This is a genomic window from Providencia sp. CIM-Carb-044, from assembly GCF_033901115.1.
GTDB lineage: Bacteria > Pseudomonadota > Gammaproteobacteria > Enterobacterales > Enterobacteriaceae > Providencia > Providencia hangzhouensis.
The window spans coordinates 57672-104874 of the sequence record NZ_JAXADV010000013.1 but is presented as its reverse complement, the minus strand read 5'-3'; the positions used below and the strand labels follow the sequence as shown (position 1 = coordinate 104874).

At 39.9% G+C, this 47203-nt stretch carries 48 protein-coding genes (1 of these 48 running past the window's edge); 16 read left to right on the top strand and 32 right to left on the bottom strand.

Going from position 1 to position 47203, the window contains the following annotated elements:
* Window positions 1–107 precede the first annotated feature (107 nt).
* Together SJ312_RS19665 and SJ312_RS19660 are read left to right on the top strand one after the other, a co-directional pair.
* Window positions 108–1088 carry a hypothetical protein gene (locus SJ312_RS19665; protein WP_319868228.1) on the top strand — a complete coding sequence of 327 codons (981 nt, stop codon included), beginning with the start codon at window positions 108–110 and terminating at the stop codon, window positions 1086–1088.
* A 403-nt stretch (window positions 1089–1491) separates the two neighbouring features.
* Complete coding sequence (locus SJ312_RS19660; RefSeq protein ID WP_094961548.1) at window positions 1492–1809, top strand: MGMT family protein; 318 nt, start codon at window positions 1492–1494, stop codon at window positions 1807–1809.
* A gap of 228 nt (window positions 1810–2037) precedes the next feature.
* Here the strand turns inward: SJ312_RS19660 and SJ312_RS19655 are convergent, their stop codons facing one another.
* Window positions 2038–3609: an AbgT family transporter gene (locus tag SJ312_RS19655; protein ID WP_110591172.1), complete on the bottom strand. Its 1572-nt coding sequence runs from the start codon at window positions 3607–3609 to the stop codon at window positions 2038–2040.
* 456 nt (window positions 3610–4065) lie between these two features.
* On the opposite strand from SJ312_RS19655, the gene SJ312_RS19650 reads away from it, so the two are divergent.
* Together SJ312_RS19650 and SJ312_RS19645 are read left to right on the top strand one after the other, a co-directional pair.
* Entirely contained in the window at window positions 4066–4446 is a 381-nt protein-coding gene (locus SJ312_RS19650; protein ID WP_004259005.1) for a DUF1992 domain-containing protein, read from the top strand.
* Window positions 4447–4646: 200 nt separating this feature from the next.
* A complete protein-coding gene (locus tag SJ312_RS19645) occupies window positions 4647–5054 on the top strand; it encodes a DUF2628 domain-containing protein (protein ID WP_036958052.1) in 408 nt (135 codons plus the stop codon).
* 73 nt (window positions 5055–5127) lie between these two features.
* Here the strand turns inward: SJ312_RS19645 and SJ312_RS19640 are convergent, their stop codons facing one another.
* The 20 genes from SJ312_RS19640 to SJ312_RS19545 all read right to left on the bottom strand — a co-directional run bounded on the left by SJ312_RS19640 (window position 5128) and on the right by SJ312_RS19545 (window position 20863).
* Complete coding sequence (locus SJ312_RS19640) at window positions 5128–5829, bottom strand: helix-turn-helix domain-containing protein (RefSeq protein WP_036958053.1); 702 nt, start codon at window positions 5827–5829, stop codon at window positions 5128–5130.
* Window positions 5830–5909: 80 nt separating this feature from the next.
* Window positions 5910–6215, bottom strand: a complete 306-nt coding sequence (locus tag SJ312_RS19635; protein WP_047757257.1) for a type II toxin-antitoxin system RelE/ParE family toxin — start codon at window positions 6213–6215, stop codon at window positions 5910–5912.
* Entirely contained in the window at window positions 6208–6450 is a 243-nt protein-coding gene (locus SJ312_RS19630) for a type II toxin-antitoxin system ParD family antitoxin (RefSeq protein WP_094961552.1), read from the bottom strand. The genes SJ312_RS19635 and SJ312_RS19630 overlap by 8 nt, the downstream gene beginning before the upstream one ends.
* A gap of 74 nt (window positions 6451–6524) precedes the next feature.
* Window positions 6525–6860 (bottom strand): tRNA-binding protein, encoded by a 336-nt coding sequence (locus tag SJ312_RS19625; RefSeq protein WP_110591171.1) that lies wholly within the window; start codon window positions 6858–6860, stop codon window positions 6525–6527.
* Window positions 6861–7056: 196 nt separating this feature from the next.
* Complete coding sequence (locus SJ312_RS19620; protein WP_004259019.1) at window positions 7057–7383, bottom strand: DMT family transporter; 327 nt, start codon at window positions 7381–7383, stop codon at window positions 7057–7059.
* A 21-nt stretch (window positions 7384–7404) separates the two neighbouring features.
* Window positions 7405–7833 (bottom strand): DMT family transporter, encoded by a 429-nt coding sequence (locus tag SJ312_RS19615; protein WP_004259023.1) that lies wholly within the window; start codon window positions 7831–7833, stop codon window positions 7405–7407.
* 55 nt (window positions 7834–7888) lie between these two features.
* Window positions 7889–8554, bottom strand: a complete 666-nt coding sequence (locus tag SJ312_RS19610) for a hypothetical protein (RefSeq protein WP_226617001.1) — start codon at window positions 8552–8554, stop codon at window positions 7889–7891.
* A gap of 41 nt (window positions 8555–8595) precedes the next feature.
* Window positions 8596–9240, bottom strand: coding sequence for a phosphate propanoyltransferase (locus tag SJ312_RS19605; RefSeq protein ID WP_004259030.1), 645 nt, complete (start codon window positions 9238–9240; stop codon window positions 8596–8598).
* Window positions 9237–9674: a BMC domain-containing protein gene (locus SJ312_RS19600; RefSeq protein ID WP_047757251.1), complete on the bottom strand. Its 438-nt coding sequence runs from the start codon at window positions 9672–9674 to the stop codon at window positions 9237–9239. The genes SJ312_RS19605 and SJ312_RS19600 overlap by 4 nt, the downstream gene beginning before the upstream one ends.
* Window positions 9675–9687: 13 nt before the next feature.
* Complete coding sequence (gene cutD, locus SJ312_RS19595; RefSeq protein ID WP_004259033.1) at window positions 9688–10638, bottom strand: choline TMA-lyase-activating enzyme; 951 nt, start codon at window positions 10636–10638, stop codon at window positions 9688–9690.
* 87 nt (window positions 10639–10725) lie between these two features.
* Complete coding sequence (gene cutC, locus SJ312_RS19590) at window positions 10726–14157, bottom strand: choline trimethylamine-lyase (protein WP_164456064.1); 3432 nt, start codon at window positions 14155–14157, stop codon at window positions 10726–10728.
* Between the two features lie 58 nt (window positions 14158–14215).
* A complete protein-coding gene (locus SJ312_RS19585; protein ID WP_004259053.1) occupies window positions 14216–15346 on the bottom strand; it encodes a 1-propanol dehydrogenase PduQ in 1131 nt (376 codons plus the stop codon).
* 7 nt (window positions 15347–15353) lie between these two features.
* Window positions 15354–15611 (bottom strand): EutN/CcmL family microcompartment protein, encoded by a 258-nt coding sequence (locus SJ312_RS19580; protein ID WP_004259057.1) that lies wholly within the window; start codon window positions 15609–15611, stop codon window positions 15354–15356.
* A 26-nt stretch (window positions 15612–15637) separates the two neighbouring features.
* Window positions 15638–17269 carry an acetaldehyde dehydrogenase (acetylating) gene (locus tag SJ312_RS19575; protein WP_110591169.1) on the bottom strand — a complete coding sequence of 544 codons (1632 nt, stop codon included), beginning with the start codon at window positions 17267–17269 and terminating at the stop codon, window positions 15638–15640.
* 70 nt (window positions 17270–17339) lie between these two features.
* Window positions 17340–17618, bottom strand: coding sequence for a BMC domain-containing protein (locus SJ312_RS19570; RefSeq protein WP_004259063.1), 279 nt, complete (start codon window positions 17616–17618; stop codon window positions 17340–17342).
* A 15-nt stretch (window positions 17619–17633) separates the two neighbouring features.
* A complete protein-coding gene (locus tag SJ312_RS19565) occupies window positions 17634–17918 on the bottom strand; it encodes a BMC domain-containing protein (RefSeq protein WP_004259066.1) in 285 nt (94 codons plus the stop codon).
* A 21-nt stretch (window positions 17919–17939) separates the two neighbouring features.
* A complete protein-coding gene (locus tag SJ312_RS19560) occupies window positions 17940–18218 on the bottom strand; it encodes a BMC domain-containing protein (RefSeq protein ID WP_004249182.1) in 279 nt (92 codons plus the stop codon).
* Between the two features lie 635 nt (window positions 18219–18853).
* Window positions 18854–19372, bottom strand: coding sequence for a FidL-like protein (locus SJ312_RS19555; protein WP_004259073.1), 519 nt, complete (start codon window positions 19370–19372; stop codon window positions 18854–18856).
* Window positions 19369–20211, bottom strand: a complete 843-nt coding sequence (locus tag SJ312_RS19550; RefSeq protein WP_094961558.1) for a transcriptional regulator — start codon at window positions 20209–20211, stop codon at window positions 19369–19371. The genes SJ312_RS19555 and SJ312_RS19550 overlap by 4 nt, the downstream gene beginning before the upstream one ends.
* A 79-nt stretch (window positions 20212–20290) precedes the next feature.
* A complete protein-coding gene (locus SJ312_RS19545; RefSeq protein WP_036958231.1) occupies window positions 20291–20863 on the bottom strand; it encodes a TetR/AcrR family transcriptional regulator in 573 nt (190 codons plus the stop codon).
* A gap of 303 nt (window positions 20864–21166) precedes the next feature.
* Here SJ312_RS19545 and SJ312_RS19540 point away from each other — a divergent pair, with 303 nt between their 5' ends.
* On the top strand, window positions 21167–21724 hold the full coding sequence (locus SJ312_RS19540; protein ID WP_094961559.1) for an NADPH-dependent FMN reductase: 558 nt from the start codon (window positions 21167–21169) through the stop codon (window positions 21722–21724).
* A gap of 239 nt (window positions 21725–21963) precedes the next feature.
* On the opposite strand, the gene potD is transcribed toward SJ312_RS19540, so the two are convergent.
* From potD to potA, 4 genes are all read right to left on the bottom strand, one after another.
* The gene (gene potD, locus SJ312_RS19535; protein WP_094961560.1) at window positions 21964–23013 is read right to left on the bottom strand and encodes a spermidine/putrescine ABC transporter substrate-binding protein PotD; all 1050 of its coding nucleotides are present in this window, start codon (window positions 23011–23013) and stop codon (window positions 21964–21966) included.
* 159 nt (window positions 23014–23172) lie between these two features.
* On the bottom strand, window positions 23173–23961 hold the full coding sequence (gene potC / locus SJ312_RS19530) for a spermidine/putrescine ABC transporter permease PotC (protein ID WP_004259098.1): 789 nt from the start codon (window positions 23959–23961) through the stop codon (window positions 23173–23175).
* Window positions 23958–24821: a spermidine/putrescine ABC transporter permease PotB gene (gene potB, locus SJ312_RS19525; RefSeq protein ID WP_004259100.1), complete on the bottom strand. Its 864-nt coding sequence runs from the start codon at window positions 24819–24821 to the stop codon at window positions 23958–23960. Before potB ends, potC begins: the two co-directional genes overlap by 4 nt.
* Window positions 24808–25917 (bottom strand): spermidine/putrescine ABC transporter ATP-binding protein PotA, encoded by a 1110-nt coding sequence (gene potA, locus SJ312_RS19520; RefSeq protein ID WP_004259102.1) that lies wholly within the window; start codon window positions 25915–25917, stop codon window positions 24808–24810. The genes potB and potA overlap by 14 nt, the downstream gene beginning before the upstream one ends.
* A 907-nt stretch (window positions 25918–26824) precedes the next feature.
* On the opposite strand from potA, the gene SJ312_RS19515 reads away from it, so the two are divergent.
* Complete coding sequence (locus SJ312_RS19515) at window positions 26825–28471, top strand: fumarate hydratase (protein WP_004259110.1); 1647 nt, start codon at window positions 26825–26827, stop codon at window positions 28469–28471.
* 212 nt (window positions 28472–28683) lie between these two features.
* On the opposite strand, the gene SJ312_RS19510 is transcribed toward SJ312_RS19515, so the two are convergent.
* From SJ312_RS19510 to SJ312_RS19485, 6 genes are all read right to left on the bottom strand, one after another.
* Complete coding sequence (locus SJ312_RS19510; protein WP_319868226.1) at window positions 28684–29649, bottom strand: fimbrial protein; 966 nt, start codon at window positions 29647–29649, stop codon at window positions 28684–28686.
* 12 nt (window positions 29650–29661) lie between these two features.
* A complete protein-coding gene (locus SJ312_RS19505; protein ID WP_226617002.1) occupies window positions 29662–30138 on the bottom strand; it encodes a fimbrial protein in 477 nt (158 codons plus the stop codon).
* An 85-nt stretch (window positions 30139–30223) separates the two neighbouring features.
* Window positions 30224–30952 (bottom strand): molecular chaperone, encoded by a 729-nt coding sequence (locus SJ312_RS19500; RefSeq protein ID WP_004259120.1) that lies wholly within the window; start codon window positions 30950–30952, stop codon window positions 30224–30226.
* An 11-nt stretch (window positions 30953–30963) separates the two neighbouring features.
* Complete coding sequence (locus SJ312_RS19495) at window positions 30964–33459, bottom strand: fimbria/pilus outer membrane usher protein (protein ID WP_319868225.1); 2496 nt, start codon at window positions 33457–33459, stop codon at window positions 30964–30966.
* Window positions 33460–33537: 78 nt separating this feature from the next.
* On the bottom strand, window positions 33538–34095 hold the full coding sequence (locus SJ312_RS19490; protein WP_004259129.1) for a fimbrial protein: 558 nt from the start codon (window positions 34093–34095) through the stop codon (window positions 33538–33540).
* A gap of 214 nt (window positions 34096–34309) precedes the next feature.
* Entirely contained in the window at window positions 34310–34546 is a 237-nt protein-coding gene (locus SJ312_RS19485) for a helix-turn-helix domain-containing protein (protein WP_004259130.1), read from the bottom strand.
* A gap of 1288 nt (window positions 34547–35834) precedes the next feature.
* Between SJ312_RS19485 and SJ312_RS19480 the strand changes: the two genes are divergently transcribed.
* The 9 genes from SJ312_RS19480 (at window position 35835) to SJ312_RS19440 (ending at window position 44802) form a co-directional block, all read left to right on the top strand.
* The gene (locus tag SJ312_RS19480) at window positions 35835–36830 is read left to right on the top strand and encodes a nitrilase family protein (RefSeq protein ID WP_165880391.1); all 996 of its coding nucleotides are present in this window, start codon (window positions 35835–35837) and stop codon (window positions 36828–36830) included.
* 81 nt (window positions 36831–36911) lie between these two features.
* A complete protein-coding gene (locus tag SJ312_RS19475; protein ID WP_110591167.1) occupies window positions 36912–37817 on the top strand; it encodes a LysR family transcriptional regulator in 906 nt (301 codons plus the stop codon).
* A 90-nt stretch (window positions 37818–37907) separates the two neighbouring features.
* Window positions 37908–38906, top strand: coding sequence for a 3-oxoacyl-[acyl-carrier-protein] synthase III C-terminal domain-containing protein (locus tag SJ312_RS19470; protein ID WP_004259133.1), 999 nt, complete (start codon window positions 37908–37910; stop codon window positions 38904–38906).
* Window positions 38903–39910: an NAD(P)-dependent oxidoreductase gene (locus SJ312_RS19465; protein WP_319868224.1), complete on the top strand. Its 1008-nt coding sequence runs from the start codon at window positions 38903–38905 to the stop codon at window positions 39908–39910. The genes SJ312_RS19470 and SJ312_RS19465 overlap by 4 nt, the downstream gene beginning before the upstream one ends.
* Complete coding sequence (locus SJ312_RS19460; RefSeq protein WP_094961569.1) at window positions 39904–40707, top strand: MBL fold metallo-hydrolase; 804 nt, start codon at window positions 39904–39906, stop codon at window positions 40705–40707. Before SJ312_RS19465 ends, SJ312_RS19460 begins: the two co-directional genes overlap by 7 nt.
* Window positions 40701–41981: a F390 synthetase-related protein gene (locus SJ312_RS19455; protein ID WP_319868230.1), complete on the top strand. Its 1281-nt coding sequence runs from the start codon at window positions 40701–40703 to the stop codon at window positions 41979–41981. Before SJ312_RS19460 ends, SJ312_RS19455 begins: the two co-directional genes overlap by 7 nt.
* A complete protein-coding gene (locus tag SJ312_RS19450) occupies window positions 41978–42592 on the top strand; it encodes a phosphatase PAP2 family protein (RefSeq protein ID WP_187710771.1) in 615 nt (204 codons plus the stop codon). Before SJ312_RS19455 ends, SJ312_RS19450 begins: the two co-directional genes overlap by 4 nt.
* Window positions 42585–43709 carry a sterol desaturase family protein gene (locus tag SJ312_RS19445; RefSeq protein ID WP_272574966.1) on the top strand — a complete coding sequence of 375 codons (1125 nt, stop codon included), beginning with the start codon at window positions 42585–42587 and terminating at the stop codon, window positions 43707–43709. The genes SJ312_RS19450 and SJ312_RS19445 overlap by 8 nt, the downstream gene beginning before the upstream one ends.
* Entirely contained in the window at window positions 43699–44802 is a 1104-nt protein-coding gene (locus tag SJ312_RS19440) for a fatty acid desaturase family protein (RefSeq protein WP_094961573.1), read from the top strand. Before SJ312_RS19445 ends, SJ312_RS19440 begins: the two co-directional genes overlap by 11 nt.
* A gap of 34 nt (window positions 44803–44836) precedes the next feature.
* On the opposite strand, the gene SJ312_RS19435 is transcribed toward SJ312_RS19440, so the two are convergent.
* Window positions 44837–46156 carry a polysaccharide deacetylase family protein gene (locus SJ312_RS19435; RefSeq protein ID WP_004259157.1) on the bottom strand — a complete coding sequence of 440 codons (1320 nt, stop codon included), beginning with the start codon at window positions 46154–46156 and terminating at the stop codon, window positions 44837–44839.
* Between the two features lie 293 nt (window positions 46157–46449).
* On the opposite strand from SJ312_RS19435, the gene SJ312_RS19430 reads away from it, so the two are divergent.
* Window positions 46450–47203, top strand: the 5' portion of a protein-coding gene (locus SJ312_RS19430) for a mandelate racemase/muconate lactonizing enzyme family protein (RefSeq protein WP_004907900.1). It continues 359 nt past the right edge of the window; 754 of the gene's 1113 nt are visible here — the first part of the coding sequence; it begins with the start codon at window positions 46450–46452; the stop codon falls past the right edge of the window.

Sequence of the window (47203 nt, the reverse complement as noted above, 5' to 3'; positions counted from 1 at the left end):
ATGACTTCGGTGGTCTGAAATTTAATAAATACCAGTGCGCCGCAGCACAGCCTTGCCAATTATTGCCACAGGCGAAATAAAAAATACAAATGTGGGAACTTACTGAAATGAAATTTAAAAAACGGTCATGGCAAAGTGGCGTATTCTTTCTCCTTCTGATGTCAACTTCTGCCGCGTATGCCGGAGTGACATGCCGACCGGGTAATAGTGTACCCGGCTCGACGGGAAATGCGTGGAACCCACTCCCTGAAGTCTATATTGATATGAATACAACCCCCGGCACCGTTGCTCCCGGCACGCTATTGGGCTCTGCCAGTAGTGGTTTCTTTTCATGGGCTTGTGTGTTTTCAGGCTCAAAGGCGGAGCGGACAATTTGGTTTAACAACCAAACGCCAACAACCATAAAAAATACACTTAGAAACAGCGGTGTTAGGCTTTATCAGGACAGTATGTATAGTGGCTCTGTTGAAATAACTGCGGCCAACACCCCGCAGTTAGAAGTGGGCGTCTGGGAAGCGGGCCCTAAAAATGTGCTATTTGGTTACACGTATCGAGTGGTCAGAGGTACGGGAGAGTTAAAATCTTTTGATACTGGTGTTTTTAATGTTGGTTATCACAGTGATTACCAGAGAAAAAGTTTAGGGGATATCTATCAGGCGAGGATTATCGGGAAATTGGTGAACTATTGCCCAACACCGATTGTCCGCATGAGCGATAAAGTGGTTGATTTTAAAGAGCTCACAGCTGAAAATTTTGAAGGTGGTCAAACAGTTAGAGAAAACTTTTCATTAGATTTAGTGCCCGATTCAACGTGTGATGCGGCATTAGAAGTCAGTGTTGCGTTCCAAAGCAACAGTGGCGTGATAAATAAAAAGTACATCGTCTTTAACAATGGTCTACAAGCTGCAATTACAGACAGAACCAATAACCAACAGGTTGCATTTGATCAGTATTATTATAAAGGGAGTATCAGTAAACAACAGCCCGGCTATTTCCCTTACAGTATCGAGTTATCCAAGAAAGATGCTGAAGCCATTAAATCAGGGCAGTTCAGTAACACTGTGAATGTTTTATTTACCTACCGTTAGTGAGTTTTAGGTTTGTATTAAGTCAATATCACCTTTGTGCGGTGGTATTGGCTTAGCCTAAAATGGAGGAGAGATAATGAGATTTTTGCCTTAATCTCTACAATGTCACTTACTATTAGTAAAAATAGTAGAAATATAAAGAAGGCGTGTGATATTAAGAAAGAGGTAATTCAAATCAAAGATCCTCTACGCTCATGAAAAATATAATTACTTAATTCAACACCATTTACAGCTTAAAACTCAAGTCATAAAACAGATACTTCCCCCTCTCATCCCATTGTGGTGATTTCCGCCAAAGAAAACTATCACATTGACAAACTTGCTATACAATTTAATCATGCACTGCCCACCAACGCCTACATATTTAGGTTGATAAACACCCATCGTAATTGAGGCTATAACCATGAACAACGCGCCATCTTTCCGAGACATCATTTATAGTCTTATAGGGAGTATCCCAAGAGGTAGAGTTGTCACTTACGGAACGTTGGCAAAAATGGCAGGTTACCCAGCTCATGTACGCCAAGTTTGCCAAGTTATTAGAACCATCCCTGCGGGAAGTTCTTTGCCTTGCCACCGTATTATTAATAGTCAGGGTAAGTTATCAGTCAAAGGCGAGTGCTATCTACGTCACAAACAAGCCCTTATAGATGAAGGTATTATTTTTGACTTGAACGATAAAATAAAACTAAAGGACTATTTCTGGGAGGGATTTGATTAGCTCTTTCATTCTATTAAGTATAAAAATAATTTTTACCGTAATATTGTAATTGTTGGTACTTAGTAAAATAAACTGTCTCACTCACAGCAGTTTATTTTTATAATTACTATCTAATCTAGTTCCTATGTTTAAAATAACAAAATCATAACTTACATCCTCATTGGTTGCCCTTCATCCAATGAATTAAAAATAGGGCAACCAATGGTTTTTCAATTAAATATCAAAACGCTAACTTCCCGGTGTGAAATAAATCGGGGAACCAGGCCCTACAGGAATCCCTAATACAAATACCCATACGATAAAGAATAATGACCAACCAATGAAGAAAATGATGGAATAAGGCAACATCATTGAGACAAGTGTACCAATCCCTGCATCTTTCTTATATTTCACAACAATCGCCATAATTAAGCCAAAGTAGCTCATCATCGGTGTGATAATATTCGTGACCGAATCACCAATTCGGTATGCCGCTTGAATAGTTTCTGGCGCATAGCCCGCTAACATTAGCATAGGAACAAAAATAGGTGCCGTTACCGCCCATTGGGCTGATGCTGAGCCAATCATTAAATTAATAAATGCACAGATAAGAATAAAGCCAATAAACAGCACACCACCGTGAAGGTCGATACTATTTAAGAAGTTGGCACCTTTAACTGCGATAACTTGCCCGATGTTTGTCCAACCAAAAAAAGCAACAAATTGTGCGGCAAAGAAAATGATAACCAGATATAAGCCAAGAGTACTCATTGCCCCTGCCATTGCGTCAACAATGTCTTTATCAGAACGCATAGTTTTAGCAATATAGCCATACACAATACCCGGGACGGCAAAAAACACGAAAATGAACACCACGATGCCTTTTAGGAAAGGCGAGTTGCTGACTAATCCCGTTTCCTGATTCCGTAATATTCCGTTCTCTGGTACCACCATCAACGCCAAAATTGCCGCTAATCCCCAGAAGGTAACTGATGCCCAGAATAACGCTTTTTTCTCAAGTGGAGTAACGTTTGCAGAAGCATAAAGGCTATTTTCATCTTCATCAACGGCACCACCTGTATATGGACCCAACTGGGGTTCCACAATTTTTTCGGTGATCAAATAACCTAAAATAGTGATTAAAAACGTACTGGCAAACATAAAGTACCAGTTTGCTTCTGCACCCACGATATAAGTTGGATCAATGATTTGCGCAGCTTGCTGAGTGATACCCGAAAGTAACGGGTCAACCGTACCTAATAGTAAGTTTGCTGAATAACCACCTGAAACACCAGCAAATGCGGCGGCAAGACCCGCTAAAGGATGACGACCTAATGAGTGGAAAATAATGGCAGCCAGTGGAATAAGTACCACATAGCCCAATTCTGCGGCGGTGTTTGACATGATCCCCGCAAACACGATAGCCATTGTGGTTAATTTTCGTGGAGCTTTGGTGACAATTAAGCGCATAGCCGCGGAAAGTAAGCCGGCCCGCTCTGCAATTCCAACCCCTAATAATGCCACTAATACCGTCCCTAATGGTGCGAAACCTGTAAAGTTGGTGACGACATTCGCAATAATTTTTCGGATCCCTTCGGCATCCAATAAACTTACAATATGAATAATACCGTCTTCTGCCCGCCCTTTTGCGCCTTCTGGGCGCGGATCTGGCACGCTTACACCAAAGTACTGACCAATTGCTGAGGAAACTAATAAAATTGCAATTAAAATAATAAATAAAATGACGGGATGTGGTAGTGCATTACCTAGCCACTCAACCGTTCGCAAAAAACGGCTTCCCTCTTGCTTCTTTTGTTCCATATTTTCTCCTTATAAACAAGAAAAACGGACATTACACAATGTTTTTGTTTTTTACCATTTACAAATAGATCATTTCAAATCAACAAAATTCACACGATTTAGACATAAAATTCAACATAATTAGGGATAATTCATTTTTATTAGGCATTAATATTATTAATTTAAATAAAGACGTTAATTAAAACCAAGGTAAATCAGATAAATTAATTTCTATAAGTGTGGTCAATATAACAATTTTCATATTATCCATGACGTTTATTCGTCATTTATCACTAATTAAATATTATTTTTTAGCAGTTTTATTTCATATTAATAGTAAAAACCTTATTTATAAACACTCGATAAAACCTTACTTATAATTCGGAATAACAACCCCAACAAAGAATAATCTACCAACTTTCTTTATATTGATATGGAAGGCTATAATAGTAAAAAATCAATTCATGGAGTCACATCATGTCAGTCATTGATCTTTGGGCAGAACGCCATATTCAAGAAGCTCTGAGTAAAGGGGAGCTTTCAAATTTAAATGGGGAGGGAAAAATGTTACAGCTTGAAGATGATAGTTTAGTTCCACCTGAACTTAGGGCTGGGTATCGAATATTAAAGAACTCGGGCTATTTACCCACTGAATTACAACAAAGGAAAGATGCACTAACACTAAGCCATATGCTACAAGGTCTCTCTGTGGACGACCCCAATTATACGTCGGTGAGTAAGCAATTAGCTTTACTCGAACTAAAACTCAAACAAGCTAATGTAAATACTGATTTTTTACATGGCAACTATGCAAATTCAATTTCTGAACAAATAGCCAATAAGTCAAATACCAAATAATGTAGGTAAGTCTTACAATAAATTAATCCATTATCCGTTTACTATTTATCTTAATCATTCTTCCTTTATTTCTCTTTGCTTGATTCGTTATTAAAAATGCCCCTTAATAGTCATATTAAGACTATTTACCTCTTTTTTATATGGTTATCCAAGTATTATCAATCCCTATTTTATACTTATTAATAAGCAAGAGATGGAAAATGGAACAGAAACAATATTCTAATAAATGGCAAGAACGTTTCGACTTTTTTGATAAGCATGGTGCTCCTGATACGCCTGAATTCAAAGCAGCGTTGAAAGCCGCCTCTTTCGGTAAGCGTATTCTCATTAATATGAACATTTTTGCCTTCTTCTTCGGTATTATTTACTTCTTGATTTTAGGGCTGTGGAAGAAAGGGTTGGTGATGCTTGGTATCACTCTTGGGGTTGGTCTAGTTTTGAATATTATTGATTTTATGATTGGTGGAACAATCCCTAATGCCGTCTTTACAGGGGTATCTGTCGGTATGTCAGCGCTGTGGGCCATGGTTGCCAATTATGCTTACTATATTAAAGAAACCAAAGGATTGGACAACTGGAACCCATTTGAAGGGATCCGCATGGTCTAAGCAGTAAAAAGATAAAAATTGGCTGCGGGCGAGGTGGCTAATTTTTATCTGGCAACAAAGCTCCCCAAATAACCTACCGTAAGTGACTTCCCTGCAAACGATATTCATTCGGTGTTTTGCTATAAAATTGGCGAAATGCATGACTAAATGCCGAATGTGAGTCATAGCCCACCGCTAATGCAATTTGTTCTATTGATTTATTGGATAATAATAAGCGCCCTGCCGCTTCCATGCGTTTTTGTAATAGAAACTGCATCGCCGTTAACTGTGTTTCAGCCTTTATTTTTCGTTGAAGCGTACTCACTGACATACAAAAAGCCGTTGCCATATCTTCACAACTAATAGGATGGTGTAGACGCAGTTCCACCCATTGAGAAAGCTCATCAATCCATTTATTTTCAGGTTTTAACTGTGCCAACAATAGACGAGCAACCGTAAAATTATGTTCCGGAGCTTGTGGGAAGTTTTGCAACCAATTCAAAAGACCAATTGCGGCAGGTGTCAGAGTAAATTGCGTCATTTTTTCATTTAATGCCCATTGTGCTGTGGCTGGCATTTCTAATACGTAGTTTTGATTTCCTAGCTGCCCGCTAAATGCATGACTCACACTAGGCGGGATCACGACCCCCTTTCCTGCATTTAACAGAAAATGTTGCCGGTACATATTAATTTCCATCTGCCCAGATAACGACAAAACGACTTGCCACTGCCCATCATGTTGATGAGAAATGACGTCGTTCGAATATTGGCGAAAATGAAGCTCAGGTAATCGCAAAGGGTTGCACTCCCACGGTCAATGAATAGCAAGAGTATAGGACTATAGGTGGTAATATTGCTATAGAGGAAGTGACTGGCCTATCTATCAAATTCATCAAAATAAAAATGTTTCAGCGGTTCCATTTGCTGGTGAAGAACTCGTATAACAAAGATATCTTTGGTTCTCTGCCGATAAAAAATGACATGCTTAGAATGATTATAACGCCTAATCCCCTCTGAAATTTCCGCACACTTCAGTCCTATCAAAGGATTGGAGCTCAACATTTCTAACGCACAATGTAAACTTTTAGTATACTCATCCGCTTTACTGACACCAAAATTCACCAAAGTATATTCAAATATTCCTTCAAAATCTTTAGCGGCTAAGTTAGAAAGTTTATACATTATGTGCGGTCTTCATTTTTTTGGCTATATCATGGAGTGTGAATGATGATTCACCGCTTTTTTCACCTTCTTCAATTAGCATCTTCAATGCAGCCGTTTGTTTTTCTTGAATTTCAAGTAAACGCAGTGCGGAGCGAACAACTTCACTTGTTGAACCATACCTTCCAGATGAAATCAGTTGATTTACAAATTCATCTAATTGCGTTCCGATTGTCACACTTGTGGTACGAGCCATAAGATCACCTTTGTGTTAATTATTAACACAATTATTTTAGTGGGTTATCACCATAAAATCAATCAATGTAGGCATTAGGCTAAAAGCGCCCCATTCGGCAAAGGTAAGTTAAATTCAGCAAGAACAATCGCCCCCTTTTCATCAGGTGCCCCCGTGATCAACACTTCCGATTTAATGCCTGCTATACGCTTGACTTCAAAGTTACACACACATAGTACCTGCTTACCAATCAAATCATCTGGCGTATAATTGACAGTGATCTGTGCGCTAGAGCGCTTAATACCCAATTCGCCTAAATCAACTTCCATAACATAAGCTGGCTTTTTGGCTTTACTGTTGACTTGTGCACTAACAATAGTCCCAACACGCATTTCAACACGGGTAAAATCATCCCATTCAATAATTTGCATAAATCCATTCCTAAATTAAATTACTTATGTGTAATAAATTAACATACAACAGACTTTGCGGTTTATCGCCAGAACGTCATTTTATGTAGCCAAACCACCACAGGGCTCAGATGATAAGCAAAAAATAACCCTCATAAAAATGAGGGCTAAAGATAAATAACAGAAAGTATGTTGAAGTACGGCGTTTTCTTTTTTACTACATCGTTGAAAATGTATTCATAATGATCCCACCAGTGATAATGAGGCCCATCGCAAATACTGCTGGGAAATCGGGTTTTTGTTTATATAAAATCATAGAAACGAGTGTCACACCGACAATACCAAACCCACACCATAATGAATAAGCCACACCGACTGGGATATAACCCATTGCACGGGTTAGTGCGAAATAACACAAGCAATAAGCAACAATGACTAATACAGATGGACCCAATTTGCTAAAGCTATTGGTCTTTTTTATCATTGAAGTACCCGTTATTTCAGAGCCAATAGAAAGCGCTAACCATAAAAATCCAGTAAACATAATATTCCCCTTAACTTTGAATTAATGAGCTGTGTTATTTTTTGTTGATAATAATGAAGACTCAGTTTCATCTTTAGATGGTTCAGTTTCTTCCGGATCATCGGAGCCCATTTTGGAGAATAGATTCATGATCACAATGCCACTCGCGATCACGGCCATACCGATCATCGCCGCAGTGTCTGGGTGTTGCCCATAAAATAGCATGCCGAGGGTAGAAACCATTAAGATCCCTGTACCTGACCATGTTGCATAAGCCAAACCAACAGGAATATATTTTACTGCCCGAGAAAGTGAATAGTAACAAATAACATATAGCACAACGATTAATGCCAATAATAATGATTTAGTCATACCTTCACTATTATCAAACATTTTTAAGGTCGATGTTGCTGAGGTTTCAGAAACAATAACCGCCAGCATCCAAAGCCATGACTTTGCTTTAGGGGACATAGATAATACTCCTACAATAAATAGAAAGATTAATTTTTAATTTGATTAAATAACTTTATTTTTTAAGAGACTTTAAATAATCGATTGCTGAATCTGTTAATTTATTTTCATTCGCGCAATACCCCCTAGGGTTATTCATTACTTCCTTTAAAGTAATATAGCGATTTGGATGTTCATCATTTATTTCAGGTTTTAAATTTTCAGTAATATCACGAATTAAAAATTTATTTTCTATTTCATTAAATGAATCAAAATAAACACCTAACTTGATTGCTTTAGTGATATTTTCTTTAATCAACTGATTATAATTTTCATTTTTATTTAAACCTAAAACCTGACTTAATTCACTTTCAGGGCAACAATGGTATTTCAGTGCCAATATCGGCATGTTTTGTGATAATGCATGAAAGACTAACTCACTTTCCTCACTCATAAACAAACCATTGGCTATCTCACCAACGACTTTTGCATCAATAAACGGTAAAAACAGGCTGTCATAATGATTTAAACTATTTATTGATAAGGTGCTTTTATTTATAACACTTCCCAATTCAGCCCATTTTTCAACATCAAAAGACTGGTGCATTGATGCGGTGGCATAAAAGGAAAAAGAAACAGAATCTAACTGTGCCAGTCTTTGGTAAATAGCTTGCTGATACCCCTCAACAGGCGATAGCACCACCAGAACTTGTCGCTTTAACTGACGTAAAACTTGCTGCACAATTCGCTCGATCAGTTTTTCGTTCATTCTGCCACCACTCCTTAGCCCGCGATAAATACGCTATCGTTATTGCGTAAGCCCGCGGCATTTGCTTCATCGGTATCAATATGAAACTCAAGAGAAAAACGTTCATCCACTCTCACGACAACTTCATCAAACACTAAGCTGCGTTCACCTTCAGTACGGATATTCACCTTTTGCCCATTCACCACATTTAATGCTCTTGAGTCCATCACACTCATATGAATATGACGCTGAGCACAAATAACCTGCGACTCAAGATTGACATGCCCCGCTGGGCCAATCAGTAAAGCATTGCCTGAACCTGCCATGTCACCTGACTCTCTTACCGGCGCTTTTATACCAAGCGCAAAGCAGTCGGCCTTAGACACTTCTAATTGCGTTTTTGGGCGAACAGGCCCTAGTACTCTGACTTTGCTAATCGACCCTTTTGGTCCCACCACCATGACGCATTCTTTCGCCGCAAATTGCCCGGGCTGTTTTAAATCTTTAAATGGCGTCAGCTGATATCCTTGGCCAAACAAGGCTTCAACGTCCTGTTGTGAAAGATGAACATGGCGGTTAGATATTCCGACAGGGATAGCAATGTTGGAAACGCTGCCTTGTGCTGGTGTATAGGCTGAAAGCCGCTCCAATATTTTCCCCATTAATTGCTCATTCATCATGATTTTTTCCCTTTACGCGGGTCATTCTTGATGTCTTTCACATTGATGTCGGTTTTAACTTCAACCACAGGCGCTTCTGTTTTAGCCTCAACAACCGCTTTTTCCACTAACTTTTCTGCTTTTACTTCTGGCTGAAGACTTTTCTCTAACTCACCTTTTTTACTTTTCACTGTTAGCAATTTACTGATTACGCTTTCTTCAGGCCGCGCAATCACTAATGAGCCGACGAGTAGCTGACTATTGGCGATCACTTCAATACCATGGTCAACTGCGGTGCGAACAGCACTGATTTCGCCTTGGAAACAAACGGATACCAGTCCAGAGCCGATTTTTCGATAACCTACAATTTCTACACTGGCGGCTTTACACGCCGCATCAGCAGCCTGTATTGCGGATGTCAGTCCCCGAGTTTCAATTACGCCTAAACTTTTCATCTGTCTCTCCTACTTAGTGACGAACCAGTCGAATATCGAAATCAAATTGTTTGAAGAATGCTTCAAGTTGGTCTAATTCTTCTGCACTATAGGTTGGGTCTTGCTTAACAGGATAAATCATATCCAGTTTGTCGTACTTACCGCGGCCCAACTGGTGATAAGGCAGAATATCGATGCGTTTTACATTGCCGCGTTTGGATAATTCCATCGCATAGTTAATCGCCCCTGTAATGGCATCAAACGAGTCGTTATAGCCACGAACTAATGGCATTCTGACAACCACGTTCGCGCCGAGATCAATCAATCTTTCGAGGTTGCGGCGAACATTTTCATTGCCAATACCGAATAGATTTTTATGCTGCGCAGTATCAATATGTTTAATGTCATAGAGGAATAGGTCGACAACTTCAGCTAACTTTTCATAGTTTTCTAACGATGTTGTACCTTGGGTTTCTATTGCGGTGTTGATCATCATTTTTTTACACTCACGCAGTAGAGCGACTGCAAAATCGGTTTGTAGGCTCATTTCGCCTCCACCGATTGTTACACCACCACCGGAAGAAATATAAAAATCATAATCTTGCATGATGATATCCATCATTTCGGCCACAGTGACATCTTTACCCATGATGTCTAATGCACCGCCAATGCATACTTCTTCACATTTACGGCAACCGATACAATCAATGCTGCGATTCACGCGGTGAATTTGCTCACCTTGCTCATTAATAGTTTTGTAGTGGATCCCTGTCGGGCAGACATCAACGCATTTCCCACAATTGACGCATTTATCGTGGGAAAACATCACTTGAAACTGGCTACTTAACCCTTCTGGGTTAGCGCACCATGGGCAACGAATATTGCACCCTTTTAAGAAAATCAGTGTTCGGATACCGTCGCCATCATAAATCGAGTATTTTTGGATATTAAATATCCGACCTTTAATCTCTGCCGCGCTCATCATTGCACCTCTAACACTATGTTTATAAATCAGAATTTATTATTGTTGTTATAAAATGGCAGGTATAAATTCATACCTGCCTACATGGGTTTAGAACTTCTCAATTACAGTACGGCTAATAATTTCATCTTGAACTTCTTTACAGAGTTCAACGAAGTAGGCACTGTACCCTGCGACACGAACGATTAAATCACGGTATTTCTCAGGCTCTTGCTGGGCTTTTTTCAGCATTTCGTTATCGACATAGCTGAACTGCATTTGGCCGTTTCCTAAGATAGACGCGGTTCTTAGCAAGGTGATTAAGCCGTGGCGGCCTTCTGGTGTGTCCAATAAGCCTTTTAAGAACTTAAAGTTATGCACCATACCAATATTCATCGTTTCAACATTCATTTTGCTGATTGATTTAATGATGGCGGTTGGGCCTTGTTTATCCGCACCTTGTGTTGGGCTGATACCATCGGATAACGGCATCCACGCTAAGCGACCATTGGCACTCGCTGCGGTTAATTCACCAATCGGCGTGTTGTTGGAGATGGATAAAGTTCCGTGACTCAGTGTTGAATACAACATGTCGTACTTACGACACTCACGCTCTGTCCACTCCGTAATATCCAGCGCATATTGGTCAACATAGTCATCATCGTTACCAAATTTAGGCGCATTTAAGCAGTCACGGCGTAATTCGTCATAGCCTTCAAAGTTAGCTAATAATCCATCACGAATTTGCTCAAGGGTGTAGCGACCATCTTCATAAACCAATTTGCGAATCGCGACAATGGAGTCAACATAGGTTGCAAGACCAGAGAAAATCAGCCCTGGGCCGTGGTTGATCATCGCCCCACCCGCTGCAACGTCTTTCCCTTTTTCCATACAGCCTTCCACTAGCAAAGACATTAAGGGTTTTGGTGCCACATCACGGTGAACTCGCTGGCTGATAACGGTACCGATAGCGGATAAGCGAATAATATGAGCAATCTGCGCTTTCACTGCATTATCAAAGTCTTCGAATGTTTTCAGGTCACGTAAATCACCGGTATCTAAGCCTTGGTAGCTATCGAATAGCACCATGCGACCACGGTTTAATACAAACTCAATCGCGATTGGCCATTGGGTGTAACCAGTTGATGTCCATTGATAAATACGGCCTGATTTCTGTGGCTCAACACAGCCCATCAAGCAGTAATCACGCGCATCTTCAAAGTCAAAGCCTTTACGCAACATCATTTTGATGTGGGAATCGTCGAAGTGACAGGCAGGGAAGCCCATTCCGGCTTTCACGACATCAACGATTTTTTCCATGTATTTCTGTGGTGATTGGTTATGAATACGACAAGCCAACGATGGCTGATACACTTTAACGAAACGAACCGCATCCATGATTAAGTAAGTTAAGTCGTTACAAGCATCGCCACCAGAACGTTTTTGCCCACCCACCGTTAAGTTGATAAATGGCTGATAACCTGCAAAATATTTCGCACCCAGCTCACTCGACATCCACATTAACTCAGCACACTTGATGATAAACGCCTGCATCATTTCTAATGCTTGTTCTTGGGTTAAACGGCCTGTTTTGATGTCATTTTCATACATTGGGAAGCAATATTGGTCGAGACGTCCTAAAGAAAGACCTGTTTGGTTTTCTTCGATTTCAAACAGTGACTCAACAGTCCAAATGCTTTGTAATGCTTCTTGCAACGTCGCCGGTGGGTTCGCTGGCACGTTTTCATTGACTTGTGCGATAGTCAGCAATTCTTCGCGACGTTTTTGGTCTGACTCCAGCACGGCTAATTCACGAGCATGCGCAGCAATACGGTGTGAATACGCCACTACCCCTTCACAGGTTTCAATTGACGCTTTATAGAAATAAATACGGTCAATATCTTCTGGGTTTTCCATGCTTAACTCAGCCAGTTTCGCCTGAGCATCTGCTTTAATGCCATTCATTCCTTTGGTGAATAACAGCACGTCATAACCCGGACAAGTATCTCCACCACCGTTGATTTGGTGATAAGACAAATCACTGACAAACGTTTCACCGCTGAATTCCCATACCCCCGCTTCGCGGTATTGAGCCTCACAAATTTCATCCAATGAGCGCCCTTCCCAGAATGGCGCGATTTCCTCGCGGATCACTTTTTTGTCTTCTTCTGAGATAACAAATGGATCTTGTGGGCGCGTACTCATGGTATCGAGTTCTTCGACCACCCAGCGCCATGCGATATCTGGAGAGAAAGCACCCGCACGGGCTTTACCACATGGATGGCCTACAATCAGTTCTTCCGGCTGAATTAAGATTGGCGCAGTTTCACAAGCGCGGCGGAATGCTTTCGCACGCAATAGAATTGGCGGTAAACCAGGGTTATTTTTGACAACTTCAGTGAAGGCGAGTGCACGATAGATAGACACACTTGGGCGTGCTTCTAAGTAGCGGTTACGCAAGCGTTGTAAGCGAGGCGTTAACCCTTCCATCACTTTGAATTCAGTTTCCGCTTGTGCCGTTGGAGCAACATAGCTGGCATTTGGCGCGGCGTATTGCGGCTGAATGCTGTTTTTTCCGCAATATAAACGAACTTTTAAGCCGTTATTGATGACACTGATGTTTTCATGAGCAGATAACATCATAGCTGATAATTCGTTAATGCATACACGAGGGTCATTCAGATAAATACCGTCTTTTAATGCATCGAACATTGGGTAGCCATCGACTTGCTTGGTTGAGCGAACTTCAGAGAGCTCAGCCAGTTTCAACCATAAACTTTCTACAATCTCATAAGCTTGTGCTTGGGTTAAGCGGCCTTGTTCAATATCGCGTTGGTAGAATGGGTAAACTGCTTTATCGAACCCCATTGGGTTAACTGCATAACTGCCATTTTCTAAATGCAGGATAAGTTGCAGTAAATAGAACGCTTGGCAAGCTTCTTTGAATGTTTGTGCTGGTTTTGCTGGCACATTACGTAAAATTGCTGCGCTTTCTTGTAACTCTGCGCGACGGTATTGATTAGACTCTGCTGCTGCCATGCTCTCTGCTTTAGAAGCTAAAGCTTGCGCAAAATGGATAGCGGCATCACATGCGTAAATTGCCGAGCGGCAGTTATTCGCCTCATCAATACTATTACGGCTAACCGCACTGCCGATATTTCTAACTTTATTTTCTAATTGCGCTTTGATAGCTAAAAAACCGATGTTTAATACCGCTAAGTAATCGGGTGCATCAATGGCGCTATCGCCAGCTAAAAACGTATAAATGCTGTGGCTGTTGATTTCATTTTCAGTATGGAAAATCGCCCCACGAGGCGTTGATGATTGGCTACCAATAATCAACTCATCTTGGGCAATAAATGCAGGAAAATGACGGATAAATTCATAAAAACGTTGTGCAGGTTTAATCGCCTGCGGTGCGCCAGACAGTTGGTTGCCAAGCGCTTCTAAAATATTGGCACGTTCAGTAATAATTGAGCTATTGCGGGCACTTAAGCGTTCAGCCAGCATTTTTACGCGTGGGGTCAAAGCATATTTATTCATGTTAGCCTATCCTGATGTTCTTTCTAGTTTGTTGTTCATCACATAAAAGCGTTAACTGTTAAAAAGACTGTCTATACAGCACTTCCAGTTGCACCTTGCTCACATCCCGTGGATTGGTCGGAGTGCAACTATCGCGCAGTGCTTGCCCAACCATTTCCCCTAAACGGGCGTTAAAATCGAATTCATTAATACCGGTTGCTTGAATGCCTTTTGGCATATTCATTTCATCTTTCAATACGTTGATTGCCATAATTAAGCTCTCAACGCCTTCACGTATTGTTGAAGCAGGTAAATTCAAGTTTCTTGCAAGACTCGCGTAACGTTTCGCGGCTTCGCTATCACAGCGGCCTTCAAAATCCGCATTGAAAGCCACGACTTGAGCCATCAATAAGGCATTGGCACGACCATGTGGAATATGAAATACGCCGCCTAATGCATGGGCTAAGCTGTGAGTTATCCCAAGTGATGCGTTAGTAAAGGCCATACCGGCAATACATGAAGCGTTGTGCATTTTTTCGCGTGCCACTAAGTTGCTACCGTCGCGATAACAATCAATTAAGTGACCAAAAACCAATTGCACTGCTTTTTCTGCTAAGGCATCCGAAAAATCAGATGCGGTGCGAGAAACATACGCTTCCAGTGCATGACACAGCACGTCCATACCTGTATCTGCAGTAATCGAAGCTGGTACGGATTTCACCAGTACAGGGTCTAAAATGGCGACATCTGGCAGCATGAATTCGTCAACTAAAACCAACTTTTCAGACTGTGACTTGATGACTGAAAATGAAGTCACCTCTGAACCCGTCCCACTGGTGGTTGGGATCGCGATAAACTGCGGTTTGACTCGATTGACGTTTTTTCTGGTGTGCCAGAGGGAGTAAATAACAGCTTTCGCAGCATCAATCACCGACCCACCACCGAGTGCAATCACCACATCTGGATATTGCATATCCATGATTTTCATGCCGTTAACAATGGCTGAAATGTCTGGGTCCGGCACAACATCGTCGTAAATCGAAAATGTGATGCCACTTTGGGTTAGCCTGCGAGTGACTTCATCAGCTAAGCCAAACTTCACCATCGCTTTGTCAGTGACGATAAAGGCATGGTGAGCACTCATTTGTGAGATAAAATCCAATGCGTTAGCACCGAATTGGACTTTAGGTTTAATCAAAAACTGGTTCATGCTGTTTTTACTCCTTGGTATAAACCTTCTCAACAATGGCAACCACTGACATGGCTTTGTAATTGTCTTTATTCAAAGCGAAGTAAGCTTCAGCTAACACAATGTCGTTAATACCTGCGCCAACACTGTCGACTGCCACATACGTTTTGTTTTTCAACGGTTCAAGGTCATCCCCTAGCTTGGTAACCATTAATAAGTTACTGCCGCTAAGTTCTTGGCATTTCTGCGTTGCAACAACATGTCCGACCACCTTTGCGAGGATCATGGTTTATACCGCCTTATTCCAATGAGTTACTTATTTAGGCGTCCGAGAACAGCCTTGATGATTTGCTCAACATTTTCTTCAGTGATGTCACCTTGAGAAACCACCGCCTCAGCAGTCGCAGCCGTTGTTACAGTGCTGCCAAATCGGTTATCGCCAGTTGGGTTAGCTGCGGCTGGTGATGCTGCCGTAACAGGGTTACGGAAACGGTTGTCATCAAAAATACTCACTTGCGGTTGATTTACCGAAGTTGATGCTGTTGGCTGTGCAGGTGCACAAGGCTGAGCTGGCTGTCTTAAATCATCAATGGAACGTACGCCATAACCGACTTTACGGATGTTCAGCAAGTTCATCGGGCCGACGTTATCTGAACTAGAACCGCCACCAACTGCCCCACAACCGAGCGTTAAAGCAGGTGTGATATTGGTCGTTGCACCAATTCCGCCCAGTGCCGCTGGTGTATTGATCAAAATACGATTGACGGGTTTTTCCAGAGAGAATTGACGAATAACATCTTCGTTCTGCGTATGGATCACCAAGGTATGACCGAGGCCTTCGTTGGTCAGTAAGTCAACCACACGATGGCAAGCTGACTGCCAATCTTCCTCGATATACATCCCTAAAATTGGGCATAATTTTTCGCGGGAGTATGGGTTTTTCGGTGATACGGTGTCTTGTAAAGCAATCAACACACGTGTGTTAGCCGGAACAGTGAAGCCTGCACGTTGACTCAGTGTGATAGCATCTTTACCAACGACTTCAGGGTTGATAGTACCGTTCGCTCTAAGCAACATGGATGCCATGCGTTTCGCTTCATCTTCATTCATGAAGTAAGCGCCTTGAGCGAGCAGTTCACGATGAACTTCGTTGTAAATGCAGCGTTCTACAATGATCGATTGTTCTGAAGCACAAATAACACCATTATCAAAAGTTTTACTGGTGATGATGTCACTCACCGCTTGCTTGATATTGGCACTACGTTCAATAAATGCAGGGCCATTACCTGGACCACCGCTGATGGTTGGTGTACCGGATGCGTAAGCAGCGCGTACCATGCCTTCACCTCCCGTTGCCAAAATTAAAGAAACGTCTTTGCTGTGCATCAGCTCTTTCGTTGCTTCAAGAGTTAGCATCGTGACGCCATCGACAATTCCTGCTGGCGCACCCGCTTCTAATGCGGCTTTTTTGACAATTTCTAATGTGCGGAAACTGCAAGCTTTGGCATTTGGATGAGGGGAAAAGACAATGGCATTACCCGCCTTCAAGGCAATCAACGTTTTGTAGATGATGGTAGATGTTGGATTAGTAGAAGGAACTAACGCCGTGATCACACCAAGAGGAACCCCCACATCCATGACTTTGTTGACTTTGTCATCATTAATGATGCCAACGGTTTTGAGATCTTTAATGTGTTCATAAACACGCATTGAAGCAAAAGTGTTTTTCAGGACTTTATCTTGCCACTTACCGAACCCAGTCTCTTCATTGGCCATTTTTGCCAGCTCTTCTGCATGAAGTGCGGACTCAATTGCAATGTGTTTAACGATATTATCGATTTTTTCCTGCGAAAATGTCGCAAACTCTTTCTGCGCTTGTTTCGCGTTTCTAACTAGCTCTCTTGCCAGTTGTCTGGATTGCAGATCTTTGTCTAATGCAACCATGTCTTCCCCCGTATCGGAGCCAAAATTAATTCATTAACTTGTCGTGTGATTGGCTTTATCAGCCAATTACTTAGGCTTTGTGTTGCTGTGCAATTTTGCCAATATCGTTGTGTGGTCTCGCAATCACGCGTGAAGTCACCACGGTTCCGATACGTTTTGCAGCCTCAACACCTGACTCAACCGCTGCGTTAACGGCACCGACATCGCCTTTAACCATCGCTGTTACCAGACCTGAGCCAACATTTTCATAACCGATTAACTCAACATTTGCGGCTTTACACATGGCATCAGCAGCTTCAATACAAGCCACTAAACCTTTGGTTTCAATTAGACCAAGTGCTTCTTTCATAAGTAATTTCCTGTTTTATTCCGTGACTTTATACTGGGCGACGATTTTCTGAATATCACTATGAGGACGAGCGATAACCAGTGATGTCACGACGGTGCCAATACGAGAGGCGGATTCAACACCTGAATCCACGGCAGCTTTCACCGCACCTACATCGCCTTTGACCATGGCGGTAACTAAACCTGACCCAACATTTTCATAACCAATCAGCACAACATTTGCGGCTTTACACATCGAATCTGCAGCTTCAATACAAGCCACTAACCCTTGAGTTTCAATAAGACCTAATGCGTCACCCATGTTTTTTTCCTCCGGAAAAAGTTATGCCTTATGCTTAATAACGATTTTATTGATATCGTTGTGTGGACGAGCAATGACTAGTGAAGTCACAACTTCACCAACACGCTGTGCTGATTCAACACCTGAATCGACGGCTGCTTTGACTGCTCCGACATCGCCTTTAACCATTGCAGTAACGAGGCCTGAACCGACATTTTCGTAACCAATTAGCTCTACATTCGCCGCTTTGCACATCGCATCAGCCGCTTCGATACAAGCCACCAGACCTTTTGTTTCAATAAGACCTAATGCATCACCCATTGTTGTTTCCTCCGAGAAGCCTTCTTTATTTTTCTTTACCTTCGATATTCCAAGCTAATGTGTCCGAGTACATGTCCCTTGAAATATCTGGGTAATCATTTACGCCAATGGTGTCTGCGCGGTGATCTATTGAACGCAGCCTTTGGCTTCAAACTCACTATAGAACCGAAAAATAAAAACAAAATATAAATCCACAAAACGACAATATTTAGTCTTTTAACCTGAAAATTAGAGTAATTAATTAAGCTATTTACATATTCATACTGAAAAAATTAAAAATTCACGCATCTGTGTTGCAGATAAAAATGGGCTAAATAAAGATTTAGCGTTAGCTAGGTAGATTGTTAATAAAATATTATTGAGCTGATAAAGGGGGGTAATTTGTGAAATGATAACTGTGGGTCTGCTCACTCGGTTATAAGCTTTGCCTACATCAGATATCCGCGAGTTAGGTTCTAACCAAGAGATAGTCTACCTGTCATGATGTCAATTTATAGCTAAATTGAGGATATTGCAGTTTGTGAATACTACAGCAGGGAATACGACAAAATAGGAAATAAAGGGAAGTGGGATTGTCAGTTAACGATGAAGTGAACGGCTTCACCGCTAAGCTTATTTATTTAATGAGAACTGAATTAATCAAATTTACTGCCAGGCTTTAACGTGCAGATATAAAGTGGAGAGTTAATTGAACTGAGTAATAAAGCTTTGTCATTGAGCTTTTGGGCATTAAGAAATAGCCCGTCATGGCTATCTGACATTTCTCGCATAAAGTAATCAAATATCACATCTGGTGATTCATCAATAGAAGAAGCACTTGCTTCCCATTGACTGATATTATAATGGCGCTCTGTGGGAGAAACTCGTTTTGTTGTATAACTAAATTTCACATAGCGCTGTAAGTACAACCAGCCCGCTTTAGAATCGGTATATCCTTCAACAACGATGGCTCCTTTGCCATTGGCACCAAAATTGAAATGAATATTGCCATTAACGTTTTCATCCTGCATATTTTCAAAACGCATAATGCCTTTTGTCGAGCACATTAATAAACCATCTTGTTTATTGGAAAGTAAGACCGATTGAGTGTAAATCACAACAATAATAAATAGCAAAAAGCTCAGTAAGCATAATACTTTTCCTGATATCTTCATGATGGTTTCCAAGAATAGTAAAAGTAATTATCGCAATAGCTAAATGGGTTATCTTCATTTACTGCACAATGTGCAAGAAATACTCGACCCAATCCATTAGTCTGCAATTTATCTCCATAGAAAAAAACAAACCGTTCTTTCTCGGCACAGGCTAAATTTAAGTTATTTCTAACCTTATCAAAATTTTGTACATAGTTTAGTGCGACAGAGTTATTGATCATTTTTTCATTCGATAGCACATCACAATTAGTGTGCTCAAGTACTGTCATCTTAATCGGTACTGACGGCTGGTTTGATAAATAAGCCATGACCGCGAGTAAAACGGAACACAATAAAAAGACACCGCTAGCGAGATACCAACAGATTTCTTTTTTTTCTGGCGTCAATGTTGATTCTATTTTTTTGAGGTCTGCAGGCTCAGAGATAGGTTTGGGAATTGGAGATAAAACAACCTTAGCCTCTTCTATTTCACTTAAGCTAGGGATTAACTCAGAGGGAGGAATTTTAATATCATCAATTAATTCAAGTGAAACATCTGAATTAAACTCTAATCGCCCCCTCGCCACCGTCACAATAATATTTTCAATACCATATGGACGAAATGCTTTTCTTAATATACTTAGATATTGGTTTAAATTACTGTTCGATGAAACTAATCCATTATCATCCCATACCGCTTTTAACACCTCATCTCGGGAAACAACACCTCTGTGTTGAATAAAATAAAACAACAACGCATTAGCCGTTATCGACAGTTGTGCATCCACCTCATCTTCTTTTAAAGATAAAGTGCCATCAACTGCATCATATAGAATGAAAGCATTGATTTTATATTTCACTGTCGCCTCATGTGCTTATTTTATGAATAAAATTGCACTATCATTACCACTATTATTTTTACTTACGTGCTATTTTTACTTATGGAATTTGTTCAAATGATATTGTCGTTAACCGGCTAACAATCGCATCACGTTCTTGCTGTGATAACGTTTCTCCCTCAGTCAATGACGAAAGCCACAACCCATCAGCCGCATAACGCACTAACGCGCCTAAATAACTGTTATCGAACTCATCCCCCTTTTCCAAATGGTTGGTTACCCAATCTCGCCAGCACTGACGTAACACTGGCTCAGTTGGCATAGCCAAAGACAATAACGCGAGCTGAAAACTTTCATCAGATTCTTTTAACTCACCAATATAGTGCAAATAAGCACGAGAAAACCGCCCATAGGGATTTGGGTCATTATCCATAATGGTATGTATTCTCTCATCCATAATCCCCAGCAATTGCACAAACAGTGCATGAATAAGCTCTTGCTTCGTTGGGAAGTGGTGCATTAACCCGCCTTTGCTAACACCCGCTTCCCTTGCCACTGCATTAAGTGAGAGTGAAGAGATCCCTTCTCTGCCAGCAATAATACGAGCAGCTTTCAGTAACTCCACTTGAAGCTTAATAGGATCTTTTTTTCTATGCTGAGCAGATTTATTCATGCGATGAATGATACCGACCAGTCGGTATGTTTCATTTTGACTAAAATCAAGTAACCCTGATTTGTTCATGGGTAAATCTAAATAGTGGAAGAGGACTCACAATATCGAATTATGATAAGTTGTAACCCCATAATTAATTTAAAAATATCAAATATTTTTGATATTTAGTTATCTATTTTAATTTCACTTAGTTTTGCACATCCTCAGATTATGATGTTTAATAGTGAGAGTGGAACAATTCTCTATTCAATAAATAACGGTTTGCAGTATTCCTAATTAACTCCCCGTGAAAGAGGTTTTATCATGTCAAATCAATACAATATTGGTGTCATTGTGGGTAGTTTGCGCGCTGATTCATATAATTTAGTTGTCGCTAAAGCCATGACTAAATTATTCCCCACAAATTTCACGTTTAAATTTATCAATATTGGTGAACTCCCTCTCTATAACCAAGATGCAGACCAAAATGTGTCTCCTGTTGTGGCTAATTTCAAATCTCAAATTAAAGCCTGTGATGGCATTATTTTCGCCACCCCAGAATATAACCGTTCAATGCCTGGCGTATTGAAAAATGCGATTGACCAAGGCTCTCGCCCATGGGGAGATAATTCCTGGGATGGCATCCCTGCTGGAGTACTAGGGGTATCTATTGGCAATATTAGTACGGCTATTGCACAACAACATTTGCGTAATAGCTTGGCATTTTTGAATATGCCGACAATGAACCAACCAGAGTGCTATTTGAAGTGGTATGAAGGAATGGTTGATGAACAAGGTAATATTTCACCCAAAAGTAAAGATTTCCTACAACCGTGGGCAGATACCTTTGTGAAGTTTGTTGGTCATAATGCCAAACGTTAGCCATTAAAAAAGGCATCACAATCGTGATGCCTGAGGTTGTTGACAAAGCGGGATAAAAGCGTGGTTTTCCCACTTTGTGTTATCAGCCGAAAATCAATAAATTGATTTTCCTAATTTATTTTCAAAACCTATTCGACTTGCCGCCAAACATAATATGTTTGTCAGCAGTCTGAGGCATCACAATCGTGATGCCTTTTTATTATCTTCAAACCCTATTTAGCTTGCGACTAAAACAATAATTAACGTCCTGCTTTTAGCTTTTGGAAATACTCTTCATAAATAATATTAGTATTCCCCACATCACTTTGCCATTCGCCTTTTTGCAGAACTTCTTCACTTGGGTAAAGTGATGGGTCATTAGCAATTTCAGCAGGTAATAATTTTTTAGCTTCTAAATTTGGTGTTGGGTAGCCAATAGATTCAGCCACTTGAGCCGCAATTTCTGGACGCAATAAGAAATTAATTAACTTATGGGCCCCTTCCACATTTTTGGCGTTAGCAGGAATAGCTAAGCTATCCATCCAGAAAATCCCACCTTCTTTTGGCCACACCACTTCAATCGGTAAGCCAGCTTGCCGCGCGACGAATGCAGAACCATTCCACAACATTCCCACATCAACCTCACCTTCAATAAATGGTGTTGCTGGGTTGTCAGAGTTGAAGGCTAAAATATTTGGGCGTAATTTTTGCAACTCTTTATACGCCTCTTCAATTTGTTTCGGATCAGTCGTATTACCTGAATAACCTAATTTAGTGAGCGCAACTTGGAAAACTTCCCGTGCATCATCCATCATCAGCAAGCTATTTTTATACTCAGGTTTCCAAAAATCCGCCCACGAGGTGACAGACTGTGGGTCAACAGCTTCACCATTAATACCTATCCCTGTCGCACCCCAAATATAAGGCACTGAATAATCATTATTCGGGTCAAATTCTTTATGGATTAAGTTTGGGTCAAGGTTTTTAAAATTGGTTAATTTGCTTTGATCAATCTTTTGTAGCATTCCTTCTTTACTCATTTTGGCAATAAAATAAGTAGAAGGCACCACCAAGTCATAAGCCCCTTCTTTATAGGTCTTTAACTTGGTATACATGCTTTCGTTTGATTCATAGGTGGAGTAAATCACCTTGATGCCCGTTTCTTTGGTAAATTGCTCTAATAAACCGGGGGGAACATATTCTGTCCAGTTATAGAAATACAGTACGTCTTTGTTATCGTCAGCGGCAGTTGCCGTGCCAATACTTGCAGCCATTAACCCTGCTGCCAGTAGATAGGACCATTTTTTCATTACTGAGTTTCCCTCAACAAAGTGTTTTTATCCCTTAATGCATCAAGTAACCACTTGAATTATTTAGGGTATATATCTTATAGGCTAAATAAAGCCCACCCTCTCGCCGTATGGCATCAAAAAGGCGCTGTTATAGAAAAAACCAACACCATCACTCATTTATGATTTCGCTTTTTTCGAGTATTTATCCCGCATCACCCATTGGCTTAAACAAACGAGCAGTAAAGACATAATCAACAATACTGTCGCCAATGCGTTTACTTCTGGGGAGACCCCGACTTTTACCATTGAATATATTTTCAATGGTAAAATCTCATAACTTGGCCCCGTAACAAATGACGAAACCACCACATCGTCCATCGACAATGTAAAACTCAGTAGCCACCCTGCCACAACCGCAGGGAGCGCTAATGGCAAAATGATTTTCCTTAAGATGGTAAACTCACCCGCACCGAGGTCACGTGCAGCTTCTAGCATCTTCACATCAAAGTCCTTTAACCTTGCATACACCGTCACCACTACAAAGGGTAGACAGAATGTAATATGGGAAAAAAGCAATGACCAAAAACCTAGCGAGACCCCAAGGATCATAAATAGAACCAATAACGAAATCGCCATGACGATATCAGGTGACATCATGACCACAAATAACATGCCACCAACAAAAGGTTTTCCTCTAAAGCGATAGCGAAATAATGCAACGGCGGTTAATGTGCCAATGGCTGTTGCGAAAGTCGCTGACAAAACCGCCATGGTTAATGAATGCCCCGCAGCCTCTAATAAGCTATCGTTATTAGCTAGTAATTCATACCATTTGGTTGAAAACCCTTGCCACTGAATACCAAAACGCGACTCATTAAAGGAATTAACAATCAAAATGATGATTGGAATATAAAGATAAGCGTAGATGATGGCCATGAAGCCACCACGCAGAGTACGTCCGATCATTCTTCATATGCCTTTTTATTCAGAAGCTTAGCTGCTCGGTAATACACATACAGCAATAACCCCATCATCACCGTGAGGAAAATGCTGGTTGCTGCCCCGAATGGCCAATCACGAATATTTAAGAACTGGCTCTTAATTACGTTACCGATCAGTAGATTTTTCGCACCACCCATTAAATCCGCGACATAGAACAGCCCCATTGCCGGTAATAAAACCAGCAAACAGCCTGCGATAATACCTGGCATCGTTAAAGGAATGATGATTTTCACAAACCGTTGAAATTTATTCGCACCGAGATCTCTTGCAGCTTCTATATATGACTTATCCAGCTTTTCAATACTTGAATACAGCGGCATCACCATAAACGGCAACAATATATAAATGAGACCTAGTATGACGGCTTCAGGTGTATACATAATTTTCAACGGTTTATCGATAACACCAACCCACAGTAAAAAGTCATTTAAGTACCCTTTGGTACTGAGAAAAACTTTTAACCCATAGATACGAATCAATGAATTGGTCCAAAATGGCACAATTAACAGAAACAGCATCAAAGGTTGCACCCGTTTAGGTAGCTTTGCCAATATAAAGGCAAATGGATAGCCAATAACTAAACAGAAAAAGGTTGCGATCACCGCCATATTGAGCGAGTGCAGCATGACCTCTGCATACATCGGGTCAGACAAGCGAACATAGTTATCCCACGTAAAAACTAAGTCAACTAAGTTGGTGTCGCTACGCGTCAAAAAGCTAGTGCCAATAATCATGATATTAGGCAAGAAGACGAATAGCAGCAGCCAGGCGACCACCCCAGTGATAATAACGTTCTGCAAAATTTTATGTTTACGAATGATCATCCAGAACTACCTCCCAACTTTCAACCCAAGTCACAGCAACTTTTTGGTTAAGGGAGTGGTCGACATCGGGGTCATCTTCATTAAAGAATTCGCTAACCATGACAATTTTGCCATCTTCCATTTCAACCACTGAGTCTAACGTCATGCCTTTATAGTTACGCTCACGAACGTAGCCAATCAGCCCCGGATGGTTATCTGCATCATTCACTTCTTCAACGCGCAAGTCTTCAGGACGTAATAACACACTGACGTGTTGCCCTTCTTTGACAGAGAGCTCAGTGAAAATATCACATTCATGCCCTTCAACATTGGCTCGAATACGTTTATCATCAATGCGATACAATACTTTCGCATCAAAAATATTAATTTCACCAATAAATTGAGCTACAAACAGATTTTTCGGTTCCTCATAGATTTCGCGAGGAGTACCGTCTTGCTCAATTTTCCCTTCACGCATCACAATGATACGATCCGACATGGCCAAGGCTTCTTCTTGGTCGTGGGTCACAAAAATAAACGTGATCCCCAGTTTTCGTTGAAGCGCTTTTAGCTCATTTTGCATTTGTTTGCGCAGTTTATAATCAAGCGCAGACAATGATTCATCCAGTAGTAAGACTTTCGGGCGATTCACTACCGCACGGGCTATCGCCACGCGTTGTTGTTGACCACCAGATAGTTGGTTGGGTCTACGCTCAGCAAAATCTTCTAGCTGCACCATACGCAAGGCTTGGTCGACACGCTTTTGAATTTCAGCCGCAGGCGTTTTTTGCATGCGCAGGCCAAATGCCACGTTGTCGAAGACTGTCATATGAGGAAATAAAGCGTAGCTTTGAAAGACGGTATTTACAAAACGGTTTTCCGCTGGAATATCCGTAATATCTTGACCATCAAGAATAATTTGACCGCCATCGGCATCTTCTAGCCCTGCAATAAGACGTAAAACAGTCGTTTTACCGCAACCAGAAGGCCCCAGAATGGTCAAAAACTCACCGTTCTGAATGGTTAAGTCAAGCTCAGAAATAATTTGTTTGCCATCAAAACCTTTACTTAAAGATTTTAATTCAATGAGTGGTGTCAGAGAGGTTGTCTCAGTCATTTATTATACACTCTATCCCTAGGAATAATGCAGATAGAACCGCCACCGTTAAAGACTGTATAAGCTTGTCGGAGGTTTACTCTGTCAACTTAAGTAACATAAGTAAATAATTTCCCCAGCAAAGCCCAAAACCAGTAGCGCCATTTAAACTTCATAAGGCATGCATGATAAACACTGTTTTTGCAAATTGAAAGCCATTTTCACAACTTCGTTTGCCTTTCATTATGAATTCTCAATAAATAAAACAGATTTTTGAGAAAAATAAGCGACATAGCGATATATAGAATCAGTCTGTCCATATCTATAGATTTACATGATACATTCGAAGATAAAACTTAAGTCAAATTCAATGAAATTCATAGAGTTAAAACAATTCACAATAAAAATAATAATAATTATGGAATTAATAGTTTTTATTATTTTTAATTTTTTAATTCATATATTTAATGATATAAATTTTAAAACTTCATGCGAGATAAAAATACAATAAGCCTTTACCATAACTAACTCGTCGAGTTTTGATGATAGTTATATCCAGTAGATATATATCGTGATTATATATAGAACAAAGGCAATAACTGGTAACATCTATAACAAATAATTAAAGTCGCAGTTGATAATATTATTATGTGATTTAAATCTAATTTTCATTAATCCTTATTTTTTATCTCAATAAATTTAACCAATATCATATTATTCTTTGCATCTCTTTGAATATAATAATCAAATTGATATAATTTCAATCTAAACTGTAACTTTTAGTGACTTATTTTGTGATTTTTGTTTCATTATTACACCTATAAATTTTACTTTGTATCTTTCGAGTTAAATCAATTAAAGAATAAACATAAGCCTTCGGGTGATTACCTTTGGAAATTCCACTGAAATTAATATGTGAGTGAGCAAAATGGCTAATAAAGAGTTTTTTTACCAAGAACCTTATCCATTATCTGAGGATAAAACTGAGTATTTCCAAGTCTCTGATAAATATGTTTCTGTAGAACAATTTGCTGGTAAGCAAATTTTAAAGATAGAACCTGAGGCATTAACTCTCCTCGCAGAACACGCAATTTATGAATCCCAGTTTTTTTTAAGAGCTGCGCACCAGAAACAAGTCGCCGCTATCTTACAAGACCCAGAAGCCAGCGAAAACGACAAATACGTGGCGTTACAATTACTTCGCAATGCTGAAATTTCTGCAAAAGGTATTTTGCCAAACTGCCAAGATACAGGAACGGTTGCGGTTGTTGGGAAAAAAGGCCAACAAGTTTGGACAGACTGCAATGACGAAGAGTACCTCTCTCGAGGGATTTATAATGTCTTCCAACACGAAAACCTGCGCTTTTCTCAAAATGCACCGCTAGATATGTTTAATGAAGTCAATACTGGCACAAACCTGCCAGCACAGTTTGACATTTTTGCGACCACAGGTGATGAATATCACTTCCTATTTGTTAACAAAGGCGGCGGTTCAGCAAATAAATCAGCACTTTACCAAGAAACAAAAGCCACCTTAACCCCAGCCAAGTTAAAAAATTTCTTAATTGAAAAAATGCGTAACTTAGGAACAACAGCTTGCCCGCCTTACCATATTGCCTTCGTTATCGGCGGTACTTCAGCGGAAACAACACTGAAAACAGCCAAACTCGCCTCCGCAAAATACTACGACAACCTGCCAACCACAGGTAATGAGTACGGCCGTGCTTTCCGTGATATTGAACTAGAAAATGAGTTATTAGAAGCTTCTCGTCATCTTGGTTTTGGCGCACAATTTGGTGGTAAATATTTTGCTCACGATGTACGAGTTATTCGTTTACCTCGCCATGGTGCCTCTTGCCCAATCGGTTTAGCCATTTCTTGCTCTGCCGACCGTAATATTAAAGCTAAAATTACCAAAAGCGGTTTATGGCTTGAAAAAATGGAGCATAACCCAGCCCAATACATTCCTGAATCTATGCGTAACCAAGCTGAAGGAAAAGTGGTACATATCGACCTCAACCGCCCAATGAAAGATATTTTGGCTGAGCTGAGTAAACACCCGGTATCAACACGTGTTTCTCTCAGCGGGCCACTGATTATTGCTCGAGATATTGCGCATACTAAGCTTAAAGAACGTTTAGATAACGGTGAAGAATTGCCTCAATATTTTAAAGACCACATGGTGTATTACGCAGGACCTGCCAAAAAACCAGAAGATATGGTTTCCGGTTCTTTAGGCCCGACAACCGGTAACCGCATGGACCCCTATGTTGACCTGTTCCAATCCCACGGTGGTAGCATGCTAATGTTGGCGAAAGGCAACCGAACTCAGGCAGTAACTGATGCATGTAAAAAACACGGAGGGTTTTATTTAGGTAGTATCGGTGGCTCAGCTGCGATTCTCGCTCAAGAATATGTGAAAAGTTTAAATTGCCTTGAGTATCCAGAATTAGGAATGGAAGCGATTTGGAAAATGGAAGTTGAGGGGCTGCCTGCATTCATTCTCGTTGATGACAAAGGCAATAACTTCTTTGAACAAGTCCAAAATGAGACTTGCAGTAAATGCGTTAAATAAGATTTGCCACTCTAGCGCAAAGGAATGCGCTAAATTTCGTTAGCCTATATCACTACATAACGATGTAACATAACAAAGAGCAGGCTTTTGGCCTGCTCTTTGGTTGTTGACAACGAGGGATAACAGTGTGATTTTTCCCGCTTTGCGTTATCAGCCGAAAATCAATATATTGATTTTCATCATGTATTTTTAGCCATCTCTTCGGATTAATGTTAATAATAGTTAATACGGACAATCGTTGAGGCGCTAAATGGTCCTGTTTTTACCGCTCCTACCTTTTTAACCGTCGCACTGTAGTCACGTGTAATAGATGTACTCCCTAAGGGGAGTGTTCCGAAAAACTGGAAGTAATTAAATTTTATTTTTTCCGCTTTATCATCCGAAATAATTAAATTAGTCCCATTTTTTAGATCAATGGCATACTCTCCATTTAACGGGTCTGTAGTTTCGAAGTTAATATTCATGGAAAAATTATCTAAGCAGCCCCGCTTCACCGCTTGTATCTGAAAATCTTTTTTAAACTCTTTTCCTTGATTAAGCTCAGTGATCATTAACTGACCATAGTCAATTTGCTGTGACTCTGGGTAAACTTTAATATCAGCCCCACACTTGAGGAAGCGAATACCTCGTAACCCAGTAATAGAATACTTCAAGTTTTTTGCACCATTGGTATGGTTTATCCCACCACTTCCATCAAACTGGAAAACCGTAAATTGGTTATCCCCTGTGTAGTTACCTGAAGGAGGAACAATACCCGTCACTTTGATATATAGTGTAAAAGTCACTGTTACCGTGACATTCTCTCCGCGGCGAATAGGTGGAGTCCCTAAGTTGACACGCTGCTCATTTTGTTCCAATTGTTGGCCTTGGTAATTCGCGCCTAGTAATAACCCTGTCCCAAGTTTTTGAGATTTCGGATTAAAATACATATGAACAACGTCAACAGCATTACCAAGTACATTGTCACAATAAACGGTTACTGTTAAAGGGTCGGATTGCCAAATAATAGAACCTGCCGTTGTATCAGCAAGAATGGCCAATTGACCTACAGGAACTGCGGGTTTTTCGACGACTCCAGTCCCCTTTTCCACACAATCTAATGCAAAGGTTTTTGGGCTAATAAAAACGAATAGAAATAAAATATAAAAACCATATTTTTGAATAAACTTGTGTATCATGATTTATACACCTTATATGTAAGTAATATTTAAGGTAATTTGCGTTTTAATATTACCCACTGTTAATTCATTTCTTGGTAGATAACTCTCTAGCATGGAATAAATCGTAATTTGCTGGTTATCATCAAAATAGATTGGATAACTACGGTATTCACCATTGGGGACAATATTGCCATCTTTATCCATTAATCGAATCCCATAACCATTTAGAATGGTTTTACCACCAAATAAATTACGGTCTGTACTTTCAGTTGGTTCTGAAATAAACATGATCCGAACAACCGGAACCCTATCATCGCGATTGCGTTTTGGAAAAATACAATCATCAAACTTTAGTTTGATTTCATGCTTAGGGCTTCTGTCTCCAATTTCATTAAAGTAATTCAGAGATATTGGTCCTAATTCAATATTTTGATCTATCGAGTAAAATGAAATCTTACAAGGCAATGCCACCACATTTCCCGTAAAATTAAGATCACCTCTCATCATGCTACTATCTGCATAAGCTTGGCTTCCACATAGAGATAGCATAAAAAGACATATTGAAAAGTAGCAATTTCTCATATCTAAAATCCTATTGGCTCTCTTTTGACAGCTGGCAGGTCGACGCAGCGCATTGGTAAGTCAACATTTTCATGCCACCGTAATCATCCATATAACCGGTATATAACTGATTAAAACTGCTTGCTGGTACGGGAACACTTTCCTTAGAAAGCGGGGCAATCATCACACTTTCAAAACCAGGAAAATTTTTCTGGTTATTATTACTGAGATAACCCAATGTCACATAATATTTAGTTGGATTTTCAATAAGTAATTGCCCACCTGTGTGCGTATATTTCAGCTCTTTAGCCCATACTTTATCGCTGTTATTTTCGATTTGAGGTGGTCGATAAAACATTTTTAGACGGCTTTGAATCGCAATCTGTACGACATTTTCTTTATCTGTCACCGGTGGAATTTCACGCACATTTAAATAGAACAGAGATTCTCTATCTTGTGGAAGAGCATCTATTCCCTCTGTTTTAATAATTTTAATTTGGTTTTTAGCATTCGGCTCAACGCGTTGCATTGGAGGTAAAACTGTAAAAGGTTCAGAAACCTTATTCCCTTTTTCATCTTCCATCCAAGATTGAGCTAAGTAGGGCATTGTTTTGCTTTGGTTATTAATAACCAAACTGATTGATTTATCTTTGCCTGGAAAAATGATCCGTGTACGGTCAATATTAATCGCAGCAGACGCAACTTGCATGCCGACAAAAACTAATGAAAATCCTAAAGCTACTACATACTTTTTACTCATACATCATTCCTTTATTGGCAAGGGATCAGGACTTTCCCCTGATTTTTTTCGGCAATATTAGGTAAATTCAAACTACATTGGTTTGCGCCAGCAGCCCATTTCACTATGTAGCTTTCTTCTGGAGCCACACCCGTTAAATAAGCAACACCACTATCTGCAATAATTCCGACTTCTCTTCCTGTACTTAATTCAGTCACACTGGTACCAAGCGGTGGATAATTCCCATTATTCAAACGGATAACTGCTAAAATACGTTTTCCTTGGTTCGCTTTTATTCTCTGAAAACCAATTGAACCCTCAGTTAATGTTTTACCAATAATGTTGTCATTGACATCCACATCGTCAGGCAGTGTATTCATATCAATGTAAACATCTGAATTAGAAAAACTATTTAAGCTTGTCGCAACACCAATCCCAAATCGGTTCGTGACAGATTCGCCATTATTAATAGAAATCCCAGCGACATTGTCGCTATCAATCATCACTCGAGGTTCGTTGTTAGTCCCGTTACGGTGCATAGCTGCGCCATATTTCGTTGCTGTCATGGAGCCATACCAACTACCGCCAAAAGCACGATATGAGTTCACATTTTCTGTCGCATTAACATTCAACACGCCATAAGGCGATGAATATTGATAACTACCGCTGATATTTGGCTCAGCACGTCCAAGCTTGTGCTGGTCACCACCAACACGCATACTCCAGTAGTTATTATTCTCGTTCGGGCTGTAATAACCTACCGATTGGCCAAAACTATGGTCATTATCTGCATATTGAGCGTCGTAACTGACTGACGCACCATTTTCAAGTGGCACGGAGAAAGAAAGGTAAATTTGATTATCATCCGTCTCTTCATATTTAATTTTATTAAGTGATAAGGTGCCGGAAATGTTTTTAATTTGCCCTATACTAAATAGCTTACTAAAACTCATACCAAAGTTTGTTGTAGATTCACTATTCCAAAATTGATGGTGAGAAGCATTAAAATAGACAGTTAAGTCCAACGGGCTGATATATTGGTTAAAAGATGCGGTATACACGTTTTTGTCACGTCTAAAATCAAGCACACCATTCGCTGCATCAATGTATTGAGGCATAGTTAAGAATTCTTTTTCAGAAAACTTATAACCTGCAAATGTGACCTGCGAATTGGTAGATTCAAAACGTTTAGAATAATTTAAACGGTAGCTGTTACCCGAATAAGAGCCAAAATTATCTACATTTGCATGAGTGCGAGTAATATCAAAGGAAATAGCGCCAAACATATTCATGTTTTGCCCTATTCCTAAGTTTATCGCTTGGTAATTGTTATTATCTACCGTAGCAATTAACCCGCCAAAGATGGATGTGTCACCAAATAAACCATAGGAAGCTTCCCCTACAATAAACTTAGGGTCAACTTTCTGCGAGCGGCCAAATGGGTCAGATTTACCCATGGTAAATTTATAAAGCAGTTGGCCCTGACGAGTTAAAAATGGCAACGATGCCGCCGTCACTTGATAAGTGGTTTTTGAACCGTCCTCTTCCTCAATGGTGACATCTAAAGTGCCTTGCACCGCTTCAGTAATATCTTGAATATTAAATGGCCCTGGAGCAACTTTAACTTGTTTAATCACACGCCCATTCTGTGAAATAATCACCATTGCATTCGTTTTAGCGATACCCGTCACTTGAGGCGCGTAACCACGTAGTGACGGTGGAAGCATTCGATTATCACTAAAAATAGATGCCCCTATAAAGCGAAAACTATCAAATAAGTCAGTCTTCAAATAAGACTCACCAAGTAAAACTTTTGCACCCATTTGAGGCAAAGCACGAAAGGCATATAACTGAGTCCAATCAAACCGTTCATTCGTTTTACCTTGGGAGCGATTATATTGATATTGATAATCAGCGCGGAAACGCCAAGCTCCTAAGTTAACGCCAGCGGTACCGTTACTACTACCACTGAATGTTTCACTATTATTTTTAGGAGCGGAATAGTTGGCAAACAGGTTATAATCAAGAAATGCACCCATAATTCCATTTTCCCATTGGGAAGGTGGAACCCAGTACGGGTCATCATATTCTAACCAAGCTTGAGGGATAGAAAATAAGATATTCTGGTTAGCTTTGTCAAAGCGATAATTAATATCTAAATTTTTAGATAGCTCAATACACTGGCCATTATTATTTTGCAGAAGTTCTTCCTTAACTTTATTTTTTAATGCAAAAATATTTACCATCTCTGGTGTAACACAGAGTGTTGAGGTATTTTTACTCTCTTCAATAAATTTAATTAAATATTGCCCTGATAATTTTCGACCATTTAATGTAATATCCGTTAGGTATTCACCTGCAGGAATAAAGTCTGGGTTAGAAAACTGACTTAAGTCAATATTATCTCTATCCTTAGCATCAATAATATTCATATTAAATTCCACTGCATTAGACATTCCAGAAAAGGAAAATGCCAAAGCAATCGAAAATAATATTTTATTTATTTTAAACTGAGGAAATAGAGACATGATGTTCCCTGTAAGAAAAATAAAAATAAAGAAAGAAAAATAACAGGCAAATACATGCCTGTTATTTTAAATAAAAAATTACAGGTAGTTTAAAGCGTAAGTTGCTTGAGAAATGATGCTACCAGTTTCAACTTTGCTACCATTTGCTTCAACACGTGCACTGAATACTAATTTATTTGGACCATCCGCTAATGGCAGCTCAACACTGGTATCACCAACTTTCATTGTTGCGCCATCTGCGTTGATTAAACGAACACCAACACCTTTAGAAGTACCTGTATTAGCCAGTAATTCTTTTGCTGTAGTATCTGGAGTACCCGTGAAAGTTACTTTAACTTTGCTAACTGCAGGGAAGACAACTACATCGCTAGCATCTTTAACTTCACCTAAATCACAGTTTTCTAACTGGATATTATATTGAACGCTTTGGCTATATTTGTTACCAGTTTCTAATACTTTATTTGCAACTTGGCCGAGGTCAACGTTAATTGTACCGTCACCTGGGATTGAGCAAGGTGCATTAATAACTTTACCAGTAAAATTGATGACACCACTACCTTGATCTACAGGTGCTGCCTGTGCAATACCAAATGAAGAAGCGATAATTGTAGCTAATGCAATCTTAGTTAATTTCATTTATATTTTCCTATAAAAAGACGACAGATGTACCAATCACCTAATAATCAATAAATTACTAGGTTGATATTTATTTGCTGAGAATGTAAAGGTAAAAATAAGAAAGTTAGATTTTTACTAAAAAAATAAAAACACTACATTTTTATTTTTTTAGATATTTAGTTAACTTTAAATATGAATATTTTTATAATTAGATTACTCTTAATTTTTTAAATTAATTACTTTCTTTATTGATAAAAACATCATCAATAAAAAAGCAAATCATTTCTGTATCTAAAGCGTTAGCAAGGGTGTGCAAGTTTTCAATATTTATATTGCACTCACCCCTTTCATAACGTGAAATCTGTTGTTGGCTAACACCAACAAGATTAGCTAATTCGATGCCTGAAAGCCCTAAATGCTTTCTTCTTTTTCTAATCTCTCTGCCTACTATACGATTTACATTTATCATCAACAATAGCCCAAAATAACCTAAAATATTAAATGGCTAAATTATATTACAAATCAAAAAATTTCACATAATAAATTGCACTGATTATATAAAAAATCAAAAAAGAACAAACCAATTAAAACACGAAATTTGAGTTAATTATAGTTCTCAATATATAAAAGTAAAACTGTTTGTAACGATCGATAGAATAAATTAAAGCCACTGAAACCTATCAACATTTCATTTTTTTAGTTTGCATTATCATATAAGATAAAAAACACATAATTCATATTAGTTATTATTCTTTTTTAAATAAACAAATAATATACAACTAATTGATATTAAAGAAAAATAACAAATTACCACTATCAATGGTAACATCCAAAAATATAACATCGCCTTAATTTATAATGGAATGAAGGCATTTATAATTAATTTTATATGGTATTCATTGATTCCTAAGTATTTTTATATACTTATTTTTATAAATTAATTTATTTTTTACATTTTTAATGTTTGCTTCAAAAAAACAACTAACAATGGTTTTTTTATTCTTATCATTTAATTTAATTTAATTTAATAGTATTTTTAATTACTCACAATAAGAGTTATAGGATATAAAAAACTGCAATTTTTTTTTATTGGTCGCTATCTACTCATAAATAAATCAAGTTATTCATATTAAGAGTAATAACAATATTGATAGCCATCGATAACTCACATTTCGAGTAAAAAACAACAATCACCAACAAAAATAACGTATAAATAACAATATGTTATACTTGTTTCTAATTGTAACAAAACACAAAAGTCTATTGCAGATCAACAAGGTAAAAATGAAATATAACAAAAAGAAAACATAATAATTGCACTTCTGGGAACTATAAAACGAGTAAAATAAGAGTTTTACCTCGCACTTTCACAAGAAATCAGTCGAAACAACAAGGGAAATGCTTACTATTATTGTGTGTTGCACATATAGCTTAGGTTAAATTTGTGCTTTTAATACCGAGAATAAAGAGCATTTGTATGCTTGATTCACTAAATGAAAGCATTTCATTGAGGAATAATTGACCTGATACGCTTTAAACCAAAATGGGCAGCATAGGAAGATTACACTTAACTAGGCTAATTTTCCGTATTATATATATTTCAACATCTCTTTTTACGTTAATTTATGTATAAAAATGCTAATATTGATGACCAAACAGATTCATTCAATAACCTATCGTTATGGAATGAGAAAATAACTCATTATTTTTAGCTCAAATAACATGTTTTTATTTCCCTAACTAAGGAGATAAAAATGATGCCAGCACAATCACTGCTTCGGGTTGCAACAGTCCAGTTCCAACACCGTCCTAGCGACAAAACCTACAATTTAGAACGTATCCATGAGTTTATTACTCAAGCCGCCCAACAGAAGGTAAAAATACTGGTTTTACCTGAAATGTGTATTACTGGTTATTGGCACGTGCCGAAGCTACCAGATGATGCCGTTTATGCTTTAAGTGAAACTTTACATGATAGCCCGTCATTAGCATTAATCCGCCAACGGGCCATTGAATTAGACATGATTATCGGGGTTGGGTTGATTGAAAAAGGGTTAGATGGCAAATGCTACAATACTTGGGTCGCTTGTATGCCAGATGGCCAATACCACGCTCATCGTAAATTACATGCCTTTGAGCACCCCGCCATTCATAGCGGAGACAATTACACTGTTTTCGATACGCCATGGGGAGTAAAAGTTGGTATTTTAATTTGCTGGGATAATAACTTAATTGAAAATCCACGCGTCAACGCGCTACTTGGTGCAGATATTATTCTTGCCCCCCATCAAACAGGTGGAACTCATTCGAGTAGCCCTCATGGCATGAAACCTCTCGACCTTCGTCTCTGGGAAAATAGAAAACAAAATCCTCAAGCATTATTAGATGCATGTCAAGGGGAGCATGGGCGCGGATGGCTAATGCGCTGGTTACCCTCCAGAGCCCATGATAATGGTGTATTTTATTTATTTAGTAATGGCGTTGGCTTAGATGATGATGAAATTCGAACCGGAAACGCCATGATCATAGACCCTTACGGACGAGTAATTAAAGAAAGCTGCGCAATAGATGATGATATCGTCATCGCGGATCTTGAATTAGATTTATTGCCTACCTCGAATGGCCGTCGCTGGTTAACCGGAAGACGCCCTGAGCTCTACCGAATCATCACTGAAACTCTGGGTTACGAAACGGATATTCGCCATGTCCGTTTTGCTTCTGAGAATTCCCCTTATCATCAAGAAAAGCAATAATAGTTAAAGTCAATGGCTCGCTATAGCATTCATAATAGAAATGTTATAGCGTCTTCTATTATCAGGAACTGGCTAACAACTATGGATACTCGACTACTCCGTGCATTTATCACTCTCGCAGAGACAAAAAATTACCGCGAAGCCTCATCACGCCTATATATTAGTCAGCCAGCTTTAACAAAACAAATTCAACTTCTTGAGAAACAATTGGATATAGTACTATTTGAGCGGGGACGTCATGGTGCAATATTGACTCCTCATGGGAAAATACTTTTTCCCTATGCACAACAAGTACTCACTCAAACCACTGAATTTTTACACCAATCCGCAGTGCTTCGAGAACAGCCCCCTATAAAGTTAACCGTCGGGTTTGGTATATCAACATTTCAAGAAGCCTCTTTCTTTGTGGCACGGCTACGTGAAAAATTACCAAATATTCCAATCCAACTGGATGATATGCCTTCTCACGAAATGGAGAAACAGCTACAAGCCCATGAATTGCATATTGCTTTTACTCGTCAATTTGCTTTTAAAACAACCGATAACTTAGAGAGCAAAACATTAAAATCTGAAGTTCTTGCCTTAGCAGTAGCACAAAAATCGGTCTCTTTATTATCAATGAAAGAATATCTAACCCATTTTCCTTTATTGTTATTACGCGCAGAGCGTGGTTCAAAGCTTCATCAGCAAATTCAGAGCTACCTACAATATGAAAGCTTATCAATTACACCCTCTCAGGAAGCAAATGATATTCAAACATTAATTGCCCTTGTAGCCGCTGAGGTTGGCATAAGTCTTTTACCCTATAGTGCAAGAAATATTAGCTCAAAAGATATCCGCTTTATTCCAATTCAACATTGTGAACAAGCCCAATGGGGGATTGATGTGGTATGGCAGGCTTCATTGCCTAAATTATGGCAAAACACCATCAATGAATTGATTGATGAAGTTTATGGAACATTTTCAAGAGAGAGTGAATCAGAATAATTCCGTAATTCCTCTCCGTAATTCCTATATATTAAATATTTGAACTTTGATATTTATTGTCAATATTATGATGAGATAGGCACTACTTATATGTCTGGTAATAGGTCAATCACCCCACTAAAAATCATTGCTTCTGGTGTGGCACTACCTGAAAACAAAATTTACTCCTCAATGCTTGATGAAAAGCTCAATAAACCAAAAGGTTTTGTTGAAAAACATTCAGGTATCGAATATCGCTTCCATGCAAGTCATACCGATTCACAAGCAGTGTTAGCTTCCCTGGCGATTCAAAATGCATTGCATGCGAACCATATCGTACCAAGCAGTATTGATATGCTAATTAATGCGTCTGCAATTCCCGTGCAAGCTTTGCCTTGCTCCGCAGCACATATCCTTGAACAATCAAATTTAAATCAAGGGATTGCCTGCTTTGATGTTAATTCAAGTTGCATAAGCTTTATCACTGCGCTACAGGTTGCTGCGGGGTTATTAGCCACCAGTGCTTATCAACGCATTGCAATTGTTTCTGCGGATATCGCCTCGCGTGGTATTGATTGGCAAGATAAAGAATCATCGTTGATTTTTGGTGATGGTGCAGCTTGTGTTGTTGTGGAAAAAGGGGATGGGAATAGTGGAATTATTTCTTACACACACACCACTTATACCGCAGGCATTGATTTTTGTGAAATTCGCGCAGGTGGCACAAGACGCAACCCACGCGCAGGGATGATTGATGATGATTTTCTGTTCCATATGCAGGGGAAAAAACTGTTTCGCCTCGCATCTTCTTTGATTGAAGATTTTATGCAGCAGGTTTTCAGTGAATCAGGTATACAACTCAAACAAATTGGTACCGTGATCCCACACCAAGCAAGCCATCTTTCTTTAGAACATATGCGCCAACGTGTGGGCGTAACAACTGAGCAATTAGTCGATATCTACTGCCATCGTGGGAACCAAGTTGCGGCCTCTATCCCTTCAGCATTACACGAAGCAATTATCACAGGCCGTTTCTATGAAAAGCCTAGTGCCATGTTAATTGGTACTGCCGCTGGGTTAGCGCTGTGCGCCATGGTATTAGTGCCATGAAGATCCTCGTCACAGGTGCCACGAGTGGCCTTGGTAGAAATGCAAGTGAGTACTTACTGGGGCGAGGTTTTGAAGTCGTCGCTTGTGGGCGAAACCCGCAAGCAGGAGAACAGCTAGTAAAAATGGGAGCTGAATTTATCTCTTGTGAACTGGCTCAGCTTTCTTTGCAACAGGCCAAAGAGATGATGACTGGCTGTGATGCCATTTGGCACTGCGCTGCTCTTTCTTCACCTTGGGGCAAACGTCAAGATTTTGAGACAACAAATGTTCATGCAACTCAAATTTTAGCTACTGCTGCGGGAGAAGCCAAAGTCTCACGCTTTATCCATATCTCCACCCCAGCCATTTATTTTAATTTCACCCACCAGCAAAATATTCATGAGTCTACAGTTAATAAATATTTCGCTAACCAATATGCCAGAACAAAGTATTTAGCCGAAACTAAGATTGAGCAGTGTGTTAGCCATTTTCCGACAACTCGTTACACTATTTTGCGCCCTCGAGGTTTATTTGGCCCCCATGATCGCGTTTTGCTACCGCGTTTGCTCGCCCAAATAAAATCACGCAAGGGAAAACTGGTGTTACCTAATGGGGGAAATAACCATTTTGACCTCACCTATGTGGGAAATGTGGTTCACAGCATGCAGTTGGCGACTTTCAAAGAAGTGCTCCCTAATGGCGCCATTTATAATATTACCAACCAACAGCCTCAAGCACTGAAACAGACATTAAATCAATTATTTAGTGAACTTAACTTAGAGTGCGAAATTCGTTCAGCCCCTTACCCTTTACTGTATGTTATTGCCAGCCTATTAGAAGCCATTGGCTATTTAACGGGAAAAGAACCATTACTCACTCGCTATAGCCTTGGCGCAGCCTATTTCACCATGACATTAGATAACCAAAAAGCACAGCAAGAACTGGGTTACTATCCTTTATATAGTATGCAACAAGGTATTCATTTGACGGCTAAATGGCTGAAACAACAGGAGAACCCATGCTAAAAATTCATCAATATGAGGTGGGTTACTGCACACATCCAGGCTGTGTGGCTTTAAAAGGTGCTAGTTTTAAATCCTGTAAATTCCCAGCAAGAGCATGGCTGATTGAAGATGAGCACCAGCGTTGGCTGTTTGATACAGGCTATGCTACCCATTTTTATGATCATACGCGCCATGGCATTATGCGGTTATATCGAACCGTTACCCCAGTGTATTTCGAAAGCAAAGACGCCCTTGTCAATCAATTGGCTAATGATGGCTTAAAACCTAATGATATCAATGGGGTGATTTTGTCCCATTTTCATGGTGACCATATCGCGGGGCTACGTGACTTCCCTGACATCCCCATTATTTGCTCAGGAGATGGCTGGGCTAAAACACGCCCTTTAACAGGGTTTGCTGCATTGAAAAATGCCTTTGTCAGTGGTCTTCTACCAGAAGACTTTGAACAACGTACTGTATTTTATGAAGGTTTCCCAAAGGTGGCGTTACCTAATGAATTACAAGTTTTGGGCGAAGGCTATGCGGTAAATCAACAAAAGACGTTATTCATTGTGCCGCTCCCTGGGCATGCTGCAGGGCATATTGGTTTGTGTGTACTAACTGACTCAGGCTGGATATTGCTCGCAGGTGACGCAGCATGGTCTCCCACTAATTACCGTGAATTGCGCGGCCCTATGGCCATTGCCAATATCATCATGGATGATAAGCAGGCTTATTACGAAACACTCAATAAATTACATGAAATTGATAAACGCAATGTGGTTATCCAACTGTGCCACGAAGGGGATTTATTGTGATCCTCTCGATGCTTTGGCATTACTGGCGCGCTCGTCATTTGACGTTTCGCAACCGTGACGAGCTAGAAGCTTATCAACAAAAACGTTTGGCACATTTTAAGCGCAAAGTGTTATCGAAAAGCCCTTACTTTCAGCAATATATCAATCAGCCATTATCGAATTTCCCCATTATGAATAAACAAATCATGATGGATAATTTTGATGAGATGAATACCGCCGGGCTTTCTAGCCAAAAACTTCTAGAATGTGCCCAAAAAAGTGAGCAATCTCGGGATTTTGCCCCTAAAGTAGGGCGCTACAGTGTCGGGTTGTCCTCTGGTACCTCAGGCCGTCGAGGCCTTTTCGTTGTTAGCCCAGAAGAACAAAATGTTTGGTCTGGCAGCATGTTAGCTAAAATGCTACCTAAAAGTCTGTTTAGTGGTGAAGGTGTTGCTCTATTTTTACGTGCTAATAATAACCTGTATGAAAGTGTCAATAACCGTTGGATTTCACTGCGTTTTTATGACCTTTTTGCAGATTTTGACCTGCAACTTACTGCACTTGAACAATATCAACCATCAATTATTGTTGCGCCAGCCCAAGTGCTATGCGCAATAGCTGACGCCATTAACCAACAGAAACTTCAACTAAATGTGCAGAAAGTCATTTCCGTGGCTGAAGTATTAGAACCCCATGATAAACAAAAATTACAGGATTGCTTCCCCAATGTTGGAGAGGTCTACCAAGCAACGGAAGGTTTTTTAGGCTGTACTTGTTCTCATGGTACTTTACACTTAAATGAAGCGTTTGTGCATATTGAGCCTAATTGGCTTGATAATAACCGTTTTTCGCCGATTATTACGGATTTTACCCGTAAAACACAGCCTATCGTTCGTTATCAACTGGATGATGTGTTAGTGGTGAAAAAAAACACCTGCCCATGTGGCTCCCCTGAAATGGCGATAGAACGCATTGAGGGTCGTTGTGATGATTTACTGCAACTTCCAGGCTATAACGGCAAAATGGTGACGATTTTTGCAGATCCCTGTGCGCGGGTTATTGTGAATCACTTACCTGTTACTGCTGATTTTCGCTTAACACAGCAAGGCAACTCATTATATTTACAGGCTGAATGCTCTCCCATGGAGTTATCCCATTGCCAGCAACAGCTAGCAAGTTACTTTGCAAGCCAACACGTTGATATTACGCAATTAGATTGGCAATTATCATCAGCCGCTATTACGCAAGCACTCTCGGTTAAAAAGCGACGTATAACCCGTAAGGAAGTAAAATGAACAACAGGGAATTATTCACTCGCTTTATTTATTGCCTACTCGGCTGGGGAACCGTAGGTATTGTTTACCAATATACCGGGCAAGTGACTGGGCAAGCTCATATTTTACTCCCTAGTGAACTAGATAATGCCGTCCCATTTTCCCCCGATGCCATCTGGCTTTACCTCTCCTTTTTTCTGTTTATCCCACTTGGGTATTTTCTCTGTCCCCTAAGAAAAGCGCGCCCACTTATGTATGCCATGCAACTCTGTGCGCTGGTTTCTGGAGCTGTTTATTTGTGCTACCCCACGACTATGCTATACCACGATTACGACTTATCAACCTTATCCGGACTGGCTTTATCTGCTTTAATGAATATTGATAGCCCACAAAATTTACTACCTTCTCTACATGTCTCATTGACTCTCGTCGTACTGAATGCATTATGGTCAACACAACAAAAATTTCGCACGGTTCTAGCCGTAATTTGGGCCCTTGCTATTTGTGCTTCTGTATTGGTGTTAAAACGCCATTTATTTATTGATGTGGTCACTGGCGCACTCACCGCTTGTGGGGCATTAGTGATTGTTCACACTGCGAAGTTTGTCTTAAAGAGAAACACTCATGAATGAATTAACTTTTCCGATTGTTTTCATGTTAGCGGTTGTGGTCGCAGAAGGTTTGGTGATAACCAAAACACAAAAAGGAACCGTTAGCTGGCAAGAATTAGTGTTCAACCTGAACTCTGGACATATTATGTTGTGGTTGTTTAGAGGGTTAGAGATTTTTTGTTACGGCTTTGTCGTGACCCACTACTCGTTCAATCTCGTTGAAAACTGGCCAACCGCACTGGTGTGGGTGTTTACGATTTTTGCTTGGGACTTTGGTTTTTACTGGCTACACCGTTTACACCATACCTACCGTGTTTTATGGGCCGTTCATGTGGTACATCACCAAGGGGAGCACTATAACCTATCATTAGGCGTGCGTAATTCGTGGTATTCATCACTGACATCAATCCCATTCTTTATGTTGCTGGCATTAATGGGGATCCCTTTAGAAGTGTTTATCACCGTTTCAATATTGCACTATACCATTCAATTTTTTAACCACAGTGCGCTGATCCCGCGTTTGGGTTGGTTGGAGAAATTTATGGTAACGCCACAGCACCACCGAGTTCACCATGTGAAAGAAGGGCACTATTCCAACCGTAATTTTGGCGGCAGTTTTATTTTTTGGGATAAACTGTTTGGTACGTTTTCCAAATTACCTGAAACGGAACACCATTTTGGCATCAAAGGGGCTCCTGCTTCTGAAAACCCATTTATTGATAGTAATTTGCCTTTTTGGCGTATCATTAAACGTCGTAGTCAACCCAAGGAAAAACCCGCACCATTATTTCGCGCGAACCAAATCGTATTAGTAATGGGAACACTTCTCCTATTTAGCCTAGTTATTGGTTATGTCTATATTTATGGCTATGGTTATCAGGGAACGACTCAACAGCAAGTGATTTTATTTATCTTATTAGCCTTAGGTACCGTGGCACTATCAGGTATTTCAGATGGCCGCAAAATTGGCCTGATGAGCTGGTTTTTTATCGCTTGCTTACTATTAATTTGCATTTTATTTATTTGGCAATGGACAACGCCATTTTGGGTAATTTTTACCACGGCTCTGTGGCTGCATAGTTTATTAATGTTACTTGGTATCGGCAGAAAACCCATACAGGTGCGTGATGTCGCCTGAGCCGCTAAGGCCGTTAGGCTACCAACACCGCCATGATCAAGCGTTCCAAAAAGCGTTGAACAAGGCCGCTAAACACTATTTACAACAGCGTGCAGATCACCGGTTCGCTGACTTACGCTTTTATTTAAAAAGCTTGGTTTTAATCTTGTGCTGCCTAGGCAGTTACGGCATAGCGCTATGTGTTAACGCGTCTTGGGCTTTTTTTATTTTTTATCCCCTGTTTATCTGTTTCGCATTATTATTGGCAATTAATTTAGTTCATGATGCTTCCCATAATGCGATTTTCAAACAGGCCAAAGCCAATTATTGGCTCAATTTTTGGGTCACTATTCCGTTGGGTTTAGACCCTGAATGTTGGCGAGTCAGGCATATTATTTTTCACCATGCTCACACCAACATTCGTCATTATGATTTAGATATCGAAGAAAATTTTGTCTTGCGCCAAACCCCTTATCAGCGCTGGTACCCGTTTATGCGAGCTCAGCATCTGTATTGGCCATTAATTGCCGCAATGACTTTCCCTGCATTGATTTGGTTCTTTGATTGGATGGACAGATTTCATTTGACGCGCGTCGCCCCGCATATGCGCCATCAAGGCCGTCGTGGTATTGGGGCATTTTTATTGGCTAAGTTACTACATTTGATTGTTGCAATAGTCATACCTGCGTTTGTTATCACTGATATCAGTTTAGGTACCTTGCTACTCACTTACTTATTTAGCCAAATGCTTGCCTCCCTCGTATTTGTTGTATTAATACTTGGCACCCATTGGGCGAAAGCAACTTTTTATACGCCCCCCAAAGAAGGCAATATGCCGCATGGTTTTTATACTCATACTTTTTCAACCACTTATGATTGGCAAACCACACCTCGTTGGCTAACCTATTGGTTAGGCGGGTTAAACTTACATCTTACACATCATTTATTTCCGAATTGGAACCACCGCCATTACCCTGCACTTGCTAAGATCATTGAGCAAACCGCCGAACAGTTTTCGATGGATTATCATTGTATTAGCGCGAAAGAACTGTTTGTTTACCAACAACAATTTTTAAAAGAGATGGGAACGGGCAAGCAAGCGGATGAGCACTGAGCCAAACAACCCAGTGCTTACTTCGCTATATTGATTATCTGTCGATAATAATATTTTGATTTATGACGCTTTTTTCACTATTACCTACCATCTGAGCAAATTTCTCTAATGGGTCAGTCCGAAAAGCATACAAACGTTTGAGCGCAAAAGGGTTATCCCCCAATTTAACTTTTCCTTGAATGGTCGTGACGGCAAGATGTAGCCCCGCATCTTTAGCCGCATCCATCGCTGATTGGTTATAACCACCAAATGGATATGCAAGGTAACGCTGCTCAGGTTCGAAACGGCTTAGAATTCTCATCGACCGTTTGAAATCCAACATGATCGTATGTTCTTTCCGGCTAAATAAAATGGGTGAATTATGATTATCTAAACGATGTAAAAAGTGAGTATGAGATTGGATATTAAAAACGTCTCGGCTATCTTTTATCTCTTGTTTATTCATAAATTGTAAGTCATGCGCTGACCATTTTTGTGGCTGTGTTTTAATCCGCGAAGAAATAATAAATAGCGTCGCCTGCTGGCGGTTATGCCTTAAAATCGGTAATGCATAGCGATAAACTGATTTTAAACCATCATCAAATGTCAGCACGACTGCTTTACCTGGTAAGTTAGCAGATTTATTCAGATAATCTTCCACATCGGCAAGCGAAAGCGTTTGGTAACCCGCCTGTTTTAAATAATTCATTTGTTCACGAAATGCTTCCACGGATGTCGTCGTTGACGTGTCACGAAAATGCTTATTTTCACTGTCTTTGAGAATATGGTGATAAGTTAAAATTGGAATGCCTTTATCTAATGCTACATCATCTAAACGCACATAGCCCAGCCTATCCCCTAGGCGAATCGTTAGCCAAGCAGTCTTTTCTCCTGCTTTATCCGTTTTAATCATCCGCGCTAACACAGGGTAGCGCAGGTTTTCCCATAAAGAGGCAATTTGCTTACTATTACTCTGAGTTGAGTTATATACCGCTGTTTTTTGGTGCGTGACCAAATAATCATAAATGGGATTTTGTAAATCATTTAGCCTATCCACTTCAGGTACATAACGCGGTTTTTGGTTAGAAAACGATACTGTTTTTACAAAGGCATACCCATTGCCAAACTGCATTGCACAATAATCCCCCGAAGGAGAATAGGCATAAAAACCGTGTTCTGCATTGAGTTCTGCGACAGCTCGCATTTCCCCAGCAATCATCGCAAAAATAATTTCAGGCTGTTTTGTTTGCACTAGCTTTGGTGGGATGTCTGCCAACTGCCAATCGTCAGTGTTGTTGACGGTCTCAGAAGCCAAAGATTGGGGAAGATAATTCGTAAATAAAATACAAAGCAATAAAAGAAATCGTTTAGACATGTTTTATCCACTATAAAGCTGGGTTTCCGCCATTATTCTAAACCTACTCTAGATTGAACCCCATACCCTGATAAAAATTTTTATTGTTCCCTGCTTCCCATTATTTTCACCTATTAAGCTGTTATACCAATTTTAAAGATACGCCATAATCTATCATACAAAATAAAGAGATCTAGCTCATATTTATCAGTAAAAAGCGCCATACAGGCACAATCTGTAAATCATTTGACAGTTTAATCCACTTCCCACTGTTAGATTGGCATTCAACCACCTTACAACACCTGGGAACAACAATGAAAATAAAAGAAATTAGTACTTTTATCATGCACGTACCTGTCACTAATGACCTAATTGGTGACTCAACTCACAGTATTACCCATTGGGGAATGCCGGGTGTCATGATCAAAACAGAATGTGGGTTAGTCGGCTATGGCCACACCGGAACACACGCCGATATCACTACCGACCGCTTAATCACCACCATTATTGAAGATGTTTTCGGTCCTATGTTACTCGGCGAAGATCCAACAGAAGTACGTTATTTGCACCGAAAACTCACTCGCAGCTCAACCAATATTTGGGTTGGCCGTGGTGGTCTGATGCAAATGGCAATTTCTGCCATCGACATCGCCCTTTGGGATCTTAAAGCTAAAGCCGCAGATCAGCCGCTCTGGCAACTGTTTGGCGGTTCAAAACACAATAAAGTTAACGCCTATAACACCGACTGCGGTTGGTTAGTGCGTAGCCAAGAAGACTTAGTCGATGATTGTAAAAAAATGATCTTCGAAGAAGGCTTCAAAGCAATAAAAATGAAGATTGGCAAACCAGACCCACGCGAAGATCTACAACGTATTGAAGCAGTTCGCCACGCAATTGGCGACGATATCGACCTAATGGTCGATGCAAACGGTAAATGGGATATCAGTATTGCCAAGCAATATGGCCACCGTTTAAATGATTTCAATATTAAGTGGTTTGAAGAACCATTATGGCATGATGATGTCGCCAGCCATAAACAGCTTGCTGCTTATATGGATACACCTATCG

What these genes read in the sequence shown, in the direction of transcription:
- SJ312_RS19665 (WP_319868228.1), top strand. Translation starts at nt 108, where the DNA reads ATGAAATTTAAAAAACGGTCATGGCAAAGTGGCGTATTCTTTCTCCTT.
- SJ312_RS19660 (WP_094961548.1), top strand. Translation starts at nt 1,492, where the DNA reads ATGAACAACGCGCCATCTTTCCGAGACATCATTTATAGTCTTATAGGG.
- SJ312_RS19655 (WP_110591172.1), bottom strand. Translation starts at nt 3,609, where the DNA reads ATGGAACAAAAGAAGCAAGAGGGAAGCCGTTTTTTGCGAACGGTTGAG.
- SJ312_RS19650 (WP_004259005.1), top strand. Translation starts at nt 4,066, where the DNA reads ATGTCAGTCATTGATCTTTGGGCAGAACGCCATATTCAAGAAGCTCTG.
- SJ312_RS19645 (WP_036958052.1), top strand. Translation starts at nt 4,647, where the DNA reads ATGGAACAGAAACAATATTCTAATAAATGGCAAGAACGTTTCGACTTT.
- SJ312_RS19635 (WP_047757257.1), bottom strand. Translation starts at nt 6,215, where the DNA reads ATGTATAAACTTTCTAACTTAGCCGCTAAAGATTTTGAAGGAATATTT.
- SJ312_RS19630 (WP_094961552.1), bottom strand. Translation starts at nt 6,450, where the DNA reads ATGGCTCGTACCACAAGTGTGACAATCGGAACGCAATTAGATGAATTT.
- SJ312_RS19625 (WP_110591171.1), bottom strand. Translation starts at nt 6,860, where the DNA reads ATGCAAATTATTGAATGGGATGATTTTACCCGTGTTGAAATGCGTGTT.
- SJ312_RS19620 (WP_004259019.1), bottom strand. Translation starts at nt 7,383, where the DNA reads ATGTTTACTGGATTTTTATGGTTAGCGCTTTCTATTGGCTCTGAAATA.
- SJ312_RS19615 (WP_004259023.1), bottom strand. Translation starts at nt 7,833, where the DNA reads ATGTCCCCTAAAGCAAAGTCATGGCTTTGGATGCTGGCGGTTATTGTT.
- SJ312_RS19605 (WP_004259030.1), bottom strand. Translation starts at nt 9,240, where the DNA reads ATGATGAATGAGCAATTAATGGGGAAAATATTGGAGCGGCTTTCAGCC.
- SJ312_RS19600 (WP_047757251.1), bottom strand. Translation starts at nt 9,674, where the DNA reads ATGAAAAGTTTAGGCGTAATTGAAACTCGGGGACTGACATCCGCAATA.
- cutD (WP_004259033.1), bottom strand. Translation starts at nt 10,638, where the DNA reads ATGATGAGCGCGGCAGAGATTAAAGGTCGGATATTTAATATCCAAAAA.
- cutC (WP_164456064.1), bottom strand. Translation starts at nt 14,157, where the DNA reads ATGAATAAATATGCTTTGACCCCACGCGTAAAAATGCTGGCTGAACGC.
- SJ312_RS19585 (WP_004259053.1), bottom strand. Translation starts at nt 15,346, where the DNA reads ATGAACCAGTTTTTGATTAAACCTAAAGTCCAATTCGGTGCTAACGCA.
- SJ312_RS19580 (WP_004259057.1), bottom strand. Translation starts at nt 15,611, where the DNA reads ATGATCCTCGCAAAGGTGGTCGGACATGTTGTTGCAACGCAGAAATGC.
- SJ312_RS19575 (WP_110591169.1), bottom strand. Translation starts at nt 17,269, where the DNA reads ATGGTTGCATTAGACAAAGATCTGCAATCCAGACAACTGGCAAGAGAG.
- SJ312_RS19570 (WP_004259063.1), bottom strand. Translation starts at nt 17,618, where the DNA reads ATGAAAGAAGCACTTGGTCTAATTGAAACCAAAGGTTTAGTGGCTTGT.
- SJ312_RS19565 (WP_004259066.1), bottom strand. Translation starts at nt 17,918, where the DNA reads ATGGGTGACGCATTAGGTCTTATTGAAACTCAAGGGTTAGTGGCTTGT.
- SJ312_RS19560 (WP_004249182.1), bottom strand. Translation starts at nt 18,218, where the DNA reads ATGGGTGATGCATTAGGTCTTATTGAAACAAAAGGTCTGGTGGCTTGT.
- SJ312_RS19555 (WP_004259073.1), bottom strand. Translation starts at nt 19,372, where the DNA reads ATGAAGATATCAGGAAAAGTATTATGCTTACTGAGCTTTTTGCTATTT.
- SJ312_RS19545 (WP_036958231.1), bottom strand. Translation starts at nt 20,863, where the DNA reads ATGAATAAATCTGCTCAGCATAGAAAAAAAGATCCTATTAAGCTTCAA.
- SJ312_RS19540 (WP_094961559.1), top strand. Translation starts at nt 21,167, where the DNA reads ATGTCAAATCAATACAATATTGGTGTCATTGTGGGTAGTTTGCGCGCT.
- potD (WP_094961560.1), bottom strand. Translation starts at nt 23,013, where the DNA reads ATGAAAAAATGGTCCTATCTACTGGCAGCAGGGTTAATGGCTGCAAGT.
- potC (WP_004259098.1), bottom strand. Translation starts at nt 23,961, where the DNA reads ATGATCGGACGTACTCTGCGTGGTGGCTTCATGGCCATCATCTACGCT.
- potB (WP_004259100.1), bottom strand. Translation starts at nt 24,821, where the DNA reads ATGATCATTCGTAAACATAAAATTTTGCAGAACGTTATTATCACTGGG.
- potA (WP_004259102.1), bottom strand. Translation starts at nt 25,917, where the DNA reads ATGACTGAGACAACCTCTCTGACACCACTCATTGAATTAAAATCTTTA.
- SJ312_RS19515 (WP_004259110.1), top strand. Translation starts at nt 26,825, where the DNA reads ATGGCTAATAAAGAGTTTTTTTACCAAGAACCTTATCCATTATCTGAG.
- SJ312_RS19510 (WP_319868226.1), bottom strand. Translation starts at nt 29,649, where the DNA reads ATGATACACAAGTTTATTCAAAAATATGGTTTTTATATTTTATTTCTA.
- SJ312_RS19505 (WP_226617002.1), bottom strand. Translation starts at nt 30,138, where the DNA reads ATGATGAGAGGTGATCTTAATTTTACGGGAAATGTGGTGGCATTGCCT.
- SJ312_RS19500 (WP_004259120.1), bottom strand. Translation starts at nt 30,952, where the DNA reads ATGAGTAAAAAGTATGTAGTAGCTTTAGGATTTTCATTAGTTTTTGTC.
- SJ312_RS19495 (WP_319868225.1), bottom strand. Translation starts at nt 33,459, where the DNA reads ATGTCTCTATTTCCTCAGTTTAAAATAAATAAAATATTATTTTCGATT.
- SJ312_RS19490 (WP_004259129.1), bottom strand. Translation starts at nt 34,095, where the DNA reads ATGAAATTAACTAAGATTGCATTAGCTACAATTATCGCTTCTTCATTT.
- SJ312_RS19485 (WP_004259130.1), bottom strand. Translation starts at nt 34,546, where the DNA reads ATGATAAATGTAAATCGTATAGTAGGCAGAGAGATTAGAAAAAGAAGA.
- SJ312_RS19480 (WP_165880391.1), top strand. Translation starts at nt 35,835, where the DNA reads ATGCCAGCACAATCACTGCTTCGGGTTGCAACAGTCCAGTTCCAACAC.
- SJ312_RS19475 (WP_110591167.1), top strand. Translation starts at nt 36,912, where the DNA reads ATGGATACTCGACTACTCCGTGCATTTATCACTCTCGCAGAGACAAAA.
- SJ312_RS19470 (WP_004259133.1), top strand. Translation starts at nt 37,908, where the DNA reads ATGTCTGGTAATAGGTCAATCACCCCACTAAAAATCATTGCTTCTGGT.
- SJ312_RS19465 (WP_319868224.1), top strand. Translation starts at nt 38,903, where the DNA reads ATGAAGATCCTCGTCACAGGTGCCACGAGTGGCCTTGGTAGAAATGCA.
- SJ312_RS19460 (WP_094961569.1), top strand. Translation starts at nt 39,904, where the DNA reads ATGCTAAAAATTCATCAATATGAGGTGGGTTACTGCACACATCCAGGC.
- SJ312_RS19450 (WP_187710771.1), top strand. Translation starts at nt 41,978, where the DNA reads ATGAACAACAGGGAATTATTCACTCGCTTTATTTATTGCCTACTCGGC.
- SJ312_RS19445 (WP_272574966.1), top strand. Translation starts at nt 42,585, where the DNA reads ATGAATGAATTAACTTTTCCGATTGTTTTCATGTTAGCGGTTGTGGTC.
- SJ312_RS19440 (WP_094961573.1), top strand. Translation starts at nt 43,699, where the DNA reads ATGTCGCCTGAGCCGCTAAGGCCGTTAGGCTACCAACACCGCCATGAT.
- SJ312_RS19435 (WP_004259157.1), bottom strand. Translation starts at nt 46,156, where the DNA reads ATGTCTAAACGATTTCTTTTATTGCTTTGTATTTTATTTACGAATTAT.